Genomic DNA, 51,623 nt, shown 5'->3' with positions numbered 1-51,623 from the left:
CGTGTGGCAACCCGTTACGATAGATGCCCAAAGGTCTTCCTGTCAGCAATCGCCCTCGCCGCACTCGTCATTTACTGCCTATGAGTCCTGACCCTAGGCGCGTAAGGCGGGCGTGTCGCCCGCCACACACACTCGACATCAGCCGAACACATCCGTGAGGGCCGCATCCACTGCACTGACGATATGATTGATATCGTCCTTGGTGGCGATCAACGCGGGCGAGAAACACAGCGTGTTGTTCTTGCCCGGCAGCGACCGGTTCGTGGCCCCGATAATGACCGCCTGCTTCATGCAATGGCCCACAACCGCCTGCACCTTCTTCTCGTCCGCAGGATCGCGGCTGTCACGATCGGCGACGAGCTCGGCCCCAAGGAACAACCCCTTGCCGCGCACATCACCGATCACTGCGTGCTTGTCCTGCAGCGCGCGCAACTGCTCGAGCATGTAGTCCCCCATCGCCGTGGTGTTGGCGAGCAGGTCCTCGTCCTCGATGATGCGCATGTTTTCGAGCGCCGCCGCCGGACCCGCCGTGCAGCCCCCGAATGTCGAGATATCGCGGAAGTAGTTCAGGTGATCCGAGGTGTCGTCCTTGAACATGTCAAAGACCTCGTTCGTGGTCGCAAGGCACGAGATCGCGGCATAGCCCGAGGCGACGCCTTTGGCCATCGTGACCATGTCGGGTTGGATGCCATAGTGCTGATAGCCGAACCACGTGCCGGTCCGGCCCACACCGCACACAACCTCGTCGATGTGCAGCAGGATGTCGTATTTTTTGCAGATTTCGGCAACGCGGGGCCAGTAGCCCTCGGGCGGCACGATCACGCCACCGCCTGCTGTGACAGGTTCGAGGCACAGCGCGCCCACCGTGTCGGGGCCTTCGCGCAGAATGACCTCTTCGATCTGGTTGGCCGCCCATTCGCCGTAGTTCTCATCAGGCGCGCCGTCCTGCTCGTGCTTACGATACTCAAGGCAATGGGGCACGCGCACGAAACCGGGGGTGAAGGGGCCGTATTGCGCATTGCGCTCGTCCTGACCGCCCGCGCTCAGGCAGGCGATGGTCGTGCCGTGATAGTCACGGTCGCGGTAGAGGATCTTGTGTTTTTTGCCGTCATAGCGCTTATGCGCGATCTGGCGGACCATCTTGAAGGCTTTCTCGTTCGCTTCCGAACCGGAGTTGGCGTAGTAAATGCGATCAAGACCGGGCATCTTGGTCAGCAGCTTCTCAGCGAACAGCGCGCCGGGGATCGAGCCAACAGTGCCGCCGAAAAAGTTCATCTTTACGATGGCATCACGCACCGCATCGCCCATAGATTCGCGGCCATAGCCGACGTTCACCGTCCAGACGCCGCCCGAAACGGCGTCGATATGCTCGATCCCCTTCTGGTCCCACACCTTCAGGCCCTTGCCCTCGACGATGATTTTCGGATCAGCGCCCGTGAAAAAGGGCTGGTGCTGGGCCAAATGGTGCCAAACATGGGCGCGGTCAGCTTCGACAACGCGGCTGATATCGTTTTCGGTGAATGTTCCGTCCATGGCGTTCAAACCTTTCGATGATGGGGGGTGGCCAATAAAATAAAGGCGCACCTCGCCCGCTGAGACGCACAATCGCTGAGAATCTGGTCACAACAGTAGGGCCAGTTTGAGCCCGTAAGTAAAGCCAGATAGGCGGGCTATTGACGTCCAAAACCGTGCGCCCGTGGCCAAATGGCCTTGTTTTCAGGGTGATGGCGGCAATTCAGGAAACACACAGGTTCGATTTAGCATGATGTTTTTGTGACCATACCCCCGATTAAACGTTGATCCTGCGTAAATTATCGGCTCGGATCACGCCAGCGCCGCGATATGTCGCGTGCGACCAGAGGCGGATCACCGTCCGATCTAATCAAAACACGTCGCTCAAGCGGTGACGTGAAACACGGGAGTTCTATGATGACTTTTAAGACCAAGCTGATGGGTGCCGTTGCAGCCACCGCAATGCTGGCGGGCGCACAAGGCGCTGTCGCTGATGGCCATGGCGGCGAAATCACCGTTGCCTATTTCCTCGAGTGGCCGATGCCATTCCAGTTCGCCAAAGAAACCGGCATGTACGAAGAGGCCATGGGCGGCACCAAGATCAACTGGGTGAGCTTTGACACAGGCACCGCAATGTCCGCGGCCATGGCGTCGGGCGACGTTCAGATCTCTGTGTCTCAGGGCGTGCCACCTTTCGTTGTCGCCGCCTCTGCCGGTCAGGACATCCAGATCGTTGATGTGGCTGTGTCCTACTCGGAAAACGACAACTGCGTCGTGGCCTCCAGCCTCGAAATCGACAAAGAGTCCGCCGCTGAACTGGCTGGCAAGAAAGTTGCTGTTCCACTGGGTACTGCGGCCCACTACGGCTTCCTGAGCCAGATGAACCACTTTGGTGTGGACGTCGCCAGCCTTGACGTCGTGGACATGGCCCCGGCCGAAGGCGCGGCTGCGCTGGCACAGGGTTCGGTCGACATGGCCTGTGGCTGGGGTGGTGCGCTGCGTCGCATGAAAGAGTCCGGCAACATCCTGCTGACCGGTGCCGAAAAAGAAGAGTTGGGCATTCTGGTGTTTGATGCCACCACTGCGCCTGCGAACTTCATCGCCGAAGAAGGCGAGCTGCTAAGCCAGTTCCTCGCCGTCACAGCCGAAGCCAACGCGATGTGGGCAGATGAATCCAACCACGCCAAGATGTTGCCAGTGATCGCCAAGGACGCTGGCATGGACGAAGATGCGACAGCCGAGACGCTGGCGACATTCAAGTTCCCAAGCATTGACGACCAACTGAGCGACGCATGGCTCGGTGGCACGGCGGCGTCCTTCATGAAAGGTGTCGCGGACGTTTTCGTGGCATCGGGTTCGATCGATGGCGCACTCGACAGCTACGAGGGTACAATCAACACCGCACCTCTCGCAGCCGCCAAGTAAGGCACAACCGGCCCGCGCGGATCACGGTTCGCGCGGGCCGACTTTCTACGACAAGACCTCAGGCGGGCAAGCCACCCGCCCCTCGCCAAAGGCTGGCACGTAAGTCGGAGGTTCCCTCCGCCGCTCCAGCCTCGGCCAAGCGACAGGTGGGAACCCATGTCCGGACTTTCGATCCAAAATCTATCGATGCGCTTCGATCTGCCCGGCGGCGGCGCAGTGCAGGCATTGCAAAACGTCTCGCTCGACCTCAAGGCGGGCGAATTGCTGAGCGTGCTTGGCCCGTCGGGCTGCGGCAAGACAACCCTGCTCAACATCGTGGCGGGCTTTCTTGCACCCACGGATGGCAGAATGATCCTCAACGGACACGAGATCAACGGACCCGACGCCGAACGCGGCATGGTGTTCCAGCAAGGTGCGCTGTTCGAGTGGATGTCGGTGCGTGAAAACGTCGGCTTTGGCCCCTCCATGAAGGGGATGCCCAAGCGCGACAAGGCCGAGATCGTCAATCACCTGCTCGATGTGGTCGGCCTTCAGGACTTCAAGGAAAAGGCCGTTTATGAATTGTCCGGCGGGATGCAACAGCGTGTGGCCTTGGCCCGCTGCCTTGCCAATGACCCGGATGTCATCCTGATGGATGAACCGCTTGGCGCGCTTGACGCGCTGACCCGCGAAAAGATGCAAAGCCTTGTGCTGAAGCTGTGGAAAGAGACTGGCAAGACGATCATCCTGATCACCCACTCAGTCGAAGAGGCATTGCTGCTCGGGGAGCGTCTGCTGGTCATGGCCCCCCGTCCGGGCCGCATCCACAAGGAATATCGGCTGCCCTTTGCCGAGATGGGCGTCGATGCCGATCTGCGCGAGGTCAAGAAGCACCCAGAATTCGCTGTCCGCCGTGAGGAAATCCTCGGCATGATCTGGGACATGGAAGAAGAAATTATGGGCCGTACGGAGGCAGCGACATGATCCCCTTTCTGATTTACGTCGCGATATTTGTGATCGCCTTTTTTGCTGTCCGCGCCATTGCCGCCGGGGCTGCTCGCAACGACTATGGCTCGCTCAAGACGGTGACTTTTGGCGATGAAAGTGCGGTGACGCCGAACCGGGCCGCCTCTGTTATCTCGATCCTGACCATTTTCCTGTTGTGGGGCATGTTTACCGGCTCGTCCCTGTTGCCGAGGTTCTTGCACGCACCCGGCCCTTACGAGGGCACAGGGACGTTCGAATACACGGCTCAGGCCGGAAATGAGCGCGACAGCGCCACGGTGACCGTTCTGGTCCATCCCATCGATGTGCCAACGGATGCGCCAGACGTGGCTCCGGGTGATGGCTGGGCCAAGGACGACTCGGTGGCCATTGGCATGTGGCGCTCGGGCCTGTTGCGCGTGGATCGCAATGACGAGATCGGGCGCGGCGACGGGGCCGAGATCATCGAGATCAATGGCGAGAAAGTCCAACCCGGCGGGTCCGTCGATGTGGGCTGGGCCACTGTCACCTTGACCGACAAGGGCACCCCAAACATTCAACCCAACAAAGGCTGGCAGATGGAGCCGATCTGGCTGCCCTCGCCCGAGGCTGTGGTCAAACGCGTGGGCGAGATTGCAAGCCAAGGCTTCCGTGGCTCTACCCTGTGGGAGCATCTGGGATATTCTCTTTTCCGCGTCGTCGTTGGATTCTTCTTTGGCGCGCTGGTGGGCATTCCGCTTGGCTATGCGATGGGGCTTTCCAATTGGTTCCGGGGCTGGTTTGACCCCATCGTGGAATTCATGCGCCCCGTGCCGCCTCTGGCCCTGATCCCGCTGGTGATCATCTGGGCGGGCATTGGCGAGACGGGCAAGATCATCCTGCTGTTCCTTGCCGCCTTGTGGATCATGGCCATTGCGGCCCGGTCGGGTGTCAGTGGGGTCAAAATCTCCAAGGTCCACGCCGCCTATTCGCTCGGGGCGTCCAAGGCGCAGATCATGCGTCATGTGATCGTGCCGAACTCGCTGCCGGAAATCTTTACCGGTGCGCGGGTGGCGATGGGGGTCTGTTGGGGCACGGTTGTGGCTGCCGAACTCGTGGCCGCCGAACAGGGCGCGGGCATGATGATCATGGTCGCCTCCAAGTTCCAGAACACCGATATCGTGATCATGGGGATCATCCTGATCGGCATCATCGGCTTCGGGATCGACATGTTGATGCGCTATGCTGAAAAGCTGCTGGTGCCGTGGAAAGGCAAAGGCTGATCCGTCCGGCGCAGAAACCTTGAAAAACTGCTCAAACCCTCCTCACGGAGGGTTTGTTGCGTTTCGGGCATGAGGCGGGGTCGCGCCATCAATGACCCTGGGGGCAGCTTTGTGTTTGTGACGCCGCAGCGCAGTCGATATCAGTCCGCTAACCCTGTTGGTCAAAAGGCGATCATTTATGTCATCCACAAAAATTGCTGTTGCGGGCATCGGATATGTAGGCCTCTCGAACGCGGTCCTGCTGGCCCAGCACAACGAGGTCGTGGCGATCGACATTGATGCCAGCCGGGTCGAAGACGTCAACCACCGCCGCTGCCCCATCGTGGACAGCGATTTGCAGCACTACCTGCGCGAAAAAGAGCTGAACCTAAGCGCGACGACCGATCCGCAGGTTGCTTACAAGGATGCCGATTTTGTGATCGTTGCGGCCCCAACGAATTACGACCCCGATACGAACTTCTTTGACACCTCGAACGTCGAAGCGGTCGTGCGGTCCGTCATTGCTGTGAACAGGTCGGCCACCATCGTGATCAAGTCTACCATCCCTGTCGGCTACACCACCACGCTTAGCGCCGAGCTTGAGACCGATCAGCTGATCTTCAGCCCGGAATTCCTGCGCGAGGGGCGGGCGCTGTTTGACAACCTTCACCCCTCACGGATCGTGATCGGCGAGCAAAGCGCGCGCGCCCGCCGCTTTGCCGATTTGCTTGAGCAGGGGGCGCTTGATTCCGATGTGCCCAAACTGTTCACAGGGGCCTCAGAGGCCGAAGCGATCAAGCTGTTTGCCAACACTTACCTTGCCATGCGCGTCGCGTATTTTAACGAACTCGACAGCTATGCACTGGCTTTGGGCATGGACAGCCGTCAGATCATTGACGGCGTCTGCCTCGATCCGCGGATTGGCAACCACTACAACAACCCCTCGTTCGGTTATGGCGGCTACTGCCTGCCCAAAGACAGCAAACAGTTGCTCGCCAATTATTCGGACGTGCCGCAGAACCTGATCAACGCGATTGTAGCCGCCAACCGGACCCGCAAGGATTTCATCGCCGACAGCATCATTGCCAAAGCGCCAAAGGTCGTCGGCGTCTACCGTCTGGTGATGAAGGCGGGGTCCGACAACTTCCGCCAAAGCTCGATCCAGGGGATCATGAAGCGGCTGAAGGCAAAGGGCATTGAGGTGATCGTCTATGAACCCGCATTGGAGGATGACCAGTTCTTTGGCTCGACCGTAATGCGTGATATTGCGGCGTTCAAGGCGGCCTCGGACCTCGTATTGACCAACCGTGACAGTGCGGAATTGGCGGATGTGTCGGACAAGGTCTTTACCCGCGACCTGTTTGGCAACGACTAGGCTGGTGCCGGGTCAGTCGGAATAGTTGGCCCGCAGCACGTTCTTTTGCACTTTGCCCATCGTGTTACGCGGCAAGGCGTTCAGGATGACATAGCGGCGTGGATGTTTGAACCGGGCCAGATGCGGTTCGACCGATGCTGCGATCCCCGCAGCTGTCAGCGCGCGATCGTCCAGCACAACCGCCGCCAAAACGCTTTCGCCGAAATCGGGATGGGGCACGCCGAACACGGCACTTTCCACCACGCCCGGAACATCGTTGATGACGTCCTCGATCTCTTTGGGATAGATGTTGTATCCGCCCGAGATGATCAGGTCCTTTTGCCTGCCGACAATGGTGATCCGACCATCCTCGGTTTTGGTGCCCAGGTCGCCGGTGATGAAAAACCCGGTATCGCGCAACTCTTCGGCGGTTTTTTCGGGCATGTTCCAATAGCCCTGAAATACGTTGTCGCCGCGCACTTCGATCATGCCGATCTCACCGGGTGCCACCGGCACACCGTTGTTGGTGATCTCGACCTCGGTGCCGGGCAGGGCGTAGCCGACGGTACCTGCCACCCGCTCCCCGTAATATGGGTTCGAGGTGATCATGTTGGTTTCGGTCATCCCGTAGCGTTCGAGGATGCGGTGGCCTGTCCGGGCCTCGAAGGCCGTGTGGGTTTCGGCCAGGAGCGGGGCAGACCCTGACACAAACAGTCGCATGTTGGCGACCAGAGCCGGGGTCAGTTGGGCCTCGTTCAGCAGGCGGGTGTAGAAGGTGGGCACCCCCATCAGCAGTGTTGATTTGGGTAGTTCATCGATCATGGTGCCTGCATCAAAGCTGGCCATAAACCGCACCTGCCCGCCCGCCAGCAGGGCCGTGTTCATCGCGACAAACAGCCCGTGGGTGTGAAAGATCGGCAGCGCGTGGATCAGCCGATCCGTCTTGGTGATCTGCCATAGATCCGTCAGGCTTTGCGCATTCGATAGCAGGTTTTTGTGCGACAGCATCGCGCCTTTGGAGCGGCCAGTGGTGCCGGAGGTGTAAAGCAACGCGGCCAGATCATTCTCGCCCCTTGCAACCGTCTCAAACTGCTGCGGTTTCTCATCGGCGTTGCGCGACAGTGACCCGCTGCCGTCTGCCGCAAGGGACAGGACTTGGGTTGTCTGCGCGCACAGGCCCTCAAACGCTGCCTGATCCTTTGCATCACAGATCACCAGCTTTGGCGTTGCGTCGTCGACAAAGTATCGCAACTCGCTTTCGGTATAGGCGGTGTTCAGCGGCAAATAGACAGCGCCCGCCTGCACCGCCGCCCCGTAAAGCGCAATGGTGTCGGCCAGTTTCGGGGCCTGAACAACGATGCGATCTCCGGGGTGGACACCCGCATCAACCAGCGTGTGCGCAATCTGTGCGACCCGTGCGATAAACGCGGCGTAGCTGAGCGTGCCTCCGTCATCGAGCGTCAGGAACGGAGCGTCGTTCTGCGCATGTTGCGCAAACAGGGCGTCGTAGAGCGTGTTGGTCACAAGGTGACTTCCTTGGGCTGGGCGTGCGAGTTGCGTTCGATCATAGACATAGTTGACCGCCGTGCCACCCGGTTGACGCCTCAAGCGCGGGTTAGCCCCCAACGAGGCGCGGCAGCGTCAGGGAAATCGCAGGCACGAATGTAATCAGCATCAGCGCGATCAGGATCGCGATGTAGAACGGCCAGATTGTGCGCACCGCCTTTTCCATCGGCAGCTTGCCCACCGCGCAGCCGACAAACAGGCACGACCCGACAGGGGGCGTGCACAGCCCAAGACCGAGATTGACCAGCAGGATCATCCCGAATTGCAGGGGATCGATGCCGAGACTGTGGGCGACCGGCAGAAAGATCGGTGTGCAGATCAGGATCAGCGCCGCCATATCCATGATCATGCCGAGGATCAGCAGCACCAGATTGATCAGCAACAGGACCAGGATTGGATTGTCCGTCAGCCCGGTCAGCAGATCGACTGTTCTGGCGGGTACCCGATAGAAGGTGAGCATGTAGGCGAACGCGCCCGCACAGGCGATCAGGATCATCACCATCGCTGTGGTTTTCACCGCCTGGGTCACGGCAAGACGGAACTTGGCGATGGTGATCGAGCGGTAGACCACCAGCGTCACGACAAAGGCATAGATCGCCCCGAAGGCACCGGACTCCGTGACGGTGAACACGCCCGACAGCACGCCGCCCACGATGATCACCGCCGTCAGCAGCCCCGGGATCGCGCCAAAGAATGCCAGCAGCAGGGCGGTCCACCCCGGGAAAGGCTCTGCCTGATAGCCGCGTTTCACCGCAACCAGATAGGCCGCCAGCGCAAGGCACAGGCACATGAGTATACCCGGCACGACGCCTGCCAAGAACAGTTTGGAGATCGAGATGCCGCCCCCTGCGGCGATGGCGAAGATAATCATGTTGTGGCTGGGCGGGATGATGATCCCCGCAATCGAGGACGTAACGGTCACGTTCACCGCGTAGTCCGCGTCGTACCCTTTTTCCTTCATCACCGGCACAAGGATCGACCCGAGCGCAGAGATGTCCGCGATCGCCGAGCCCGAGATGCCCCCGAACAGCATGGACGAAAACACGTTCACGATGCCGAGGCCCCCGCGCACAGCCCCCACCGCAGCCGAGGCGAACCGGACCAGCCGCATCGCGATGCCGCCGTGAAACATCAACTCGCCCGCAAAGATAAAGAACGGGATCGCCATGAGCGCAAAGACGTTGATCCCGCTCACGATCCGCTGAAAGCCGATCATCAGGGGTAGCCCTTCGTACCAGAAGGCGGCGATGGCCGAAATTCCAAGCGCGAAAGCGACGGGCGTGCCGATCACCACGCAAAAGGCGAACGCGCCCAACAGAACCATGATCCCCATACAGCGCGCCTATTCTATACTGTCGCGGCGTTCATCTACGCAGAGATAAAGGCGGATGAGATGGCCGGCGGAAAATAAAAGGATCAGCCCGCCGCCGATGGTCAAAGGCAGCGAACGCAGCCCCTCGGGCCATTGGATCAGCGGGATCAGAGAGCCCCATTTGAATACGGTCAGTTGTGCGCCGAACCACAGCATCAGCGCGCCAAAGCCTGCCATGAGCAGGTCGCTGATCACCAGTAATACGGTGCGCACCCGTGCAGGCACCGCCGTGCGGAGCACTGAGACAGAGAGATGTGTATTCTCGTGCACGCCCACCGCTGCCCCCAGAAAGGCGATCAGCATCACCAGCAGCAAGGCCACTTGTTCGACCCATGTGGGCGTCGCATTGAGCACGTAGCGCCCAAAGACGAGCCAGCCGAAAATAACCGTCAAAACGACCAGCGCGATCCCCGTGAGCACACGGCACAGCAGCGCAATCCCATCAAGGGTCGCGTCCATGCGGCGCAGTGCGGGGGGAATATCGGGGCTGTTAGTCATAGCTCGCTTTCCGGCACACAAAGTGCCCGGATCCTGATGTGCGGAACCCGGGCGCCTTTGGTTTAGGGCAGATCGCCTTATTCGGTGGCTTGGATCAACTCGACCAGCGGACGCAGATCGGGGTTGGTTTCGAAATACGCCTCATAGACGGGGGCCATCGCCTCCTGAAACGGGGCCTTGTCTGCGATTTCGTTCACGACAACGCCTGCATCTTCGACCGCTGTGCGGCTGACAGCCTCACGTTCTGCCCACAAGTCGCGCTGCATGAGCGCGGATTCCTTTGCTGCCTCGGTCACGGCGGCCTGCATCTCGGGCGAGAGCGCGTTGTAGACGTCGGTGTTGATGCAGATGCACTCGGGGATGATCAGGTGTTGAGACAGGGAATAGTATCCCGCAACCTCGTAGTGGCCGGTGGATTCGTAGGACGGCCAGTTGTTTTCAGCCCCGTCCACGACGCCTGTCTTGAGGGCCTGATAGACCTCGGCAAAGGCCATGGGCGACGGGTTGCCGCCCAGTTCCGCGATCATGCCGGTGAACAGGTCATTGTTCATCACGCGCACCTTCATGCCCACCACGTCTGCGGGCGTATTGATCGGCTTTCCCCCGTTGTAGAATGACCGCGCGCCCGCGTCGTACCAGGCCAGCGGCAGCAGCCCCTTTTCGGCCATGCCTTCGGCGATGGCCTGTCCGCCTTCGCTGTCGAGCACGCGGAACATGTGCGGCACGTCCTTAAATACGAAGGGCAGCGAGACCACGTTGGCCGATGCCGCGATAGGGCCAATCGGGCCAAGATTGAAGTTGCCGACCTCAAGCCCACCGAGGCGAACCTGTTCGACCGCATCAGGCTGACTGCCAAGCGTGCCGCCGTGGAACATCTGCAAGGTGATTTCGCCGTCGGTCTTTTCGGACAGCAATTCGGCAAAGCGATCCATTGCAATGGTGTTGGGATAGCCTTCGACGTGAATGTTCCAGCCGCGCCAGTTGTCGGCACTTGCGACGCCGCTGATGACGGTCAGCGCGACGGCCCCGACCAGTGATTTGGTGATTTTGTTGAACATGGTGTCCTCCCTATTGTTTTGAACGCTGGCGACCCCACCGGACTGCGCCGCACCCTGTTCTGGGTGTCTTTGGCACGCGTCCCTCGCAGAGGGTGTCCCATTTATTCAAATTCAAGGAAGACTAGTATACCAGATTTGTCAACTGTGAATGCGCAAAGGCCCCCGACCTAGGCGGTGCCACGGACGGGGCGGTTGTTGTCGATGTTGAAGGTCATGCCGTCCAGCAGCTCCGGCAAATCGGGGCGCGCGGCAGGGCCGTTGGAGAGGTCGACGAGCATCAATATGCCCTCGGGTGTGATCCCGAAGGCCCCCGGCTCAGCAAAGCGCGCATCGGTCTCTGCCTCTGACAGCGGGTCCGAGACATAAAGACCGAGCGCGCGCATCTGCGTCTCGCTCAATCCCCAGCACAGATCGAAATCCCAGCCAAACTCGACCTTGTCGGCCCGGGCCTTTTCCATCGTATCGGCGGAGACGACAACGACGTCCATCTTGGCCGTCCAGGCGGGCAACGCATCGTTCAGCTTGCTGAGGAACCGTTTGCAACGGGGGCAATGCCGCCCACGATAGACAAACAGCATGGTCCAGCGGTCTTTGGGCCGCCCGACCATGACGGTCGCGCCGTTTGTGTCGCTGAATTGCATCTCGCCGATAGGGCCGCCGACATTTGGTCTGGGATGGGTCATTTGCGGTCCTTTCGGGTGGCGATGGCATCACGAGCGGATGGGCGCTGTTTCGGTTTCAAAATAGTTGGCGTTGGTGATCGAGATTTGTTTGATCGTATCGTCCAGCCGGGACAGGTGGCGCATGCCGCAGGCAATGGCGCGCTCGGCGTCATGGTTCTTGACGGCCTCCGCTATCTCACGATGATCGGCCACAAGCTCGGGCATCCGATCCCCTTTCGACAGGCTCAGGATGCACAACCGATCCACCTTCGATTTTTCGACCATGATCACGTCAAAGGCGAAATCGACCTTGGCGATTTTGCACAGCGTCTTGTGAAAGGCGTAGTCGAGCGCACCGAACGTATCCACGTCACTGCCGCGAATGGCGCGGTCCTGCGCGGCAAGTTCGGCATCAAGTTCGGCGGCCCCCACGGCGTCGCATTCCGCGGCGGCGCGGCGCAGCACGTCGCGTTCGATGGCGGCTCGCACAAAACGGGATTTGGCGATTTCGCGCGATGAAAACCGTTTCACTTCGGTGGCGCGCTGCGGGCGGATCAATAGTAGATCAAGGGTCACCAACCGGCTGAAGGCGTCGCGCACCGGCTGGCGTGACACTCCGAACTGCGCGGCAATGTCCGCCTCTGAAATCTTGTCGCCGGGACGCAACCGCAGGCTCAGGATCTCTTGATGCAGATGGTCAAAGATATCATCGACACTCGTGCGCCGCTCGCCAAGTTGTGTTGCATGCCCCATTGTGTCGTCTCCATCGTGCGCTTGATCGGCACCGTCCTATCGAAACTCCGGTCGGAACAAAACCAGTCTGTCTTCGGTAACGGATGGGACTGGTCTACCAGTTAAAAGACTAGTATACCAGTAGAGGTTCAGCAGAAACGGGTGCCACATGAAACTTGCAGGTCAAACCGCGATTGTCACAGGCGGAGGACGCGATATCGGCCTTGCGGCGGCTTTGAAGCTGGCCGGTGAAGGGGCCAATGTGGCGATCAACTACTTTTCCAGCAGCGCGGGTGCTGACGCTGCGGTGGCCGATATCACCAAGGCCGGTGGCCGCGCCTTCGCCCTCAAGGGTGACCTGACCAAGCCCGCGGATGTCGACGCGCTGGTTGCCAAAACCGTGGCCGAGTTTGGCGGAATCAACGTACTGATCAACAATGCAGGTGGCCTTGTCGCGCGCAAAACCATTGCCGAGATGCCGTTGTCGCACTGGACCACGGTAATGGATCTGAACCTCACCAGCCTGTTTCTGATGACCAAGGCCTGCCTTGCCCACATGGACGACGGGGCCATCGTCAATCTGGCCAGTCAGGCGGCGCGGGACGGCGGAGGGCCGGGTGCGGTGGCATATGCCACCTCGAAAGGGGCCGTGATGACCATGACCCGCGCGCTTGCCAAGGAGGTGGGGCCAAAGATCCGCGTCAACGCGCTGTGTCCGGGCATGATTGACACCGATTTCCACAACATTCACACGCCCGATGCGGGTCGGCGCGGATACGAGGCGGCAGCACCGCTGAAACGTCAGGGCACAACCGAGGATACCGCGAACCTGATTCTGTTTCTGGCGTGCGCCGATTCTGCCTTTGTGACGGGTGCCAATATCGACATCAATGGCGGCACGCTGTTTTCCTGACCGCTCTGAAAGGGCCTCTTTATGACCGATTTTCCCGTCGTTCCCACGGGCGAGAACGTTTCCCGTCAGGTGCTATCTGACCACCCCGATCTGATGGTCGTCGCCTTTCGCTTTGCCAAAGAGGGGGCGGAGGGTGCGTTGCACAACCACCCCCACGTGCAATCCACCTATGTCGAAAGCGGGCGCTTCCGTTTCACGCTTGGGGATCGGGAACTGGAGGTGGGGCCGGGGGACAGTTTCGTTGTTCCGTCCGAGATAACCCATGGCTGCGTCTGCCTCGCGCCGGGCACGCTGGTCGATTGCTTTACCCCGCGCCGGGACGATTTCCTTTAGGTCTCTACAGCCGCATCACAAGCGTCGAGATCGGGGCAAGCCGGGCAATCCGCGCCGCGTTCGGTCCCAGCACCTTGTCAACCATATCGGGCTTGTGTGCGCCAACGATCACGAGATCAGCCTCACTGTCGCTTATCGCCTCGAGTACCTGTTCATAGACCACGCCGATCCTGACGATGTGCTGCACCTTCGGGCGTTCGGGCAGTGTCTCCCGCACCAAGGCATGCAACGCTTTGTCCGCAGCGGCGGCGGCCTCTTTCAACGTGCCGTCCTTGAAAAAGCTGCCGACCCAGGACGAGTTGTAATCTGGCAGGACGGTCACGACACTCAGCGTCGCCTCGTAGAACGTGGCCAGCTTGTCCGCCTCGACCAGCAGGTGGCGGGCATTGTCCATATGGGTCAGATCGACGGAGCAGAGGATATGATCGGTCATGCCATCACCTCTTCGGTGCGGTCCTGCACCCGTTTGCGGCGCATCTGCAGCAGCCACACGACCAGCAAGATCAGCAGTGCGGGGATATAGAACAGCTCTTTGGGGGGGCGGTCGGCCTCCACCTCCAGCTCGACCACTTCCCAGTCAAAGTCGATGCCCAATTGCTCTGCCGGTCCGCCAAAGTTCAGGTTGTCCACAAAGATGCGCCCATCCTCATCCCGGAATTCGATGCCGGCCCCGTCCAGCAGGCGGGTTTGACCATCTGCCCCCGGTGTACCCACAGGCAGCAAGTAACGTGCATCGACCATCTCGCCGTTCAGGTTTTCGCCCGACAGGCGCACCCGCAGCGAGGCGTCCGCCTCTGCGTTTTCAGCCATGATGAACAGATCGGACCCGGGCCGGGTTTCGAACTCATCCTGCAACTGGTTCAGGAAATAGCCCGGCTGGAACAGGATGAAGGCCGCGAGCAGAAGTGCGGCACTCTCCCACACTCGCGATTTGACCATGAAGTAGTTCATGGTGCCGGCCGCAAAGAGCAGCATGGCGATCAGCGCCACGACAAAGACGAACACCGCCTGCACCGGCCCGACGTCAATCAACAACAGGTCAGTGTTGAAGATAAACAGGAAGGGCAAAAGGGCCGTGCGGATGGAGTAGAAGAACGCCTGAAACCCGGTCTTGAGCGGATCGCCCTTGGAAATCGCCGCCGCCGCGAAACTGGCCAGCCCGACGGGTGGCGTCACATCCGCCATGATCCCGAAATAGAAGACGAACATGTGCACCGCGACCAGCGGCACGATCAGGCCGTTCTGGGCGCCCAATTCGACGACAACCCCTGCCATCAGCGACGAGACGACGATGTAGTTGGCGGTCGTCGGCAGGCCCATGCCGAGGATGATCGAGATGACGGCGACAAAGAACAGCATCGCCAGCAGGTTGCCGCCCGACAGGAATTCGACGAACTCGGCCATCACCTGCCCGATCCCGGTCAGCGTCACGGCGCCCACGATGATGCCCGCCACGCCCATGGCTGCGGCCAGCCCGATCATATTGCGCGCGCCTGCGATCATGCCTTCGGCGATGTCGGACAGTCCCGCACGGACCTGCCCCATGACGTTGCCCTGATTGCGGAAAAACGCCTTGAGCGGGTTTTGCGTCAGCAGGATGAACAGCATGAAGATCGTGGACCAGAAGGCCGACAGCCCTGGCGATTTGCGTTCGATCATCAGCAGGTACATCAGTAGCAGGATCGGCATCAGATAGTGGATGCCGGTTTTGAAGATCTCCTTGGTTGGCGGCAGGCTCTCCATTGACTCAAGGCTCATGTCGAGGTCCGGTCCTTGGGCTGCAAAGCGCACGGCGGCAATGTAGGCGACCAGCATGATGGCGAGGATCACATAGAGCGAAGCGGCCCCAAAGATCGACCCAAGCATGTCAACGATCAGACCCGTAGCGAACAGAGTGCCGCCTGCGATCACGATCGAGATCGCGATGATGAAGATCGCACCGAGCATGAACTTGACCGGGTGCATGCGGCTGGTGCCGGTCATGCCCATCTTGAGCGCTTCGAGGTGTACGATATAGACCAGCGCGACATAGGAAATTGCTGCTGGCACGATGGCCGTCTTGACCACTTCGACATAGGAAATGCCGACATATTCGGTCATGAGGAAGGCAACCGCCCCCATGACAGGTGGGGTCAAAACACCGTTGATCGATGACGACACCTCGACCGCGCCCGCCTTGGTGGCCGGAAAACCGACCTTTTTCATCAGCGGGATGGTGAAGGTGCCGGTGGTTACCACATTGGCGATGGACGACCCGGAAATGAGGCCTGTCGCGGCGGACGCGATGACGGCGGCCTTGGCCGGTCCACCGCGCAGATGGCCAAGGGCTGCGAAGGCGAGTTTCAGGAAATAGTTGCCCGCGCCTGCCTGATTGAGCAAGGAGCCGAACAGCACGAACAGGAACACGAACCCCGACGAGACCCCGAGGGCGACGCCGAACACCCCTTCGGTTGTCAGCCACATATGGCTCATCGCCTTGTTGAACGAGGCCCCTTTCCACTGCACCACTTCGGGCAGGCCGGACCATGATCCAAAGAACACATAGGCGAGGAAAAACAGCGCCACCCCCATGAGCGGGAAGCCGAGCGAGCGGCGCGCGGCTTCGAGCAACAGCACGATACCGATGCCTGCGATCACGATGTCGGTGGTACTGGGGTTGCCGGTGCGTTGGGCGACGCCGCGATAATCCCACCAGAGGTAGGAGGCGGCGATGGCCGCAATAATGGCAACGACCCACGTGATTTTGGGGATGTAGGTGCGCGGGCTGGATTTTAGCCCCGGAAAGGCGAGAAAGGCCAGCAATACGGCAAAGCCGAGGTGGATCGCACGCGTCTGGGTGTCGTTCCACACGCCGATGCCCAGCATGAAGGGCAGGGGGGAAGCGATCCAGAGTTGGTAGATGGCCCAGACCAGCGGCAGATACCAAAGGGCGGCGCGATCGATGCCCCCTGTGGGCGCGCGCCCGCCTGTGTCTGCATCCGCGAGGATATCGTCCAGAGCGGTGTCGCCCTTGTTGGTTGCCGCATCCGTCATGCCATCCCCCGGGTTTTTATTTTGGTGCCCCGGCCCATCGCAGACAGGCCGGAGCAATGGTCAAATGATCGGTGTGGACTTACATCCATCCACGCTCGGTGTAGTATTTCACCGCACCGGCATGCAGGGGTGCGGACAGGCCGTCCTTGATCATGCCCTCTTCGGTCAGGGTGCCGAAGGCGGGGTGCAGTTTCTTGAAGTCCTCGAAGTTCTCAAAGATCGCTTTGACGAGGACATAAACCACCTCTTCGGACGTGTTGGCGTCTGCCACGAACGTCGCCTTGGGCCCCCAGGATGCAACATCTGCATCATTGCCGGGATAAAGACCGGCTGGAATGGTAGCTGCAGCGTAGGCCGGGTTCGATTCAAGCACCTTGTCCGTGCCGGATGTCGTCAAGTCGAGCAGTTTGATGTCGCAGGTCGAGGTCGCTTCCATCGTGGCACCATTTGGCAGGCCCGCCGCCCAGATGGCCGCGTCGATCTTGCCGTCGCACAGCGCCGAAGCCTGCTCGGAGGATTTCAGTTCCGCCGCCAGTGCGAAGTCGGCAGGCGTCACACCCGCCGCTTCCATCAGCACATCCGCCAGCACGCGCGTGCCGGATCCGGGGTTGCCGATATTGACGCGTTTGCCCTTCATGTCGGCGACGCTGTCGATGCCCGCATCGGCGCGCACCATCACGTGCATCGGTTCGGAGTGAACTGAGAAGACCGCGCGCAGATCGCCATAAGGCTCATCGCCGTCAAAGGCGCGCACGCCTTCCATGGCTGCCGATTGCACGTCGGACTGGACGACGCCAAAGTCCAACTCGCCTTCGCGGATGGTGCGGGTGTTATACACGGACCCGCCTGTGGATTCGACCGAACAGCGCACGCCGTGCTCTTTGCGGTCCTTGTTGACCAGCCGGCAAATCGCGCCGCCCGTGGGATAGTAGACGCCCGTCACGCCGCCTGTGCCGATGGTGATAAAGGTCTGCTGCGCGCTGGCCGCACCCCCCAGACCCATGGTCGCAGCGACCGCCGCGCCTGCCAGAATGTTTCGTACAAACATGTATTTCTCCCTGATAAAGTTATTGTGTCTACGCCATGAGACGCGGTTTTTTTGCAACGGGTCAACGTGAATCTCGGCGGGCAGTCTCATTTTTCGGCACCTCAGACCCGCATATGTGCGCCGCAGGGGCTTGCGCGCTATGGGTCGCTCTCTGTTTGATCACGTCCATTGAAACAGGCTGTCTAAACGGCCTCTCGCGTGCCAAGCTCGGGTCAAAGCTTTTTCTTTTTCACTTTGCCGGGACATTCCAATGGCCGATTCTGTCTTGCCTGCCCACGCTTCGGTTGTTGTCATCGGTGGCGGGATCATGGGGTGCTCGACGCTCTATCACCTTGCCGAAATGGGCGTGACGGACGCGATTCTGCTGGACCGGAACAAGCTGACATCGGGCACGACCTGGCATTCGGCAGCACAGGTGCGCGCCTTGCGTCACTCCCGCAATCTGACGCGGATGATTCAGTATTCCGTCGACCTCTATGCGCGGCTCGAGGCCGAGACGGGGCAGAATGTCGGTTGGATACAAAAAGGGTCACTGTCCATCGCGACCACGCCAAACCGTGCGGTGCATGTGCGTCGCCAAGAGGCGCTGGCCCATGCTTTCGGCATCGACGCGACGTGGATCAGCGCGGGCGAGGCCAAGGAACGCTGGCCGCTGATGAACGCGGATGATGTAATCGGCGCGGTGTGGTCGCCCGAAGATGGGCGCGTGTCCCCGTCGGATGTCTGTGCGGCACTTGTCAAAAGTGCGAAATCGCGCGGGGCCCGGATTTTCGAGGGTACGGGCGTCACCGGCATCCTCACCCAAGCTGGGCGGATCACCGGGGTCGAGACGACGCAAGGGACCGTAAAATGCGATGCCGTCGCGCTGTGCGCGGGCCTCTGGTCGCGGGAGGTCGGCGCGACTGCGGGGGCGGATGTGCCTGCGCTTGCCTGCGAGCATTTCTATCTGCTGACCAAGCCCATCGACGGGATCACCGGCAACATGCCCACCCTCAGCGATCACGACAATCACCTTTACATCCGCGATGACAGCGGCGGGTTGCTGGTGGGATGTTTCGAGCCGATGGGCAAACCGATTGCCCCCGGCGTGCTGGACGGGAGTTTCGAGTTCGGCCTGCTGCCAGAAGATTGGGACCATTTCGAGCCGATGATGCTGAACGCGCTCAACCGCCTGCCTGCCCTCGAAACGGCAGAGGTCAAGACGCTGCTCAACGGCCCGGAAAGTTTCACGCCCGATGGCATGTTCATGCTGGGTGAGACGGCTGAGACGCGGGGGTTGTTTTTGGGTTGTGGGATGAACTCAGTGGGCATGGCGTCGGGGGGCGGGGCGGGCATGAACCTTGCCCATTGCATCGTCCATGGCCACACGGCCTATGATCTGGGCGAGGCGGATGCGAAACGCTTTGCGCCGGTGTTCAACAGTGTCGACCACCTGATGGCGCGCGCGCCCGAAATCCTCGGCACCCACTACGAGATCGCCTATCCGGGGCGGCAATTGAAGACAGCGCGCGACCTGCGCCTGCTGCCGCTCGATGCCGAGTACCGCGCGGCGGGGGCGCATATGGGTCAGGTCTTTGGCTGGGAGCGACCCTTGTATTTCGGCAAGACGGCTGAGCCGATGCTGACATTCGAGCGGCCCGATTGGTTCGAGAACGTGCGCGCCGAGGTGAAGGCCGCCCATGAGGCGGCCGCGATCTTTGATGCCTCGCCTTTCGGCAAGATCGAGGTGACCGGCCCGGACGCCTGCGCATTCCTGCAACACGTCTGCATGCGCGACATGGATCTGCCCGCGGGCCGCGCAATCTATACTGCGATGTTGAACGCGCGGGGCACCTATGAAAGCGACCTCACCGCACATCGGATCGCGGACGTTCACTATCGCCTGTTCGTTGGCACCAACGCGATCAAACGCGATCTGGCTTGGTTGCGCCGGCACAGCGAAGGCTTTGACGCTACCTTGGCCGACAGCACCGAAGACTACGCTGTGTTGGGGTTGATGGGGCCGGATGCGGCGCGGATCGTGTCCGAAACCGGCGCACCAGAGCTAAACGATCTGGGCTATTTCGACGTCGGCCTCGCCCATATCGCCGGCAAGCATGTACGCGCGGTCCGCATGTCCTATGTTGGCGAGGCGGGGTGGGAAATCACTTGCAAGGCCGAGAATGCCACCGCCATCTACACCGCGTTCACGAAGGCAGGCGCGACCCCTGCGGGCCTGTTCGCGCAGACCTCCATGCGCATCGAAAAGGCGTTCGCGGCCATGGGTCACGAGCTTGACTGCGACACCAGCCCCGTGGCCGTAGGGATGGCGGGCATGGCGCGCAAATCGCGCGGGTTCATCGGGGCGGAGGCGTTGGCCAAGCAAACCGAAACAGGCGCGTTGTCGATGGTCACGATCCTGCTGAATGATGACGCTGCAAACCCGATTGGCCACGAACCGATCTACCTTGATGGCAAAATCATCGGTCAGACCACATCCGCTGCCTACGGCTTTCGCGTCGGTGCCCCCATCGCGCTCGCCCATGTGAGCAACGCGCGGGATGGGGCCGCCATCGAGGTCGATATCGCGGGCGTCAAAGCCCCCGGGCGTATGCTGGTCGGCCCCGCCTTTGACCCAAGCGGCGCGCGGATGCGGCCATGAACAGCTTGCTCTCGCCAGTCAAAGATGGAGAACCCTGATGTCCCACGTCTTTCCCCGCCATTGCCGCAAAGCCCCACCCGTCGCTGTGCGGGGTAAGGGCTGTTACCTCTATGACAGCACGGGTAAGGAATACCTCGATGGGTCGGGCGGCGCGGCGGTCTCGTGCCTCGGGCACGGGGATGCGGACGTGATTGCGGCGGTGCAAAAGCAGGTGGCCGACCTCGCCTTTGCCCATACCGGGTTCCTGACGTCCGAACCGGCTGAGACGCTGGCGGATCTGTTGATCGAACACGCGCCGGGCCAGCTCGATCGCGTCTATTTTGTCTCTGGCGGGTCCGAAGCCGCCGAGTCGGCGATCAAGCTCGCCCGCCAGTATTTTGTCGAGATTGGACAGCCGGATCGACGCCACCTGATCGCGCGCAAACAGAGCTATCATGGCAACACACTCGGCGCGCTGGCAGCAGGCGGCAATGCGTTGCGCAAGCGTCAGTTCGCGCCGCTGCTGATCGAGGTCAGCCATATCGCGCCTTGCTATGAATACGTGCTGCGCGCTGACGACGAGAGTGCGGCGGAATACGGCGAGCGGGCGGCGCAAGAGTTGGAGGATGAAATCCTGCGCCTCGGGCCCGAAACGGTCATGGGCTTTATGGCGGAACCCGTTGTGGGCGCGACCCTTGGTGCCGTGCCGGGTGTGGCGGGCTATTTCAAACGCATCCGTGAGATCTGCGACAAATACGGCGTGCTTCTGATCCTTGACGAGGTGATGTGCGGGATGGGGCGGACCGGGCATCTGTTTGCTTGCGAGGCGGACAGGATTGCGCCGGATATCCTGTGTATCGCCAAGGGGTTGGGGGCTGGATACCAGCCCATCGGCGCAATGCTGTGCACCGACACGATCTATGATGCGATCAAAGAGGGCAGCGGATTTTTCCAGCACGGCCACACTTATCTAGGGCATCCCGTGGCTGCGGCGGCCGGGCTGGCGGTTGTGCGCAAATTGCTTGATCAGGACCTTTCCGCACGGTCTGCAGCGCAAGGCGACAAGTTGTCGGCGGCCTTGCGCGACGCGTTCGGCCAACACCCTCATGTTGGCGATATCCGGGGGCGGGGACTGTTTCAGGGGATCGAATTGGTGACGGATCGCGAGACCAAGACACCCTTTGATCCCGACCACGGGCTTGCGGGCAAGATCAAATCCGCCGCCTTCGAGAACGGGCTGATCTGCTATCCGATGCCCGGCACGCGCGACGGGCGGCATGGCGATCACATCCTGCTCGCCCCGCCTTTCATCATCTCGGACGATCAGATCGGTGAGCTGGTCGACAAGTTGAGCCTTGCGTTGGAACAGTCACTTTAGCGGACGCTGTACGGAGTGCCTGAGACAAGCCGCGCCTCACTGTTTTCGCAGCAAGGCGCTGTCTAGGTTTGTTGCGGGAGGGCGCAACCGCCGTAACCTATCCATGCTGAAATGTGTCGTATAGCTGATCCGTAAGGAGTGCATGCCCCACCCAAATGCAACATCGCCGTGGTCGTCGGTTTTTGGTCAAATGGTCATTGCAACCGGCGGATGTTGCCAACTCGGAGACGATCAACCCTGTCCAGCGTCGCAGATCGCCCGTCTGGCCCTGTCAAAAACAACACTGTACCGCGCGCAACAAAGTGGTGACGAAGCCTCTGGCATGCCTGGCGATAGATTAAAACGACCCATGATCCGCGAGAGCAGGGCCCCTCCGGAAACGCCATAAACCTCTGCGCAGATCGTCCCGGGGATGCGGTCGTCATGCCGATTGCAGCAGCCAAAGCTGCTCGCAAGACTATTAGAAAAGTCCGCGCCATCATGGCTTCAAGGTATCGATGAGTGGCTCAAGGCAGCCGTTAGCATGGTGCAGCGGTCCAAACCTTCCAAAAAAAATTCACGCCGGAAACACTCAGCACTGGCTTGAGAAACCCCTTGGCATTTGGGTGCCGGCAATCCGACGAAGAAACCTGACCGTCGCTAAAGTGGGCAGTTTCGATGAGCGCGATGCGGAACGATCTTGGCTGTCCCAGTTACGCCTTGCGACCGAGTACAAGGGCCGTAGTTCAAGAAAAAACATCCCTTACGGGAATGCCCCCTTGTTCTACCTTAAGTTTATCGGCAAAACTTCGCTCATGGAAACGTTAATGAGTTATGAATATGACCAAATCTGATGCGGCCTCGACCCCGAATCCCAACGGGTCTGCGGACCAGGTCGACCCCGAGTTGGTCAAGAAACTAACCACTTTGCGCGCACAGGTGCGGGAAGGATTTGGCAAAGTCGTCATGTCAATGATGGCGCTGCCGCGTTACCGTCACCAGTCCATTGCCGACCTTCAGCATCTGGTTCTAGAGCCATTGATTCGGGACCGTGTGGCCATCGCATACCCGTCTGAGACGACCGAAGTTGCCTCGGACATCGCCGGACTTGCCATTTGGGCGAGCGTTTCGGATGAGGTCGACGCAAAAATCCGCGAACAGATCAAGGCGGGCGTATTTCCGATCCGGCTGAAGGCCGAAGACTGGATTTCTGGGGACAACAACTGGCTGCTGGATGTGATCGCGCCAGATCAAAAGACGACGGCGCGGGTGATTGCGAACTTCAAACAGGTGGTGAAGGAAGGCGATCTGCGTCTGCATCCCATGATCGCCCGTTTGGCGGATAAGGAGTCGTTGGAGAAGATGGGTGGGCGTAGCGCGCCGCTGCCGAACTGACATCTGACAAACCCCCCTCAATTTTTTTTTCAGCTAAAGCGGTTTGGCATGATCGAATATGACAAAGACACAAAGACCATCCGTAACACGGAACGCGGGTCAGAATTAGCACTCGATCGGTACGCATTCGAAGACCGCATAAGCTATACCTATTTCACCTATTCTCATGAATCGACGCTCATCAAATTTGGAGTCATGAGAGATCATGGCCATATCTATGCAAAGGCGCTCGTAGAAAAAGAGATGGGCGGTGATGTACGAGCCGGGCAATTGCGTGAATTCAATGAGCGGGTATCAAAAGTACTTTCATCTGAAACGCCTCTCCATGAGAATATATTCGAGATTAGCCGGGAATATATGCCACTTCCTATCGTAACAGCAGAAGATCTGATGGGGCTTTTGCTTGAATTTAGCTTGGCGTTGTTCGAAAGCCGACCTTGGTCAACTGTGGGGCTCGTCAATGCCGATCCGAAAGCGACCGAGAAATCAGTCGCTCCCTTCCTGCTTCTAGACAGCAAGGCCGGATTTGCAGAGAATTTGAGTGGGAAATGGTTTGATGAATATTTTTGATCGTAGCAAGCTTGATTTGAGCACAAGTGTACCATGGCTAGTTGTTGACTTGGATAATGCTGGCTCAGCCGTTGGGGGAATGAATTGGGAATGTAACCTTGTGCCTTCAATTGATTTGATCGCGTTCGGTAACGTGTCCCCTTCCTCAGTTTAGATAATGGAGATACCCCAATGGTCTGGTTTCTAGATAGCCCAGTATCCTCGTTTGGCCGCTTCTTTCTCGACGGTGATTTTGTCGATTGGACCGAGCGAAATGAGACATATTTCAACACTGTCCTTACCGATGAGGACCGTCAAAAATTTAATGGCCGTTTCAATAGCTATCATGCATATGTGGCGAGGAAATTCAGCACGGATGAAGGCGAAATACTGGACCATGAATGGCCGACGGAATTCAAAACTACACGCGTTTACAAAACTATCGGGTCCGTTGCTGAGTTGTTGGGCCAACTTCGCGCAGTAAGCGCGGAGTTCAAAGAGATCATTGAGCGCTTTGAGCCTGGCATCCACAAGTTTAACCCTGTTCAATTGCTCAAGCCGAATGGTGAGCCCTACTCAGGAATTTACTACCTCATAGCGGTGCAGTCGTTTCTTGATAGTTTTGATCCGGATCAGAGCGATCCAGAAATCTGGTATAAATCTAAGCTGTCAGAGCATTATCAGCTCACGGGACCAACGAGCGGTATCAGTGAGTTTGCGCTTAGAAAGACTGAGTTTGAAGGCAAGCATCTTTGGGTCGAAAAGAAGATTCTTGGATACAATTGGATCGTTTCGGATGAATTGCGCTCAGCCATGGCGGACGCGAAGTTAGTTGTGCCTAAGATGTTTAAAATGAAGGTTGTTTGACGGTGAGCACGCAGGGTATTCAGGGTCACGACATTCTGCCACGGGAAGTCGCGCGACGTTTTGGTCCGGACATTCAGGATTGGATGCCGGGTTGGTCGGTCTCCGGAGAATACAATTTCGATGGACGACCTTCAACACAGACCGGCTCGGTGCAACTCAATAAGCTGCTGCACTCGGGGTCACACCCTTGGCTGAATAACGCACTTAATCAAACACTCGGGCAAATCAAAAATCTGCCCGCGAATGGTGCTGTCACTCAGACAGAGGCTTTTGCAGCCGTATTGAACTTTCTGCGCGAATCGAGTGATCCAAGTGGCGCCAAAACAAATGGTTTCGTTGCGTATACATCGCGTCGCGACCCTAAACTTCTAAAAGACTACAAAGGTCAGCCATCCACATCGCAACTGGAAACAGATTTCAAAAAGCATCTGAATCTTGAAAATATTCTAGACTCTCCCGCTGGTCGCGAGGCTTTGGCGCTCAAACCCAAGATCGGAACATCCGGAAAATTCGAATTTGAAGGCACGAATATCGATAACGGCGGTATATTCTCAAAAAACTCATTGGATGATTTTACCGATTACAAGAAAACGGGCCCCGTTAGCAAAGCAGCTTCGACCAAGTTCTCAGAAGCCTATGTGGCCGAAAACAACATCAAACTTATCGAAGGTGCCGGTGGTGGAATCGAGGGCGATAACGTCGTTAAATCACTTGATTATGCGCGGGACGCGCTGAACGAGAAAGTCGGCGGGGCGAAGATATCAAGTTTTGATAAGATACCCAAACGCGTTCTGGAGCTGATCACAAATAACATTGATGAAGCCGGGAAACTTGGGGTTTTCGGTCTGGGCATTACCGTTGGAACGCTTGTTGCCCTGGGTGCAAGTGCCTCAACTGCGCAAGCTGCGCCGACCTATGATGAGACGCAACCGGTCAACGAAAACAAGGAGCTTCTTGCCGAGATCGTCGCCGGCGTCGTAAGTGGCCTGTCCGGTGCGGTCGCCGCCGCCTTGGCTGGTGTTGCGAGCTTCGGCCTGCTGACATTGCCGGCAGCGATTGCGGCAAGCATTGCGGGGGATGTTGCTGGCCGCGCGATGGCGAATGCATTTTACGCCCTATTCCCCGAAGCGGGTAACGCGGCAGCTGAGGCCCTTGCGCCTCTTTTGGCATCCGCCGCGAGCACGGCAGCTGGCCTCGCAAATGCCGCGGTCAACTTTGTGTCAGACGTCTTTGAATATACGAAAGAGAAAGCGACCGACCTTGTCGTTGGCAAAGACGGTCTTTTTGGTCTCGAAGGCCCGCTCTTTGCAGAGGGCAAGCCGCTGGCCTTCGCACGTGAGTTCCTCGAAGACAACAACTTGCTCAATGAAAAGGGCGAATGGACCTTTGATGGCTTCGATACCATCGTTGAAGGCGATGACGAGGGCAACCTTGTCGTGCACGAAGGCTGGGGCGAAGCGCGGGGCAACGGTGGTGATGACATCCTCGTTGGGTTCAAGCCGATTTACTACGAAAAAGGGGATGCCCTTTATGAGGGTGACAACAGTCCAATCGCCGAGAAAGAAGAGCGTCTTGTCCTTGATGGTGGCGCCGGTGATGACTGGGTCGTAACAATCTTCGGCGAACGCGCTGTCACCATTGGCGGCAATGGCCGTGACTGGATCTTCAATACATCGTACCGCGGTGACATCTACGGCGACACCATCGACGGCCAAAGCCCGGATGGCACTGACCTCGAAGGGTCCGAAAATTCGGACAACATCTGGTGGTACAACCAGACCACCATGTGGGACCCCAGCCCCAATGACGTTCTGAAATTCTGGGGTGTGCCGCTGGTGGGCGGCACCAACAACCTGCCGCTTGGGTTGGGGCAGGGGGGCATCCTCGATTCTGCGGGCGGTGTGACCAGTTTCGCGACCATGACCAGCCCGCTCTATTTTGACTATTTTCTTCCGTTTATCAACTACATGCAGTTCAGCGATGGCAACATGTATGTGGTCAACGCCTTCCGGAACTTCTTTGGGTCCGAGGACTTTGCGACATGGGGGGATGACGGGCCTAATCTGCGCGGCGGAATGCGCTTTGTCGACTTTGAATCTGCTGCGACAATCTGGAGCGCGGGCTTCCGCAACCTTGAAGAAGGCGAAGTGGAAGGAACAACGAGCCTCTTTGGCCTCGTGTTTGCAGGGTCCGGCTTCAACCCGGATGCGGCGGGCGACATGGGGATGTTGTTCAAGAATTCCAATCCGTTCCTCGACATCTACTCGTGGTTTCCGGGTTTTCCGGGTGGGATAAACCGCGCGCTGCCGCTGATCGAGGCTGTGCTGACCTATGCGGGGGCGGCGTCGCTTTGGGGCAAGGCGTGGGAGTGGGTTGACGGGGTTGATCCGCTGATTTTGGATCTTGACGGTGACGGGATTGAAACCATTGCGATGCAGCGCGCCAACGTCTTCTTCGACTTTGACGGCGACTTCTTTGCGGAGCGGACTGGCTGGCTTGATGGTGACGACGGCTTCCTCGTGCTGGACGAAAACGGCAACGGGCTGATCGACGACATATCCGAGATGTTCGGCGGCGTAGGCGCGTCGGGCTTCGCCGAACTCGCCGCATATGATGGCAACGAAGACGGCGTGATCACAATTGATGATGCCATCTTTGCCGAGTTGCGCATTTGGCAGGACCGCAATCAGAACGGCGTCACGGACGGGGGCGAGCTCAAGACCCTGTCCGAGCTTGGCATCGCCTCCATTGATGCGGGCGGCACCGATTTGCCCGAAGGCACCGAGACACCGCAGGGCACCGAATTGCACCGCGTGGGCGAATTCGCGTTCGAGGATGGGCGGACCTCCAAAGTCTATGATGCCGTGTTCGAACTGGACGACGTGGTCACCCAGTTCAACGGCGAAGTTGGGCAGGCAGCGTGGCTGTCGGATGATAGCGTGCTTTACGCCCGTGGCTTTGGGAACGTGATCAACCTGGACGTGGCGATGTCCAATGATTTCGCCCTCGCTGATATTGCACGCACTGCGGCAGCGGCGATGACCACACCTGATCTGGCCGAATTGCGCGCTGCCTCGGCGGATTTGTTGGGCCAATGGTCCTTTGTGCAGAATCTCACCCGCGAACTGGCACCTGTGCTGTTGGACGAGACCAACGGGCAGACCACGCTGCAAGACCGGGCCATCTATGTCGAGGATGCCACGGGCGGGTACTGGACACTGGAAAGTGGTGCGCCAGTTACGGATGTGGACGGGATCGAAATTGCGCGTCCCACGTTGCAGGACGTGATGGCTCACACGGCCCCCGCAGGGCAGGTCTGGCAGCTTGAGCAGATGTTCTCACCCTCCGACCGGGGCGAGCCGCTGCAGACGCGCGAAGCCGCACCCTATCTGGCCGAGGTCATTGAGGGGCGCGTGGTTGTGCGCGACTACGGCGCGCAGTCCGAGGATGGCACGTGGTCGCTGGCCAGCGGCGCGCCTGTCACCGATGCCGATGGCGCTGTGATCACAAACCCGACCGTGGCCGATATCGCGGCCATGGCACCGCCCGCCGGTCAGGAATGGCGGATCGAAGAAATCGGGTTCAACGCCTTGGCGGCGGTCGAAGTCGAAGCGATTGGGGTCAACTTCATCGATGGGCTTGTGGTGGATTACACCGTCGAAGTCACCGACGCCGATGGCAGTTTCTATGTCTGGGCGCGCAACCTTGATCGCGCGCTGGAATTGCAGGCCAAGATCGGAACGGCGCAGGACTTTAACCTGCGCAACTTCGAAATTGATTTCGACACGCTGGACGAGGTCGGTTCGACCGATGACAGCCAGTTCCGCGTCGAATTGCTGACGCCGGGCCAGTTTAATCTGGCCACCTCCATGTCGGGCTTTGATTTCCGCCCAGAGATGCTGTCAGCCAGCATTGCCGCCGACACAGGTGTAATTTCCTACACCATCAGCCCGGAGCGTGACACCGGCGTTGCTGGTCCCGATGGTTATGTGTCAGGCATTAACGCGATGATCGAACTGCTCGACATCGTGATGGATCAATACATCACCGCCAGCCGCGCCTTTGCAGCGCGGATCGCTTTGCAAGGCGGGCTGTCCGAGTTCGCCCAAGGCATTGAATATATCTCTGGAAACGACTCCTTTGCGCCCACGACGGATCAGGAACTCATTCCGCTGTTCGAGGCGATCTTCGAGGCGATGCCCGACACCTATGATGCGGCACGCGACTACCTCATGGACTGGAACGAAATCCTCGTCCAGATCTATCCCGATTATCGCCCGAACGGCTCGGGCAATACCGGTGGGGCCACTGTCGCCATCGATCAGAACTTCATCTTGCAGAATGTTATCCCGGTTTACGAGACAGTCTCGACACCGCTTGATCTGCGCAGCGTGATGTTTGCACTTTCGACCGATCAGTCCCGGCTGGTGGATCATGACGAGACGGCGACCGAGGTCGCAGGCACTTCGGGTGTCGACTACATCTACATGACTGCAGGCGATCAGACCTATCGCGGGGGTCGGGGCGAGGATGTGTATTTCGTCGGTGGCGACAGCGGCAATGACATCATCATCGACTATGACACCGGCGAGCGCGATGGCTTGCGCTTTACTGCGGTGCTGCCCGATCAGGTCACGGCTGTGCGCGACGGGCAGGACATGGTTCTCACGATCGAGGGGCGGACCGACGAAATCCGGATCAAGGATCAGTTCCTCGGTGAGCTGAACCCCATCCTCGATAACAAGCGGCAGGATTCCGGGGTCGATCACATCTCGTTTGCGGATGGCACACTCTGGGATCGGTTCCAGATGGCATTGGAGGTCAGCAGGCCCACGGATGCCAATGACGTGATCATCGGCTCGGGTTCGGGTGATGTGCTGCAAGGCGGACTTGGCAACGATGTCCTGCGTGGTGGCTTGGGCGGGGACTATTACTTTTTCGGGATCGGCGACGGTCAGGACGTCATCAGCGACCGGATCGATTTTGAGACCTCGATTTCCCAATTTGGGATCGGGCCGCTCAAGGGCGGGCTCGATTTCCTGTTCTTCCGCGAGGGGATCACGGAACAGCAGACCCGTTTGCAGCGCGACGGGCGATCCGACGATCTGCAGATTTTCATCCTCGATGATCAAGGAAACGAAACCGGCGACAGCCTTTATATCGAAGGACAGTTCAGTGGTATACGGGACCCCCTGAACGGGGCTTTGGGTGAGTTTGACGAGAGCCTCGATTTCGATTTCGTCTCGCCCTTCATGATTGAACGGTTTGTCTTTGATGATGGCGCCTCGCTCGACTTTGAGCAGATTATGGAGCGGGTGCTGGCCAACGCCAAAACCGACGGCGACGACGTCATCTATGGCATGCTCAACGACAACACGCTGGATGGCGGCGCGGGCGACGATTTCCTGAGCGGTGAAGGTGGGGCGGACACGTACATCTTTGGCCGTGGCTACGGCGAAGATGTCGTTCTGGATGCCGATTACAGCCTGTCGGTGATTGGCGAAAAACCGACTGACACGCTTCAGTTCCGTGATGATCTGCGTTGGAGTGATTTCGACTTTGAACGTGACGGCGCGGGCGACACCCTGACCCTTCGTGTCAGCGGCACCGGGGATGCGGTTATCATGACCGACTTCCTCTCCAGCGCGCTGTTCGTGGGCTATATCAACCGGATCGAAAATATTGCCTTTGGTGACGGCACGATCTGGTCTTGGGACAAATTGCTCCAGCACTATGTGGACATTGCGGCCACCGATGGCGATGACACGGTCTATGGCTTCTCGGTTGCTGACAGCATTGATGGCGGTGCGGGCGATGACCGTCTTGAAGGGCAGGGCGGCAATGACGTCTACGTCTGGGCGCGCGACACCGGTTCTGATACGATTTTTGATAGTGGCGGCGCGGACCGGGTCGAGTTGCGTGGACTCAACAGCGCGGATGTCACCTTTGGGCGCACCGATCTTGACCTGATCATCACCGACAACACAACCGGCAACCGGCTTGTGCTCGAAAACCAATACGTGCGGGCCTTTGTTCAGGCGTTCGCCGTCGAAGAGCTCATCTTTGATGATCGTGCCATTACCTTCACGGACCTCAACCCTGAAGACATCGACATCATCGGCACAAGTGGCGCGGACACGCTGCGCGGCTCGAATTTTGCCGAGACGATCGATGGCGGTGCGGGCGACGACCTGCTGATTGGCCGGGACGGGGGCGACACCTATAAGTTCGACGCAGGCTATGGCGCGGATGTGATTGTGGATGTGCGCGAACAGCCCTCGTGGGACGACCGCCGTTTCGTGCCCCAAATCGTCGACGATACCGTTGCATTCGGTGGCGACATCAATCGCGGCAATGTCGAATTCACCAAGGATGGCAATGACTTGGTCATCACCATCGCAGACCGACCCGACAGCTTGCGCATTCGCGACCAGTTCGCGGGCACTGTCAGCGGAGTAGAGCGGTTTACCTTCCGCAATGAGCCCGATCTGACCATTTCTGACGTCGAAGAGCTGTTGCAGATCGAAGGTGGTAACCGCGGCGACAACCTGATCGAAGGGGTGCCGGATCAACCCAACACGCTGGATGGCCGCCAAGGCGATGATACCCTGCGTGGCGGTACCGAAGGTGATAGCTATGCCTTTGGGCTCGACTATGATCTGGACCGGATCGAAGAGGTTGCAGATGCCTCTGGCGTCATCGACCGTATCGTCTTTGGCGAGGCAATTACGTCCGCGCAATTGATCCTGCGCCGGGACGGTGACGACTTACTGGTCGACTTGGGCAATGGGCGCGACGTGCTGACCATCGCGGATGGGTTGACCACGTCCACGATTGAAGAATTCAATTTTGCTGACGGCACCACGCTGACCGGTGAACAGGTCCGCGACTTGCTGTTGAGCGGCACCGACGGGGATGATCAGTTAACCGGTTTTGACGGTCGTGCAGATGTGCTCGCTGGCGGTGCCGGGTCGGATGCCCTAGCCGGCGGTACCGGCGATGACACCTACCGCTTTGGCTTTGGCGACGGGGCCGACAGTGCACGTGACACGGGCGGCATCGATCAGATCGCCTTTGGCACCGGCGTTGGACGGGGTGATGTGTCCTTTGACCAGATTGAGGAAGACCTGCTGGTCACGCTTGATGCGACCGGTGAGACCCTTGTGATCCTCAAGGGCGCATCTTCTGATGCTGCCGACTGGGTTGAGAATTTCGTGTTCGAGGATGGCACCGAGCTCTCGCTTGATGCGGTGCGCAACGAAATCCTGCAAAACCAGACCAATGGCGGAATGGATGTGCTGGACGCCACCAGCTTTGACGTCGATTTCGCGTTGATCCCGGGGGCCGGCTTCGACGCGGTGAAGATGGCAGACGACACGTCGATCAGCTTCAGTGCGGGGGACGGGGTGGACCGGATCACACCGCCCGAGACGCTCACAAGTGCCGAGATCGTCTTTGACGATCTGACATCTCAGCAAGCCGAGGTGCGCATCACCTCGCTGACTGGCGATGATCTGACCATCGGCTTCCCCGAAACCGGAGACCAGATCATTCTGGTTGGGGGCCGCGTCAGCGCGACCCTGCCGACATTGCGCTTTGCGGATGGGGTCAATTGGCAGCGCGCCGATGTCTTGGCTGCATTGATCGAGACCCAGCAAACCGAACGGGCTGATGTGGTCTTTGGGACCGCGCTCGATGATGTGATTCAGGGTGGGCAGGGCGATGACGACCTGCGCGGCGGCGCGGGCGATGACCGCTTTATCTTTGAGCGCGGCGATGGACGTGATGTGATCACGGATATCAGCGGCACTGATGTGGTCGAAATCCGCGGCTATCTGGCCAGCGAGATGACTGTCAGCCTGCCTGTGGCAAGTGCAGATACCTACGCCTTTGATCCCGCCGCCCGCAGCGAGCTGGTGCTCAGCTTTGAAGGCGGACGTGACGAGATCACGCTGCGCTTTGACGGCGATCTGAACGGTGTCGAAACTGTCGTTTTCGGTGATGGCAGCACCATCAGCCGAGCAGAGCTGATCACGCAGGCCATCGGCAAGGGTACACCGTTTGACGACGTAATGTCGGGCACGGACGAGAATGAGACCTTTGAAGGCGGCGCAGGCGACGATCTGCTGCGCGGCGATGGGGGCGATGACACCTATATCTTCCGCCGTGGCGACGGGCGCGACGTGATCAACGAGGCGGGCAGCCGCCTTGACGTCAACACGCTCGTGTTGCCCGATCACCTGCCAGGTGAAGTGCGCATCATCACCACCGATGACAACTTTACCAGCGACATCATCGTCCTGCTTGGCAATGGCGATCAGGTCACGCTCGAGAATGCGTTGTCCACCTTCTCAGCCCGTGTCACGACGATCCGATTTGCAGATGGGACCGAATGGGGCCGTAACGAGATCGATAACGCGCTGGAAAACAGCGTAGTGGACTCCGTGCCGCGCATTGTTCAGGGCACTGATGGCGATGATGTGATCGAGGCCAGCCCAGTGGCTGAAATCCTCGAAGGCGGCGACGGTTATGACGTCTACAATTATACCCGTGGCGACGGATTTGACCGGATCAATGACCTGCCTGACACGCGCGAAGGCAACAGCCTGCGCCTCAACGGCTACACGATTGATGAAGCCGAATATGCCCAACTTTCAGCGGACAAAGAGGACCTGATTGTCCGCTTTGCGGGCACCGAAGACAGCATTGTCATTGATAACGCGTTCTTCAGTACGTCATCGTCCAGCACCTTCAGCGGCGGGGTAACGACCCGGACCATCTGGCGCTCGATCAAAGAGCTGATCTTTGATGACGGCACTGTCACCATCGACACCATCGGGGAGATGCTGATCGCGGCACAAGTCAGTGACGGTGATGACCTGATCGAGATGACCGGCCTTTTTGAAACGGTTGAAGGCGGGCTTGGGAATGATGTCTTCCAAGGTGATTTCCGTGATGACACGCTGATCTTCAACCGCGGCGACGGACACGACATCATTCGCCCCTCCGACAGCTCGGGCAAGGGCACGCTGGACATTCGTGGCTACCTCGAAAGCGAAGTCACCGTGACCCGCGATGTCTATGCCGAGCGCGGTTACATCCTGACCTTTGAGGGCACGGATGACCGGATTGAGTTGCGCGGCGATGGGCGCGTCGGCGCCGGTGCCATTGATGAGGTGCTGTTCGCGGGCGGTGTCCGCTGGAGCTTCTCGCAACTTGAGGCACGTGCCGTTGTGACCAATGGCGGTGCCAACGATGGCGTTGCCACGGATGGCAACGACACGCTTGTGGGCAGCAATGACCTGTCCGAGACGTTCGAGGGCGGCCTTGGCGACGATGTGATCGAACCCGGCTATCGCTCCAGCCGCACCGACACAATCGTGTATTCGCGTGGCGATGGTGTGGACTTTGTCAGCCTTGGCGACACCTATGCGGTGCGCGTCGGCATCGAGTTTACCGACATCAACCCAAGCGATGTGCGTCTGATCCAGTCGCCCATCGCAACCCAAGGGCAGTATGATCCCGAAGACCTGATCATCGAGATCATCGGCACCACCGACCGGATTGTGGTGCAGGAGGGGACCTCGGGCCTGCGCTCCATTGATTTTGCAGATGGCACCTATTGGTCGCTTTCGCAGATTGCAGCCCAGACCGAAATTTACCCCGGCCCGGCCGGCCAGGTCGAAGTCATCAATGTCTCGCCTTATGAGGCTACGGTGGATGCGGCGGCTGGAGATCAATCATATTTTGTCGAGAATTCAGAAGGTTACACGGGTGATGTGACTTTTGAATACGCGCGCGGTGATGGACACGACAGCTTTACATCTTATAGCGATTTCTTCTTTGGGGGGAGTGACTTTGGCGGTTCGGGCAACCGGATCAAGCTGCTTGATGTCGCCTCGACCGAGGTTTCGCTGTGGTTTCTGCCACCGGCATCCGTCTTTGATGATGGCAACGATCTGATGATCGATTGGGGCGTGTCTACCGACAGCCTCCGCATCGTGGCCGCGACAAGCCCGTTCGGAGGGACCTCCTTCCGCGAGGTCGAATTCTCCGATGGGCTCATCCTCAGTCTTGATCAGCTGATTGCACAAGCTGAAGCGGCGGAGCTCGCCGACCCACGCACCTACGATGGCGCGTTCACCTTTGAGCGGGGCGTGCAGGCGGGCCGTTATGCGCCTGTGCCGACGACTGACGACAACGGTGGCGGGGGCCCTGATTTACCCATTGGCCCTGACGATCCGTTTGGTCCCGGTGGCGGTGCCGCCGATGCGGACATCACCCTTGTGGGTGTGCTCGAATCCGAACTGAGCGTCGAGCGGCGCAGTGATCGCCTTGTCCTCAACATCGCAGAGCGGGTCGCAGATCCAAGCGATGGCGGGCAGATCTGGCTGGCACCTGAAGCCGAGCTGACGGGCACAACCGTTACGCTTGATGATGGGACAGTTCTGACCAGCAGCGATCTGATTGCATTGATCCCGGTCGTGCAAGCAACCGAAGGCGACGATGTACTGCGCGCCGACAGCTTCAACCCCGGCGGGGTCACAATGGAAGGTCTGGGCGGCGATGACGTGCTTGTCTCACCGTTCGAAAACACCACCTTCGTCTATGCACGCGGCGACGGGAATGATCTGATCACGGCCGAGGCCGATCCATTCGACGTGGAAAACCGACTTGAACTCAGTGGGATTGCTCCGGATGCATTCTCCCTCGTGGTGCAAGGACCTGACCTGCTGATCCGCATTGATGAAAGCGCGCCCGGTGCCGGGGACGGCTCCTTCATCCGCTTCGTCAACGGTTACACCATCGAGAATATCTTTGATGTCGAAAGCCCAACGCTTGAAAGGGCGCGACTGGGCGAGATCACCTTTGACGATGGCACGATCTGGGATGCAGCGACCATCGAAGGCATCCTGTCGCCCGATCCGTCCTCGGATGGCAACGACATCATCGAAGATGCCAAGGGTCCTGGCACTTATGAACTGGGTCGTGGGGACGATGTGGTCATCACCGATGGCTACAACGACACCTATATCTACAACAATGGTGACGGCAATGACGTCATCGACGACAGCGGCAGCCGTTTCAATAGTGGCAATGACGTGCTGCAATTGCCCGACTTCAATACAGCCGACGTGCGCTTTGTACGGGATGCAGACGATCTGCTGGTGGTGATTGATGCAAATGTCGATGCGGGGATCGAGGCCGGCAGCCTGCGTATGTCTGATGCCTATCGCAGCGACGCGGATCAGAACAATCTGATCGACCGGATCGTGTTTCAGGATGGCTCAGAGCTGGCGATTGGGGATGTCTTGCAGAGCGTCATCGACGCCTCGATCACCGCGGGCAATGATCTGACGGTCGGCACCGACTTTGACGACCAGCTCGCGGCGAGCGCTGGCGATGATGTGCTGGAGGGCGGCGCTGGCGACGACAGCTATTTCTGGACGCATGGGGATGGTGACGACATCATCCTCGAAAGCGGGATTGGCAACGCGAGCGACCTTGATCAGCTGACACTTGTCGGGGTGGACGCGGCCAATGTCAGTTATGAACTGATCAGCGAAGGGCTGATGCTGCGCATCGCTGAAAGCGCACCCGGTGCCGCTGATGGCGGCTCCGTCCTGATCCAGGGCATGTTCGTCGAAGCAGACACCCCATACAATGGCCTCACACCCGGTGGCGGGATCGAAGCGCTTCAGATCGGGGACGACGCAGTGCTTGATCTGGGCGCATTGCGCACCCAGATCCTCGCGACTCTTGCGAGCCCATTTGATGACAAGCTGACCGGCAGCGCTGGCGCTGACACCATCGAAGGCGGGGCGGGCGATGACATCCTGAGCGGACTTGGCGGTGACGACGTCTATATCTGGTCACGTGGAGATGGCGCGGACCGCATCCTGGAAAACTCCACCACCGGCAGCCGAGATGACCGGCTTGAACTGCGTGGTGTCGACCCAGGCGAAGTGACGCTCAAGGGCGGCTTTGAGTCCGATCTTGAAATCATCATCGCAGACTCGAGCCCCGGTGCGGGCGATGGCGGACGGATCACTGCACGCTCGTCCATCACAACCTTCACAGGGCGCGGGATCGAGAGCATCGCCTTCGACGATGGGACCGTCTGGACCCGGACGGAATTTGCAGACCTCGCAGCGTCGAATACGGCAACACCAGGCAATGACCGCATCACCGGCACATCCGGGGCCGATACGCTGGATGGGCTTGGCGGCGATGACCGCCTGATCGGGGGCGATGGCGCTGATCTGTATCTCTACACCCGCGGGGGTGGCGCGGATATTATCGACGATCGCCTGGGGGTCGCCAACAGCCTCCAGATCGCAGGATATGCCGCCGAGGACGTCACCTTTACCCGGCGCGGGATTGATGGGCCGGACCTGATCATCCGCCTGACGGATTTGGGTGACGAGATCACCATTGTCGACGGGCTTGTGGACGGCGCGACCGCAATCACCAGCATCACGCTCAGCGATGATGGCACCACATTTGATCTGTCCCAGATCGAAGAGGCGCTGGTGCAGGCGCAATCCAGCGACGAGGCTGACGTAATTGTGGGCACCGTTGCCGCAGACGTACTTGCGGGCGGTACGGGCACTGACCTTCTGGCCGGGGGCGCGGGGGACGACAACTATATCTTTGCCAAAGGTGATGGCGACGACCGGATTAGCGATGACGGGAACGACACAGGCGACGTGTTGCGCCTCGATGGGCTGACCCCTGATGATCTCGCCTTTGCGCTGCGCGCCGGGGCGGACAGCCTCGATCTGGCGCTGGTCTTTGTGGATGGGCGCGACCGCATCATCCTGGAAGGGGCACTGGCCACGGGTGTGGACGGGGTTGACCGGATCATCTTTGCCGATGGCACCGAATGGGATCGCACCGAAATGCGCGCGCAGGCATTGGGCTTTGCGGAAACCGCACGCTCGGAATCCGTGCACGGCTTTGATGGTGATGACGTCTTCCACGGCAGTGCCGGGGCGGACGTCATGCTTGGGGGCGTTGGGGCCGACACCTACATCATGGCGCGGGGCAACGGACATGACGAAATCCGCGAATTGGGCGGCGAGGGCCTTTTCCTTGACCGGGTCGAATTCCCCGACTTCGTCTCAAGTGAAGTGTCGGTCACCCGCCTGTTCAAAGGCAGTGACACGATCAAGCTGAGCTTTACCTCGGCCCCCGAGGACAGTCTGACAATCGTGGATGCGCTTGCAGGCAACCGTGCCGGCATCGAGCAATTCGCTTTCTCCGATGGGGTCACATGGACCATCGCCACGTTGGAAGAACTGCTAGCCAACAACGCACCTGTGGCTGTGGCCGATGGGTATTTCACCGTGACCGAAGGCGAGGCGGTGACGATTGCGGCCTCCACCCTGCTGCGCAATGACTTTGATGCGGATGGGGATGATCTGTCGATCATTGCAGTCGATGGCGGCCCCAACGGCATGGCTGAACTGGATCAGAACGGCGACGTGGTCTTTACCCCTGCCACGGAATTCTTTGGCCCCACGCAACTGACCTACACCCTGTCAGATGGGCGCAACGGGCTGACCACCACCACGGTTGATCTGCGGGTACGCCCCATTGCAGAGGCGCGCGACGATACCGGCTTTGTCATGGACGAAGACGGGTTCCTTACCATCGAAGCCGAGCGCTTGTTGTCCAATGATATCGACGGCGACCGGTTGTTGATTGCTCAGGTATTTAACGCCGAAAATGGCTCTGTCAGCCTGAGCAGTGTTGGCGAAGTCACATTCACGCCGGATCAGAACTTTGTCGGGACCGGGAGCTTTACCTACCTTGCCAACACGCCGGAAGGTGGCAGCGCGGAGGCGCGGGTCAGCATCGTCGTGCAAGGGGTCAATGACGCACCGGACGCGCGCAATGATGTCGGGTTTGTCACGGACGAGGACAACGCTTTCCTGATTGCAACCTCGGTCCTGCTTGGCAATGACCGCGATGTCGACGGTGATACCTTCGCGATTACCTCTGTGATCAGCAACGAGAACGTCACTGCGGAACTGACAGATGACGGGTTCATCGTGGTTACACCGCGCCCCTTCTTCTTTGGTGAGGCCTATTTTGACTACGTGATCGCCGACCCCGACGGGTTGACTGACACGGCGCGCGTCGAGATTGAAGTCACCCCTGTGAACGACGCGCCGATCCCGGGCGAGGATGTCTATTCGCTGCTGGAAGACACACCCTTCATCGTCAACATCACCGATCTGTTGGCCAATGACTTTGACCCTGATGGCGACACGCTGAGCCTCGTACAACTGCGTGCCTCCAGCTTCTTTGGCGATGCCTTTGGCGGCACCGCTGAGCGGCTCGACAATGACACCATCCTGTTCACGCCCTGGGCTGATTTCGACGGCACCGCCTTTTTTGGCTATGTGGTGGATGACGGGCAGGGGGCTAATGCGATTGGCCGCGTGACCATCAACATGGAGCCTGTGAACGACCGGCCAATCACCGGCAACGATGATGTGCGCGACACTGCCTTCAGCACATTGCTGCGGGGCACGGAAGACGTGCCGCTTGAAATTCCGATCAGTGCGCTGATGCAGAACGATGCCGATGTCGAAGGGCTCGCGCTGACCTTTGACAATGTGTCGGATGCTGCGGACGGGGTGGTCACGATCACCGACTATGGCACGGTGATTTTCACTCCGGATGCGGATTTCTGGGGGCTGACCACCTTCAACTATATCGTCTCTGACCCCGAAGGGGCCGTGGCCGATGCAACGGTTACCCTGTTCTTTGACAATGTGGGGGACGCCCCGCCTGTGGTCGTCAACGACAGCGTGTCTGTGTTCGAGGACGTGGTCACCATCATCCCTCAAGAGGTGCTTCTGTCCAACGACTCCGACATCGATCGGGACACGCTTGAAATCACCGGCTTCCGTCTGCCGGGCCGCTTTGACTTCCCGGCTGATAGGCTTGAAGGCACGATTGAGCGCAACGCGGCGGGCGATTTCGTCTTTACACCAGATCTCAATGTCACCGATGTGTCCGGCTTCTTCTATACGGTGTCGGATGGTGCGGATGGCAGCACGGAGGGCTTTGTAAATATCGAGATCATTCCCCAGAATGATCAACCCACGGCAGTGACCGATACGGTCGCCAGCACGCAGCTGAACGTACCCCTTGTAGTGCGGATCGCCGAGATCATGGCCAACGATTTTGATGTGGACGAGGAAGCAGTGAGCTTTGTCGGGGTGGACAGCGCCAGCGTCGGCACGGCCACGGTCGAAGGCGACTTTATCGTCCTGCGCGTGCCCGAAGGGTTCAGCGGGCCGATTGCGCTGACCTACCGGATCACCGATGCGGCGGGGTTCGAGGACACTGCCCTGATCACCGCCGTGGTCACGGACAGCTACGACCTGACGCTGACTGGCACACCGCAGGATGATCTGCTGATCGGCAATGATCTGGGCGAGACGATCATAGGACTCGCCGGTGACGATCGGATCGAGGCCAATGACGGTGCCGATCTGATCGACGCAGGCACCGGTGCGGATACGATCCTGGCTGGCGCGGGCGATGATCTGATTGCAGGCGGCGATGATGGCGACAGCATTGACGGCGGAGAAGGCATCGACACCCTCACATTCGAGGCTTCCGATGTGGGCGTGCGCGCAGACCTGTCTACCCGTGTGGGCCAAGGAGGCCATGCGCAGGGCGACATCTACACCAATCTTGAGGCCCTGATTGGGTCCGAGTGGAACGATACCCTTGGCGGGGACAGCGCCGACAACCTGCTTGAAGGCCGCGGCGGACGCGACCTGCTTGAGGGGCGTGACGGAGCGGACACCGTGCGCGGTGGCGCGGGCGATGACGTTCTGGTCGGTGGCGCAGGTGGCGACGATCTGGACGGTGGCGTGGGCCGCGATGCTGCGGATTATCGGTCCTCCGAGGCTGCGGTGACGGTCTCGCTGGCTAACAACACAGCCAGTGGCGGCGACGCGGCGGGCGATACGCTGACCTCGATTGAAGACCTCGCCGGATCCGACTTTGACGACGCGCTGACCGGCGATGATGCCGGCAACATACTGTCAGGCGGGCGCGGTGCGGACACGCTGGATGGCGGCGCGGGCGATGACATCCTGTCGGGCGGGCGCGGCGCGGATGTGCTGCGCGGTGGTGCTGGCATCGACACGGCGGACTACACCCTGTCGGTGGACGGTGTGCAGGTCGACATGGCCGATGGCAGTGCCGGGGGCGGGGACGCCACGGGTGATGTGTTTGACAGCATCGAGATCGTCCAGGGCTCGTTCCACGATGACACGATTTCCGGCAACGACGATGACAACATCCTGCGCGGTGGACGCGGGGCCGATATCATGGACGGGCGCGACGGCTTTGACACCGCTGATTACAGTACCGCCGATGAAGGGATCGCAGTTGATCTGAGCACAGGTCTGGGCACCGCAGGCGAAGCCCTTGGTGACACGCTCAGCAACATCGAAGCGGTCACCGGGTCCGTCAACAATGACACAATCACCGGTGGCGCAGGCGATGATCTGATCAACGGGAACTGGGGCGATGACCGGATGGCAGGGGCCGCTGGTTCGGACGGATATGTCTTTGGTTATGACAGCGGCACGGACCTCGTGATCGAGGCCGGTGATGCGGGCGATATCGACCGCGTTGTGCTGATGGATGACATCCTGCCCAAGGACCTGTCGGTCATCCGCGAGGGCGACGACCTGCTGCTGGAACTGGAACGCGACGAAGGCTTCCTGATCGACACACTCAGGGTGCGAGATCACTTCCTCGGCACAGAGACGGGTATCGAAGAGGTAGTCTTTGCCGACGGCACCGTTTGGGATCGTGACCAGATCGACGCATTGCAACGTCTGGGCCGGTTCAATGCGGCTGACGATGTCTATCGTCTCGCGATTGAGGACGAACAGGAGGTGATCGACCCGGCCTTCCTGATCCAGAACGACGTGAGCGGGGGTACGGACGGGATTGCGCTGATCTCGGTGCAGAATGCGGTAAATGGCGTGGTCGAAATCCTGCCAGATGGGCAAATCGGCTTTGTCGGCGATGCGGATTTCTTTGGCGATGCGTTCTTTGACTACACCCTGCGAGACCAGTTCGGACGCGAAAGCACGGCGCGCGTCGAGGTCAACGTGGCCCCGGTCAATGACGCACCCGAAGGGGTGAATGACGGCGTGTTTGCCGGGGTTGAAGACACGATCCTGCGCATCCGGATTTCGGACCTGCTGGCCAATGATATGGACATCGAGGGGGATGCGCTGACCCTTGACGACATGACACCGCTGTTGGACCTCGACGGACAGGAAATTGACCCATCACCGGCCTTACCTAATGATTTCCCGTTCAATTTCAGCCTGACCAACGCCATTGGCTGGATCAATGGCGACGTGATCGAGATCAAGCCCGATGACGACCATTTCGGGCCCGCGGGTCTGATCTATACCCTGTCGGACGAAGATGGGCTGACATCGACCGCCGAAGTCTCGCTGTTCTTCGCTGCCGTTAACGACGCACCCCGCAGTGGGCTGGATGGCGAAACGATCCGGCTTGAGCGGACCGCAGAGCTGTCGGTTGACGACCTGATGCGCAACGACCTTGACATCGAAGGGGACGCATTCTCCATCACCGATGTGAGCGACGCGTTCGGCGGCACGCTTGAATACAATGCGGCAACCGGCACGATCCTGTTCACACCCGATGCACTTGGCACGGCTGGCTTCACCTATGAGCTGACGGACGCCCGTGGAGCCGTGGCGACCATCCCGGTCGAGTTGACGGTGATCCCGCTTAACGACGCGCCGGATGCGCGCGACGATGGAGGCTTTGTCACGCTTGAAGATCAGGTATTGCTGATTGATCCGGCGGACTTGCTGGCCAATGACACCGACGATACCGACCCGCTTGACGAGGTGCTGTTCATTTCGGGCCTTGATCGCTTTGCCGAAAATGGCCGGGTTGCATTTACCGTTGATGGCTTGATCCAGTTCACTCCGCGCAGCGACTACAACGGCGAGGCGGGTTTCCTCTATCAGGTTGCAGACGGCAATGGCGGCTTTGATGAGGGCTATGTGTCGATCACGATCCTGCCCTCTAACCGCGCACCTGTTTTGCGCGATGACGTCGCCCAAGGCGACGAGGACACGGTCATCACCGTCATACCCGGCGAAGTCTTCGGCAACGATCTGGACCCCGAAGGCGACGTGATTTTCTTTGAAAGCCTCGATGTTCTGGGCGCGCTCACCGAAGACTTCAGCCAGCGCGACGCCTTTGCGGCAGACTTTGGCTTTGACATGGACGCCTTGACTGACACCGCGGTGCTGACGGTCACGCTCGATGATGGCACCGACCTGCCTGACGGGCTGACTGTGGATCCGGACACCCTGATCCTGTCCGGCACCCGGACCGATGGCCTGACCGAGGCGTTCACCGTCACGGGCACCTATACCGACGGCAATACAAGCCACAGCTGGTCCCTGGACGTGCCGACGGATGCAGATCTTGCCGCTGGCGTCTCGCTGACGCCGGAACTGGCGCTGTTCGATATCTCGGCAGGGACCTTCAGCGTTCAGACTGCTGCGGGCCGCCGCCTGCCGTCCTGGCTTGAATTTGATCCCGAGACCCTGACGCTGACGCAAACCGACCCGGTTGGCGCAGATGATACCGACCTCGTGCGCCTGCAACTGCGCTTTGATGCGCTTGAAGAGGCCGAGACCGAAACGCAGGTCAACTTTGGCCGAGACGGGTTCGCCATCGAGGTGGTGATTGATCCGCAGGCACCGGACCTTGCATCGCTCAACGCGCTTTTTGCCAATGATCCGTTCTTTGCAGCCCAAGGGCTTTATGCCGTGCCGGTGGGCGGGGGGCAGACCCTCACAGCTGAGATGGAAACGGGGGCCGATCTGGTTGAGTGGCTGAGCTTTGATGCAGCTGCGCTCAGCTTTGAAGGCACACCGCCACCTGTCTTCGTCGGCACACCCGGGGTGCGCATTGATGCCACCGGAGGCCCGCGCGACTTTGCGATTGTGACCGAACTGCCGATTGATGACGTGGTGACCTTTGCGACGCTGGACGGTGTGCTGACCAACTTGTTTGATGACCGGTTCCTGCTTGGCACACCAGAAGATTTCACCGGTCAGATCGCCCTGCGCTACAGTGCGGCGGACGAAAAGGGCGGCGTATCGGCAGAGGACGCGATCATCGTGGTCAACGTCTTTGACCAGCCCGAAACACCCGACGCGGGCGATGATATCATCGCGGCGACCGAGGATGTGGCCCAGACCTTTGCGTTGGTTGATCTGCTGGCTAATGACGTGGATGATGATGGCGACCCGATCCGGGTGATCGACATCGCGCAACCCCAGAACGGCACGCTCAGTATCGCGCTGGCAAGCCTGACACTGGCGGTTCCGACGGGCTTGCCCGTCCTTTCAGGAGGCGTTTATGCGGCGACCCTTGCGGACGGGTCGGACCTGCCTGCGTGGCTGAGCATCAATACGGCGACGGGTGATCTGAGCGGCGACGTGCCTCTGGACGCCACTGGCGTTCTTGATCTGATCGTGACGGTCACCGACGGTGTTGAGAGTTTTGCCGAACCGCTCAGCACGGTGCTGGATGGCAATGACGGGGTCATGCTGACCTATACGCCGTATGCGGGCTATAACGGCATCGATACGCTGGTCTATACGATCACGGACGACCAGCAGGGCACCGGCCAAGGTCGCGTGACCTTTGAAATCGCCGCCGTGAACGATCCGCCCGAAGCGGTCACGGACATGTTCGACGCGTTCGAGGATGAAACGCTGGTCTTGAGTGTTGCGGACCTGCTCGCCAATGACACGGATGTGGACGGTGATGCGCTGACGCTCGTGTCGGTGGATGATGCGATCAACGGCACGGTTGTGCTGGACGGCGGCGAGGTGCGCTTTACCCCCGATCCGAACTATGCCGGACCGGCCAGCTTTACTTACCTGATCAATGACGGGACGGGCGAAAGCGCGACGGGTACGGTCACGCTCAATGTGATCTCGACCAATGTAGCCCCTGTTGCAGCCACCGACACCTTCGATGCGCTCGAAGACACGCCGTTGACCATCTCGATTGCGGACCTTCTGGCAAATGACTTCGACCCGGATGGGGACGCGTTCAGCTTTGTGTCGGCCTTTGCGACCGCACAAGAGGGCGAAATTTTCCTCCTGCCGGGAGGTGAATTGCAATTCATTTCGCGCGAGAACCTCAATGGACCGGTCACGCTTGACTACACCATCTCGGATGGGCGTCTGACGGATCGCGGGTCGATTGTCGTCAACATCGCCGCGGTTAATGACGCCCCGATCCTGAACCCCGATGCGGCGATCCTCGGCACAGAAGATACGGCGCTCAGCATCACCATGGCCGATCTTCTGGCCAATGATGTGGATGTCGAGGGTGACAGTTTCAGCGTCGTCTCGATTGCCTCTGTGGACAACGGCACTGCCACCCTTAACGGCGGGGTGGTCACTTTCACGCCGCGCGCCGACTACTTTGGTGACGCGGGCTTTGAATATGTGGTCGAGGATTCACGCGGAGCCCAATCCACCGGTTACGCCTTGATCACGCTCAACCCGGAAAACGATCTGCCCTTCGCGATCACTGACAACCTTAGCACCAACGAGGACACCCCACTCGAAATCGACCCTGCGCTGCTTGTGGCCAACGACATTGATCCTGACGGCGACACGCTGAGCGTGCTGTCCATATTCCAGACGTTCGCCCCTGGACCCTTCGGCCCATTTGCCGAAGTGCCGCTCGAACAGCTTGAGAACGGCAACTATCTGTTCACGCCGGACCTGAACGATTTTGGCGAAACGGTCCTGCAATACCGGATTATTGATGCAGGGGATCAGCCTGTGACCGGTACCATCGTGATCGATATGATCCCGGTGCCAGACGATCCGATTGCGCGCGATGATGCGTTTGACGGGGTCGAGGACACGCCGCTGTCGCTGCTGATCGGTGACCTGCTGGCCAATGACGACGATCCAGACTTTACTGGGCTGACGCTGACGGGCGTGTCGAACGAAAACGGGATCAGCGTCGTCAATGATGGTCAGGGTCGCCTGCTGATCACGCCGGATGCAAACCGCAACGGCCCGACCAGCTTTGAATACACCATCGTCGATGGGGACGGGGTCGAGGCGCGGGCCGAAGTCACGATCACCTTCGCCGCCGTGAACGATGCGCCAGACATTGCGCCGATTGCGCTGACGGGCACCGAAGACACCGCCTTTGCCGCCACACTTGACCCAAGCCTGTTCACGGATGTGGACGGGGATGCAGTGTCGGTTGATGTGCGCGGCGTGAATGGAGCGGCATTGCCTGCATGGCTCGATTTTGATCTGCTTACGCTGACCCTGTCGGGCACCCCGCCTGCGAACTTCAACGGCGACGTGCTGCTGGATGTGGCGGCCTTTGATGGCAAGGTCGAAACGGTGCAGACCGTCACGCTCACGATTGCACCCGTGAACGACGCGCCCACCATCGCTGCGACCATGCTGGAGGGGGTCGAGGACACGGTCCTTGATCTGGTGCTTGATGCGGCACTGTTTGCGGATGTGGACGGCGACGCGCTGAGCATCGACGTGCAAGGGCCCGCAGGGGCTGCGCGGCCGGACTGGATCGCCTTTGATCCCGACACCTTGCGCCTGACGGGCACCCCGCCCGCTGATTTCAATGGCGAGATTGCCCTCGAACTCAGCGCCTTTGACGGGACTGTGACGGTCGTGCGCCCCGTGACGTTGACCCTCGTGGCGGTCAACGATGCGCCCGAGGCAGGTGATGATTCCCATGATGCGGGTATGGACCTTGTGTTCACGCTCAGGGCTGCGGATTTGCTGGCCAATGATATGGACGTCGAGGGCGACACGCTGTCGATCATCAATGTCACCGGCGCACAGGGCGTGCAGGCGGCCTTGGACGACGCAGGCGACATCGTGATCTCGCGCGACCGAGCCCTTGAGGGCGAAGTGACCCTGACCTACACGGTCAGTGACGGCGCGCTGAGCGACACGGCCGCCATTGTCCTCAACCTGACAGCTGCAAACCGCGCACCCCAGATTGCGCCAATTTCGGCGTTGCAAGGCATCGAGGACACGGCCCTTGATGTGGCTTTTGGCGCGGATGTGGCGACGGATCCAGATGGCGATGCGCTGATCCTGTCAGTGACGCGCGCCAGCGGCACCGCCCTGCCGAACTGGCTGCAATTTGACGCAACCGAGCGACGTCTCACCGGCCAACCGCCTGCCGACTTCTTTGGCACGCTGGCCTTGCAACTTGTGGCCACGGACGGTGCTCTCAGTACGACCCGCGACTTTGAACTGGTGATTGATCCGGTCAACGACGCACCGATCCTGCAAGCGCCGCTGTCGGATCGCACGGTGCAAGAGGACACGCCGTTCAGCGTCACGCTTCAGCAGAATATCTATGCGGATGTCGATGGGGACACGCTCAGCTTTGCCTTGGTCAATGCCGATGGCAGCGCGTTGCCGGATTGGATCAGCTTTGATGCGGACACGCTAACGCTGACCGGACAGGCCCCGGCAGATTTTGCGGGCACTTACGGTCTGCGCCTGTTGATCAGCGACGGTCAGATCGAGATTTCGGATGACTTCGATCTCGTGGTGCTGGGCAGCAACGACGCCCCTGTGATCACGACACCGCTGGCCGATATCGACACGGACGATGCAGGCGCACCGCTTGTGACGGGCACACCGTTCGAGGTGAGCATTGATCTGAGCGGCTTCGAAGACCCGGACGGGGACGACCTGACATTTGCGGTACGGCTGGCTGACGGATCGGACCTGCCTGCCTGGTTGCAGGTGAGCCAGGCGGGCCTGACAGGTACAGCCCCTGCGGATGCGGCGGGCACCTTGTCCATCGCGGTGCAAGCCACCGACGGGACATTCAGTGTTGAAGACAGCTTTGATCTGACCTTTGCGCCCGGTGCGAATGTCGGCCCTGTGGCCAATGACGACAGCTTCACCACTGCGGTTCAGGACACGCTGCGCATTGATGCAGCGGCCTTGCTGGCCAATGACACGGATGGGGACGGCGACGCGCTGACGGTCATTGACGTGGCGTATACCGGACCCGGTACAGTGGGTCTCGAAAACGGGGTTGTCAGCTATCTGGCGGGCTTTGATTTCGAGGGCACCGACCAGTTCACCTACACGGTCAGTGACGGGACAAACACCGATACGGCCACCGTGAGCATCGAGGTCAGCAATGACTTTGACGATGCTCAGGATGGTGGGCAGGGCACGGACCTGCTGTTTGGCGGGCGCGGCGATGACCTGCTGTCAGGCGGCAGCGGTGGCGACCTGCTGTTCGGCGGTCGGGGCGATGACTTTGTCTCGGGCGGGAGCGGGCGTGATGTTCTTTTTGGGGGCAGCGGCGCGGACACTATCGACGGCGGCCAGGACCGCGACACGATCTTTGGCGGGTCGGGCGATGACGTGATCCGGGGCGGGGCAGGGCGTGATGCGCTGTTCGGCGGGCGCGGGTCGGACCGGTTCGAGTTTGGAACCGGCGATGGACGCGACACGATCTACGACTTCGAGGTCTCGCGCGCTACGCGCCGGTCCTTTATCGAAGGGGACGAGATCGCGTTGCGGGTCGAGGGGATCGAGAGCTTTGACGATCTGCTTGGCTCGGCGCGTGAAACCGGCGGCGGGGTCCTGTTTGACTTTGGCGACGGGGATCAATTGTTTCTTGCGGGCACACAACTGGCAGCACTGGATGATGACCAGTTCTCGTTCTACTAGCACATCATGAGCGATCAACGGCTGAACCCACATCTCGACACCCCCTATCGCAACGCCTGGCGGCGCTTGCGCGGCACGATGGTGACCGTGGCGCTGTTCAGCGCTTGCGTGAACATTCTGATGCTGACAGGACCGATGTTCATGTTGCAGGTCTATGACCGGGTGTTGTCGAGCGGGTCTGTGGCCACGTTGCAGGGCCTGTTCCTGATCGTGGTCGTGCTGTTCATGTTCCTCGGGCTTTACGACTTCCTGCGCACGCGGGCCTTGTCGCGGGCGGCCCTCCGGCTTGATCAGGAGGTGGGGCAGGACACGCATGACCTCTGGGTCCGTTCGGCCCTGTTGCCCGGTGGTGAGACCAGTCGTCCGCTGAATGATCTGGCCGTGGTGCGGGGGTTCCTGCCAAGCCCCGCGATGCTGGGGCTGTTCGACACGCCTTGGATCCCGTTTTACCTTGGCGTCGTGTTTTTGATCCACCCTTGGCTGGGGATGCTGGCCATTGCAGGGGTGGGGGTGGTCACTGTTGTTGCCCTGCTCAACCAGCTCACCACCAAAGATTACCACGCGCAGGCCATGCGCATGGACGGGGCTGAAAGCCATTTTGTCGACCAAAGCCGTCGCAACGCCGAGGCCATCGTGCCCCTTGGCATGGCTGGGCGCATCACGGGCCGCTGGAGCGATATGCACCGCGAAGGCCTTGCGGTTGGCCAAACGGGCAGTGACCGGGCCGAAGGCTACGCGGCCTTTTCCAAATCCTTCCGCCTGCTCTTGCAATCGGCCCTTCTGGGGCTTGGCGGTTATCTGGCGCTGCAACAGGAGATTTCCGCGGGGATGATCGTCGCGGCGTCGATCATTGCAGGCCGGGCACTTGCGCCGGTCGATGCGGTTATCGGGCAGTGGCGCTCGATCGTGCGGATGCGCGAGGCGCACAAGCGGCTAAAGGCGCTGTTTGACGGACAGGCGGCAAAGCGACCGACCGTCGATCTGCCCCCGCCCGAGGGGCATTTGCATGTGTCGGGTGTCACGAAATTCGCGCCCATGGCCGAGCGTGGCGAGCGGCCCCCCATTCTGGACGAGGTGTCCTTCTACCTCGCGCCCGGTGATGCGGTTGGGGTGATCGGGCCAAGCGCCTCGGGCAAATCCACCTTGGCGCGCATCCTTGTGGGCGCGTGGGCACCTGATGTTGGCACGGTGCGGCTCGACGGGGCCACGCTGGATCAGTGGGCTGAAACGGCCCTTGGCAAACATATCGGCTATTTGCCCCAGAACCTCGAACTGCTGGCGGGCACTATTCGAGACAATATCGCTCGTTTCGATCCGCAAGCCGACGATGGCGCGGTGATCGAGGCGGCCAAGATCGCAGGCGTGCACGACATGGTGCTGCAATTGCCGGACGGGTATGCAACCCGGTTATCGTACGAAAACCCACCGCTATCGGGTGGTCAATTGCAGCGTATCGGGTTGGCGCGGGCCATCTTTGGCATGCCGCGCTATGTGGTACTGGACGAGCCGAACTCGAACCTTGATGCGAGCGGGGATGATGCGCTGTCCCAAGCCATCGTGACGCTGCGCGAGGCCGGATCGACCGTGATCGTGATGGCGCACCGTCCAAGTGCCATCCACGCGGTCAACAAAGTGCTGGTGCTGCATGCGGGTCGGGTTGCGGAATTCGGGGAAAAGGACAAAATCCTGCAAACGGCGACCCGCCGACGGACACCGGGCGACGCCCCGAAACAGGAAAGCTGAGCCACATGCCCGAACTTCAAGCCCCATTCACCTTGCGCACCAGCGGGCGGGCCACAGCCCTGTTCGGGTTGGCCGCTTTCGCAGGACTGCTGGGGGTCGCAGGATTTTGGGCAGGCACGACCGAGATCAGCGGCGCCGTCATCGGCAGCGGGCAAGTCGAAGTCGTGGGCAAGCCGAAATCGGTGCAACATCTGGATGGCGGTCTGATCGACACGATTTACGTGGCAGATGGAGACACCGTGCAACAGGGTGACGTGCTGCTGACGCTCGATGACACGTTGCTGCGCGCCAATATCGAGATCTACAAGACCCGTTTGTCCGAAGGGATCGCGCAGCGCGACCGCCTGATTGCGGAACAGGCCGGGGCGCAGCGGATCAGTTTCGAAACGCCGGATCCGATGATCGATGGCATAGACTTTGACGTGCATCGCATCGGGCAGGAACAGGTCTTTGACGCCCGGTTGATGCTGGAGATAGGGCGCAAGGAGCAGTTGCGCGAAAAGGTGCGGCAATTTGAAAACCAGATCGCCGGAGTGCGTGCACTGATCGAGGCCAAGGACCAGCAACTCGCACTGGTTGAGGACGAACTGAGCGTGGTCCAGACGCTGATGGACAAGGGCCTTGCGCGGGCCGGGCAACTGCTGGCTTTGCAACGCAACAAGGCCGACTTGCTGGGCCAAGTGGCTGAACACCGGTCTGAACTGGCGCGTATCCAGAACTCGATCCGCGACACCGAGCTTGAGATGTTGCAGGGCGAACGTCGCTCAAAGGAAGAGGTCGTGACCGAATTGCGCGATGTCAAAACCTCGATTCAAGAGCTGCGCCAGCAGATCACGTCGACCCAGAAACAGCTGGACCGTATTCGCATCATCGCACCCAATTCGGGCCGTATCCACGAAATGCAGGTGACGACCATCGGTGGCGTGGTCCCACCCGGCGGCACAATCCTGCAGATCATCCCCTCTGATCTCGGCCTCACCTTCCGAGCCCGCATCGCGCCGGTCTCCATCGATCAGGTGTTCGTTGGTCAAGAGGCCACTTTGCGCTTTCCCGCCTTCAATCAGCGCACAACGCCCGAACTCTATGGGCAGGTCAGCAACGTGGCCGCCAATACGTCGGTCGATGAGGTCACCGGCGCAAGTTATTATCAGGTGACCCTTGCGCTCGACTCCGCCCAGATCGCCCGGCTTGGTGATGTCGCGCTGGTGCCTGGCATGCCGATCGAGGCATTCATCAAAACAGATGACCGCACCGTGGTGAGTTACCTCACCAAACCTCTGACAGAACAGTTGAATCAGGCATTCCGCGAGGAATAGGGGCTCCATACTGGTTGGGGGCCTGACTTCAATTTATTATGTACAAATTGACCCAGCCTCCTGGAATCAGGCCCCTGCGGTTGAGCTGCTCCCTTGAGCGTCTGTGTCTATAGACCAGCGCAGTTGAAGGTTTGGCACTTGTTTGGTCGCCATCAGTGTCTTGGCGTAATGACCTGCTCCCCTGAAAAGTCCGGCATTTAGAGTTAGCCTGTTCTCCAACTGAGGAGACAGACGATGAAGAGAA

24 protein-coding genes and 1 pseudogene are annotated in these 51,623 nt (G+C 59.8%); 15 read left to right on the top strand and 10 right to left on the bottom strand.

Going from position 1 to position 51,623, the window contains the following annotated elements:
- Positions 1-84 (top strand): annotated as a pseudogene (locus Q0908_RS18835) (IS5/IS1182 family transposase); the annotation flags it as partial.
- 54 nt (positions 85-138) lie between these two features.
- On the opposite strand, the gene Q0908_RS18830 reads toward Q0908_RS18835, so the two are convergent.
- Entirely contained in the window at positions 139-1,533 is a 1,395-nt protein-coding gene (locus Q0908_RS18830) for an aminotransferase class III-fold pyridoxal phosphate-dependent enzyme (protein ID WP_299288344.1), read from the bottom strand.
- Positions 1,534-1,926: 393 nt separating this feature from the next.
- Between Q0908_RS18830 and Q0908_RS18825 the strand changes: the two genes are divergently transcribed.
- From Q0908_RS18825 to Q0908_RS18810, 4 genes are all read left to right on the top strand, one after another.
- Positions 1,927-2,937, top strand: coding sequence for an ABC transporter substrate-binding protein (locus Q0908_RS18825; RefSeq protein ID WP_299288341.1), 1,011 nt, complete (start codon positions 1,927-1,929; stop codon positions 2,935-2,937).
- Positions 2,938-3,093: 156 nt separating this feature from the next.
- On the top strand, positions 3,094-3,900 hold the full coding sequence (locus tag Q0908_RS18820) for an ABC transporter ATP-binding protein (RefSeq protein ID WP_299288338.1): 807 nt from the start codon (positions 3,094-3,096) through the stop codon (positions 3,898-3,900).
- Positions 3,897-5,162, top strand: coding sequence for an ABC transporter permease subunit (locus Q0908_RS18815; RefSeq protein WP_299288335.1), 1,266 nt, complete (start codon positions 3,897-3,899; stop codon positions 5,160-5,162). Before Q0908_RS18820 ends, Q0908_RS18815 begins: the two co-directional genes overlap by 4 nt.
- 178 nt (positions 5,163-5,340) lie before the next feature.
- Entirely contained in the window at positions 5,341-6,516 is a 1,176-nt protein-coding gene (locus Q0908_RS18810) for a nucleotide sugar dehydrogenase (protein WP_299288332.1), read from the top strand.
- Between the two features lie 12 nt (positions 6,517-6,528).
- On the opposite strand, the gene Q0908_RS18805 is transcribed toward Q0908_RS18810, so the two are convergent.
- The 6 genes from Q0908_RS18805 to Q0908_RS18780 form a co-directional block, all read right to left on the bottom strand.
- Positions 6,529-8,019, bottom strand: coding sequence for an AMP-binding protein (locus Q0908_RS18805; RefSeq protein ID WP_299288329.1), 1,491 nt, complete (start codon positions 8,017-8,019; stop codon positions 6,529-6,531).
- A 91-nt stretch (positions 8,020-8,110) separates the two neighbouring features.
- On the bottom strand, positions 8,111-9,394 hold the full coding sequence (locus Q0908_RS18800; RefSeq protein ID WP_299288326.1) for a TRAP transporter large permease: 1,284 nt from the start codon (positions 9,392-9,394) through the stop codon (positions 8,111-8,113).
- A gap of 9 nt (positions 9,395-9,403) precedes the next feature.
- Positions 9,404-9,931, bottom strand: a complete 528-nt coding sequence (locus tag Q0908_RS18795) for a TRAP transporter small permease (RefSeq protein ID WP_299288323.1) — start codon at positions 9,929-9,931, stop codon at positions 9,404-9,406.
- A 77-nt stretch (positions 9,932-10,008) separates the two neighbouring features.
- On the bottom strand, positions 10,009-10,989 hold the full coding sequence (locus Q0908_RS18790) for a TRAP transporter substrate-binding protein (RefSeq protein WP_299288320.1): 981 nt from the start codon (positions 10,987-10,989) through the stop codon (positions 10,009-10,011).
- Positions 10,990-11,156: 167 nt separating this feature from the next.
- The gene (locus tag Q0908_RS18785) at positions 11,157-11,672 is read right to left on the bottom strand and encodes a redoxin domain-containing protein (RefSeq protein ID WP_299288317.1); all 516 of its coding nucleotides are present in this window, start codon (positions 11,670-11,672) and stop codon (positions 11,157-11,159) included.
- 27 nt (positions 11,673-11,699) lie between these two features.
- Complete coding sequence (locus Q0908_RS18780; protein WP_299288314.1) at positions 11,700-12,404, bottom strand: GntR family transcriptional regulator; 705 nt, start codon at positions 12,402-12,404, stop codon at positions 11,700-11,702.
- 148 nt (positions 12,405-12,552) lie between these two features.
- Between Q0908_RS18780 and Q0908_RS18775 the strand changes: the two genes are divergently transcribed.
- Complete coding sequence (locus tag Q0908_RS18775; RefSeq protein WP_299288312.1) at positions 12,553-13,296, top strand: SDR family oxidoreductase; 744 nt, start codon at positions 12,553-12,555, stop codon at positions 13,294-13,296.
- Positions 13,297-13,317: 21 nt separating this feature from the next.
- Complete coding sequence (locus Q0908_RS18770) at positions 13,318-13,629, top strand: cupin domain-containing protein (protein ID WP_299288309.1); 312 nt, start codon at positions 13,318-13,320, stop codon at positions 13,627-13,629.
- 4 nt (positions 13,630-13,633) lie between these two features.
- On the opposite strand, the gene Q0908_RS18765 is transcribed toward Q0908_RS18770, so the two are convergent.
- The 3 genes from Q0908_RS18765 to Q0908_RS18755 all read right to left on the bottom strand — a co-directional run bounded on the left by Q0908_RS18765 (position 13,634) and on the right by Q0908_RS18755 (position 17,710).
- A complete protein-coding gene (locus Q0908_RS18765) occupies positions 13,634-14,062 on the bottom strand; it encodes a universal stress protein (protein WP_299288306.1) in 429 nt (142 codons plus the stop codon).
- Entirely contained in the window at positions 14,059-16,662 is a 2,604-nt protein-coding gene (locus tag Q0908_RS18760) for a TRAP transporter permease (protein WP_299288303.1), read from the bottom strand. Before Q0908_RS18760 ends, Q0908_RS18765 begins: the two co-directional genes overlap by 4 nt.
- A 79-nt stretch (positions 16,663-16,741) precedes the next feature.
- Positions 16,742-17,710: a TAXI family TRAP transporter solute-binding subunit gene (locus Q0908_RS18755; protein ID WP_299288300.1), complete on the bottom strand. Its 969-nt coding sequence runs from the start codon at positions 17,708-17,710 to the stop codon at positions 16,742-16,744.
- A gap of 250 nt (positions 17,711-17,960) precedes the next feature.
- Here Q0908_RS18755 and Q0908_RS18750 point away from each other — a divergent pair, with 250 nt between their 5' ends.
- The 8 genes from Q0908_RS18750 (at position 17,961) to Q0908_RS18715 (ending at position 51,379) form a co-directional block, all read left to right on the top strand.
- A complete protein-coding gene (locus tag Q0908_RS18750) occupies positions 17,961-20,351 on the top strand; it encodes an FAD-dependent oxidoreductase (protein WP_299288297.1) in 2,391 nt (796 codons plus the stop codon).
- Between the two features lie 37 nt (positions 20,352-20,388).
- A complete protein-coding gene (locus tag Q0908_RS18745) occupies positions 20,389-21,708 on the top strand; it encodes an aspartate aminotransferase family protein (protein WP_299288294.1) in 1,320 nt (439 codons plus the stop codon).
- Between the two features lie 819 nt (positions 21,709-22,527).
- Positions 22,528-23,082: a toxin-activating lysine-acyltransferase gene (locus Q0908_RS18740; protein ID WP_299288292.1), complete on the top strand. Its 555-nt coding sequence runs from the start codon at positions 22,528-22,530 to the stop codon at positions 23,080-23,082.
- A 48-nt stretch (positions 23,083-23,130) separates the two neighbouring features.
- Complete coding sequence (locus tag Q0908_RS18735; RefSeq protein WP_299288289.1) at positions 23,131-23,652, top strand: hypothetical protein; 522 nt, start codon at positions 23,131-23,133, stop codon at positions 23,650-23,652.
- Positions 23,653-23,823: 171 nt separating this feature from the next.
- Positions 23,824-24,498 (top strand): DUF1629 domain-containing protein, encoded by a 675-nt coding sequence (locus Q0908_RS18730; RefSeq protein ID WP_299288286.1) that lies wholly within the window; start codon positions 23,824-23,826, stop codon positions 24,496-24,498.
- A 473-nt stretch (positions 24,499-24,971) separates the two neighbouring features.
- Positions 24,972-48,320, top strand: coding sequence for a tandem-95 repeat protein (locus Q0908_RS18725; protein ID WP_299288283.1), 23,349 nt, complete (start codon positions 24,972-24,974; stop codon positions 48,318-48,320).
- Between the two features lie 6 nt (positions 48,321-48,326).
- A complete protein-coding gene (locus tag Q0908_RS18720) occupies positions 48,327-50,063 on the top strand; it encodes a type I secretion system permease/ATPase (protein WP_299288280.1) in 1,737 nt (578 codons plus the stop codon).
- 5 nt (positions 50,064-50,068) lie between these two features.
- Complete coding sequence (locus tag Q0908_RS18715; RefSeq protein WP_299288277.1) at positions 50,069-51,379, top strand: HlyD family type I secretion periplasmic adaptor subunit; 1,311 nt, start codon at positions 50,069-50,071, stop codon at positions 51,377-51,379.
- Positions 51,380-51,623: the final 244 nt, after the last annotated feature.

This window comes from uncultured Tateyamaria sp., from assembly GCF_947494755.1.
Taxonomy (GTDB): Bacteria; Pseudomonadota; Alphaproteobacteria; order Rhodobacterales; family Rhodobacteraceae; genus Tateyamaria.
The sequence above is the reverse complement of the archived record's forward strand: the minus strand, read 5'-3'. Positions and strand labels throughout refer to the sequence as shown.

Bases quoted from the DNA above. Each gene is read 5' to 3' on its own strand.
- Q0908_RS18830 (WP_299288344.1), bottom strand. From the start codon at position 1,533: ATGGACGGAACATTCACCGAAAACGATATCAGCCGCGTTGTCGAAGCT.
- Q0908_RS18825 (WP_299288341.1), top strand. From the start codon at position 1,927: ATGATGACTTTTAAGACCAAGCTGATGGGTGCCGTTGCAGCCACCGCA.
- Q0908_RS18820 (WP_299288338.1), top strand. From the start codon at position 3,094: ATGTCCGGACTTTCGATCCAAAATCTATCGATGCGCTTCGATCTGCCC.
- Q0908_RS18815 (WP_299288335.1), top strand. From the start codon at position 3,897: ATGATCCCCTTTCTGATTTACGTCGCGATATTTGTGATCGCCTTTTTT.
- Q0908_RS18810 (WP_299288332.1), top strand. From the start codon at position 5,341: ATGTCATCCACAAAAATTGCTGTTGCGGGCATCGGATATGTAGGCCTC.
- Q0908_RS18800 (WP_299288326.1), bottom strand. From the start codon at position 9,394: ATGGGGATCATGGTTCTGTTGGGCGCGTTCGCCTTTTGCGTGGTGATC.
- Q0908_RS18795 (WP_299288323.1), bottom strand. From the start codon at position 9,931: ATGACTAACAGCCCCGATATTCCCCCCGCACTGCGCCGCATGGACGCG.
- Q0908_RS18790 (WP_299288320.1), bottom strand. From the start codon at position 10,989: ATGTTCAACAAAATCACCAAATCACTGGTCGGGGCCGTCGCGCTGACC.
- Q0908_RS18785 (WP_299288317.1), bottom strand. From the start codon at position 11,672: ATGACCCATCCCAGACCAAATGTCGGCGGCCCTATCGGCGAGATGCAA.
- Q0908_RS18780 (WP_299288314.1), bottom strand. From the start codon at position 12,404: ATGGGGCATGCAACACAACTTGGCGAGCGGCGCACGAGTGTCGATGAT.
- Q0908_RS18775 (WP_299288312.1), top strand. From the start codon at position 12,553: ATGAAACTTGCAGGTCAAACCGCGATTGTCACAGGCGGAGGACGCGAT.
- Q0908_RS18770 (WP_299288309.1), top strand. From the start codon at position 13,318: ATGACCGATTTTCCCGTCGTTCCCACGGGCGAGAACGTTTCCCGTCAG.
- Q0908_RS18765 (WP_299288306.1), bottom strand. From the start codon at position 14,062: ATGACCGATCATATCCTCTGCTCCGTCGATCTGACCCATATGGACAAT.
- Q0908_RS18760 (WP_299288303.1), bottom strand. From the start codon at position 16,662: ATGACGGATGCGGCAACCAACAAGGGCGACACCGCTCTGGACGATATC.
- Q0908_RS18755 (WP_299288300.1), bottom strand. From the start codon at position 17,710: ATGTTTGTACGAAACATTCTGGCAGGCGCGGCGGTCGCTGCGACCATG.
- Q0908_RS18750 (WP_299288297.1), top strand. From the start codon at position 17,961: ATGGCCGATTCTGTCTTGCCTGCCCACGCTTCGGTTGTTGTCATCGGT.
- Q0908_RS18745 (WP_299288294.1), top strand. From the start codon at position 20,389: ATGTCCCACGTCTTTCCCCGCCATTGCCGCAAAGCCCCACCCGTCGCT.
- Q0908_RS18740 (WP_299288292.1), top strand. From the start codon at position 22,528: ATGACCAAATCTGATGCGGCCTCGACCCCGAATCCCAACGGGTCTGCG.
- Q0908_RS18735 (WP_299288289.1), top strand. From the start codon at position 23,131: ATGATCGAATATGACAAAGACACAAAGACCATCCGTAACACGGAACGC.
- Q0908_RS18730 (WP_299288286.1), top strand. From the start codon at position 23,824: ATGGTCTGGTTTCTAGATAGCCCAGTATCCTCGTTTGGCCGCTTCTTT.
- Q0908_RS18720 (WP_299288280.1), top strand. From the start codon at position 48,327: ATGAGCGATCAACGGCTGAACCCACATCTCGACACCCCCTATCGCAAC.
- Q0908_RS18715 (WP_299288277.1), top strand. From the start codon at position 50,069: ATGCCCGAACTTCAAGCCCCATTCACCTTGCGCACCAGCGGGCGGGCC.